Source organism: Pseudomonas sp. 86_A (genome assembly GCF_017491705.1).
In the GTDB taxonomy this organism is placed as follows: Bacteria; Pseudomonadota; Gammaproteobacteria; order Pseudomonadales; family Pseudomonadaceae; genus Aquipseudomonas; species Aquipseudomonas koreensis.
In genome coordinates, this window is record NZ_JAFGYS010000010.1 from 133992 (window position 1) to 191662 (window position 57671).

Below are 57671 nucleotides of genomic sequence, written 5' to 3' on the forward strand. Positions count from 1 at the left end.
GAACAGGCTCAGGCAGCTCAGACGGGTCTTGTTGGTCGCCGTCAGGCCGTGCTTGTTGACCTGGTACATCATGATGCCCATCCAGATCAGACCCGCGGATACGTGCAGACCGTGGGTACCGACCAGGGTGAAGAACGCCGACAGGAAGCCCGAACGGCTAGGACCGAAGCCCTCGGAGATCAGCAGGTGGAACTCGTTGATCTCCATGGCGATGAAGCCTGCGCCGAGCAGGAAGGTCATGAACAACCAGCCCAGGACCTGCTGCTTTTTACCCTTGTACAACGCCAGCATGGCGAAGCCGTAGGTGATCGAACTGAACAACAGCAGAGCGGTTTCGCCCAGCACGTATGGCAGTTCGAAGATGTCGTGGCCCGAGGGGCCACCGGCGACGTTGTTTACCAGTACTGCGTACACCGCGAAGATCGACGCAAACAGAATGCAGTCGGTCATCAGGTAGAGCCAGAAACCGTATACGGTCATCTCGCCCGAGTCGTGGTGATGGTCATCGTGCCCATGGTCACCATGGGCGTGTCCAACATTGGTCACTAAGTTCGACATGGTTTAAGCCTGTTCCAACGAGGTTACACGGGTGGCATTGGCCGGGATTTTCCCTGCCGCGACCAGACGCTTGTGCTGCTCGGCTTCGATGCGTTCGATCGTTTCAACCGGAACCATATAGCCCTGGTCGTCACGCGCCGCGTGGATCACGAAGTAGATGACAGTGCCGGCCAGGCTGGCGATCGCCAACCACCAGATGTGCCAGATCATCGCGAAACCGAAGACGGTTAGCAGTGCGCCCATCACCACGCCAGTGGCGGTGTTGTTTGGCATGTGGATCGGCTCGTACTTGGCCGGAGCCTGGTACGCGGTACCGTTTTCCTTGGCTTCGGTGAACGGGTCGATGCAGTCAGCCTTCGGCAGCACAGCGAAGTTGTAGAACGGAGGTGGCGACGAGGTCGACCATTCCAGAGTGTGAGCATTCCACGGGTCACCGTGATCGCAAACGTTCTCTGGCTTGTTGCGGTCACGCACACTGACGTACAGCTGGATCAGTTGGCAGGCGATACCGACAGCGATCATCACCGCACCGAACATGGCAACGTACAGGTACGGTACCCACTCAGGGTTGGTGGTGGCGTTCAGACGACGGGTCATGCCCATGAAGCCCAGTGCATAGAGCGGCATGAACGCGACGAAGAAGCCCGAGATCCAGAACCAGAACGCTGCTTTACCCCAGCCTTCGTGCAGCTTGAAGCCGAACGCTTTCGGGAAGTAGAAGCCGAAACCTGCGATGTAGCCGAATACCGCGCCGCCGATGATCACGTTGTGGAAGTGCGCGATCACGAACAGGCTGTTGTGCAGAACGAAGTCAGCACCCGGGATGGCCAGCAGTACGCCGGTCATGCCGCCGATGGCGAAGGTCACCATGAAGCCCAGGGTCCACAGAACCTGGCTGGTGAAGCGCAGACGGCCCTGGTAGATGGTGAACAGCCAGTTGAACAGCTTCACACCCGTCGGGATGGAAATCAGCATCGTCGCCAGACCGAAGAAGGCGTTGACGCTGGCACCCGAACCCATGGTGAAGAAGTGGTGCAGCCACACCATGAAGCCCAGTACCGAGATCGCGCCCGAAGCGTAGATCATCGAGTGGTGGCCGAACAGTTTCTTGCCGGTGAACGCCGAGATCACTTCCGAGAAGATGCCGAATGCCGGCAGGATCAGGATGTAAACCTCAGGGTGGCCCCAGGCCCAGAACAGGTTGACGTACATCATTGGATTACCACCAAGTTCATTGGTGAAAATGTGGAAATCCATGTAACGGTCAAGGGTCAGCAGTGCCAGGGTAGCGGTCAGGATCGGGAACGAAGCCACGATCAGAACGTTTGCCCAGGTGCAGGTCCAGGTGAAGATCGGCATGTCCATCAGTTTCATGCCAGGGGTACGCATTTTCAGCACGGTGGCCAGGAAGTTGACCCCCGTCAGCGTCGTACCTAACCCGGATAGCTGTAGCGCCCAGATGTAGTAGTCCATGCCCACGCCAGGGCTGTATTGCAGACCCGACAGCGGTGGATACGCAACCCAACCGGTCTTGGCGAATTCGCCGACGCCCAGGGACAGGTTGATCAGGACAACGCCGGACACCAGCAGCCAGAAGCTCAGGGAGTTCAGGAACGGGAAGGCAACGTCACGTGCGCCGATCTGCAGCGGCACTGCAAGGTTCATCAGGCCGGTGAAGAATGGCATCGCCATGAAGATGATCATGATCACACCGTGAGCGGTGAAGATCTGGTCATAGTGTTCAGGCGGCAGGTAGCCAGGCGAACCCTCGGTGGCCATGGCCAGCTGGGTACGCATCATGATGGCGTCGGCAAAGCCACGCAGCAGCATGACCATGGCAACGATGATGTACATCACGCCGATTTTCTTGTGGTCGACCGACGTCAGCCACTCGGTCCACAAGTAGGTCCACTTCTTGAAGTAGGTGATTGCAGCGAACAACGCCAGACCACCGAGCGCGATCATGGAGATGGTCACCATGACAATCGGCTCGTGGAAAGGGATCGCTTCCCAACTTAATTTACCAAACATCGTTTACTCCTCTGCCCCGGCAGCTGAATGCGAATTCGAGTCCATGTCCGTTGCCGCCACTTCTTTCTCTTTCTTCTCGTGCTTCAGCGGCTTGCCCGGTTTCATGCCTTCGTACTTGTCGACGATGGTCTGGAACAGGTTCGGCGTGACCGAGGAGTAGAGCTCGACTGGATTGTTCTGGCTTGGCTTGGCAAGGGCTGCGTATTCAGCTGGTTCAAGCTGTTTAGGTGCCTTTTTGACTTCACTTACCCAGGCGTCGAAATCTTCCTGAGAAGTTGCGATCGCTTTGAATTTCATACCGGTGAAACCAGCGCCGCTGTAGTTGGCGGAGATACCGTCCATTTCAGCGTTGCGGTCAGCGATCAGGTGCAGCTTGGTGGTCATGCCCGCCATCGCGTAGATCTGGCCGCCCAGGCCCGGGATGAAGAACGAGTTCATCACGGCGTCCGAAGTGATCCGGAAGTTGACCGGGGTGTGCGCCGGGAACACGATCTTGTTGACCGTGGCAATGCCTTGTTCCGGGTAGATGAACAGCCACTTCCAGTCCAGCGCAACGACTTCGATGGTCACCGGCTTGACGTCGGATTCAATCGGACGATACGGGTCCAGCTTGTGGGTCGAAATGTAAGTGATGTAACCCAGGGCGATGATGATCAGGACCGGAATGGTCCAGACCGCCACTTCGATTTTGGTCGAGTGCGACCATTTCGGGGTGTAGACGGCGTCCTTGTTGGAGGCGCGGTATTTCCAGGCGAACAGGAAGGTCATGACGATAACCGGCACAACGACCAACAGCATCAGCAGTGTGGCGGTGATGATCAGGTTGCGCTGTTCCAGGCCGACCTGGCCCGTTGGATTGAGCAGGGTCATGTTGCAGCCTCCCAGCAACAACGTGCCGAGCAGCGGCACTAGGCCTAGTAATCTGGGGTACCTGTTTTTACTCATCTCACGACCTCTAAAGCAGCTTGCGCAATGCAGTTGGGTTTTGATCGCCAACACTTCACCCTGCCAAGGGTTGGCATTTTCTTTGGATTGAATAAGGGCCGCCCGTCGCGCGTCAGACGCTCGACAAAACCTTGGGACAGCGGTCAGTTCTTATTCGAATTCGTGGTCAAAGGCCTTGTTACAGACCAATTCCATTTGGTGCGGAAAGTTGGAAGGCACCGACACCTGGGTGTCTCAAAAGCCTTTCGGCCTGCTCGACACCCGACTTCCTGTCCAGTTCCTTAATAAAGGTTGAACAGTGCCGGGAATTCAATGCGGGCGATTGTAGATAGGTAGCGCCCTATACACCATGTCTTATCCCGAAATAATTTTTATCGCTCAGAGCAACAATCCATCACCGTTTTTGCAAAAGTTCCGCATGTTATCGAAATCAGTTCTCAACAAAAACGCCAAAAAATGTAGGCCTATCCACCTCAGTTCAGACAGCTCTGAAGGCTTTTTCCCAGAGCTGAATCGGCGCAAAGCCCGATATTCAAAGGCCTCTGGCCATCTACCAAGGCCTGTTAAAACTGCCTGATCTGGCACACGCGTGCAAAACCAGAAAAATGCCTGAACAGACCAATCCTTTTTTGTAACATTACGCCATTCCGGCTCGGCGCCATGCCCTGCGACATGCCGTGTGTGACAACATGTCGCACACCTGTCGCACGCTCCATTGCCGTTCGTCACGGTGATTTCACAATCACTCTGAAATGCAAAACGCCCCGATCGGCTGATCCGCAAATCGGGGCGTTTTCTGTATCGGCCAATTCGCCGAAGAGTTGATTCAGCGCAGTGCTTTTCGGTTACGCGAGGTCAGCAGCGGCACCAGGATCACCACCAGCACGAAGGCCACCAGTGCCCATTGCGCCAGCGACAGGCCGAGGATCGGCGGGTACGGCGTCGAGCAGAAACCGTCGACCTGGAAGCCCAGCGGGAAGATCTTCGCCAGCGGCAGGTCGTCGACAATCGGCTGCAACACGTCGATGCCGCAGCTCACCGCCGGATAGAACTGGGTGTAGACGTGATGCCCGGCGACACCCGCACCGGCAATCGCGCAGATCACCACCAGCACTTCGAACACGGTGATGCTGCGTCGCGTGCGCATGGCCGCGCCAATGAAGGCGAACAGCGCGATCAGCAGCAATGCATAACGCTGCAGAATGCACAGCGGGCATGGCGCCTCGCCCAGCACGATCTGCATGTACAGCGCGCCACCAATCAGCGCCAGGCAGATGATGCCCAGCAGCACCAGAAAGCGCCGCTCACGTCCCAGTCGAATCGTTTCCTCGCTCATCGCGTTTCCCTTGTATGTCCATGGTTCAGCTGGCCGGCGGCTGCGCTTGCAGTTGCGCCATCAGGCTGATGTTGTCTTCGATATGCCAATTGGCCGCGATGCGACCGTTGTCGATCTGATAGATATCGGTTGCCCGGAAGTCTACACGCTGGCCCTGCCCTTTGAGAGCCTTGAACGTGCCACTGAAGTGCCCGCGAAAGTGCAGATGCACCACCACGCGGTCACCGGCGATGATCATTTGCTCGATCTCGCAACTCAGGTCCGGCACTGCCGTGCGAAAGAACTTCGACGCCAGCAAGGGTCCGGTCGGCCCCTGCACCCGGCCTTCGGGCGGGGTCTTGTCGACAAACTGCGGCGACAAGGCTGCCGTGGCCAGAGCCTCTTCCCCACTGTTCCAGAAACTGCCGTAACGCCGCGCCGCCAACTCCATCGCCTGTTGCTGCGCCTTGGGCAGGCTCTGATCGACGATCAGGCTCTGCGGTGAAATCAACGCCGATTCGGCCGAGGCAAACGGACTGGCCAGCAACGCGGCCGACAGGCCCAGGGTTGCCAGGCTCAAACGAGGGGAGAAGATGATGTGCGACATGGGGGCGATCCTGATCAGTTAAACGAACGAGCGCCTATCATCAGCATCGGGGAATAAACGATAAACCGGTTAAGAAACGATTAACCTTTAAACAGAATTTAATAATTGATACCGCGTAACGGCAATCGCGAGCAGGCTCGCTCCCACATTTGACCTGCGGCGAACACAAATCCTGTGGGAGCGAGCCTGCTCGCGAATGAACACAACCCGGTATCAGATCACTCCAAAGCAGCAGCCGGCCCGAAGAACTCATACCGGCTCTGCTGCTCCGGCACACCCAGCGCTTTCAGATGGCGCTTGATCGCCCCCATGAAACCTTTCGGCCCGAGGAAGTAAGCGTCGACATCCCGTTGCGCCGGCAACCATTCGCCAAGCAGGGCCTGATCCAGCAGGCCGACCTTGTCCGCCGCCGGGCTCACGCCGTCGTCTTCGGCATAGCAATAGAAGCGCTTGAGCTGCGGATGACGCGCCGCCAGTCCGTCGATCCAGTCGCGGAACGCGTGCACGCTGCCGTTACGCGCGCAGTGGATAAAGTGCACCGGGCGCTCGGTCTGCAGCGCCGCTTCGAGCATCGCCAGGGTCGGCGTGATGCCGACACCGCCACTGATCAGCACCAGTGGTTTGTCGCTGGCGGTCAGGGTGAACTCGCCCGATGGCGGGAACAGTTGAATGCTCGCGCCGACGTGCAGTTGATCGTGCAGGTGGTTGGAGGCGCGACCACCCGGTTCACGTTTGACGCTGATCCGGTACTGACCTTTATTGGCCAGCGCCGACAGCGAATAGTTGCGGCGGACTTCTTCGCCGTCGAGGATCAGCTTCATGCCGATGTACTGGCCCGGCTCGGCGGCGAGGATCGGCCCCTTGTCCGCAGGTTCGAAGTAGAACGAAATGATTTCCGCGCTCTCCTCGACCTTGTCCACCACGATGAACTCCCGCGCCCCGCGCCAGCCGCCAACGGCTTGTTCTTTCTGGTCGTAGATCGCCGCTTCGGCGCCGATCAGGATCTCGGCCAGTTGGCCGTAAGCGGCGCCCCACGCGCTCATCACTTCAGGGGTGGCGATCTCGTCGCCAAGCACTTCGGAAATCGCCCGCAGCAGGCAGGTGCCGACGATCGGGTAATGCTCCGGCAGGATCTGCAGGGCCACGTGCTTGTTGATGATTTTCGCCACCAGATCGCCCAACTGATCGAGCTGATCGATGTGCCGAGCGTACATCAGTACACCATTGGCCAAGGCACGCGGCTGGTCGCCACTGGCCTGGTGCGCCTGGTTGAACAGCGGGCGCACCTCAGGGTATTCGGAGAGCATCATGCGGTAGAAGTGCGTGATCAGCGCTTCACCGCCGCTTTCCAGCAAAGGCACGGTGGATTTGACGATGGCACGATCCTGGACGCTAAGCATAAGAGTGACTCCTGAGCTATCTTGAGAATTACCCTAGGCATATCAGTTTTCGTGCCATATTTTTTATCCATATAAATCAACTACTTATATTTTAAGTAGTCATTTAGACCCAGACAGATTTATAGTCATAGCGACTACACCGTGTCTCTTTGACTACAAGACCATGACTGCCAAATCCCTGCTCACCGCTTTACTGCCACTGGTCTCCGACCTGTCCCGCGAACTGCCCGAAGGCGAGCGCTACCGGCGCCTGCTCGAAGCCATGCGCGCCCTGCTGCCGTGCGACGCCGCCGCGCTGCTGCGCCTGGACGGCGAATGGCTGGTGCCGCTGGCGGTGGACGGTTTGAGCACCGACACCCTCGGCCGGCGCTTCAAGGTCAGCGAACATCCACGTTTCGAGATTCTGCTGGAGGGCGCCGGACCGACCCGGTTCGCCGCCGACAGCGACTTGCCCGACCCGTATGACGGGCTGGTCGACGGCCACGGCGATCACCTCGAAGTGCACGATTGCCTCGGTTGCCCGCTGTTCGTCGATGAACAACTCTGGGGCCTGATCACCCTCGACGCCCTCGACCCTGAGCGTTTCGAACCGATCGAACTCGACGCCCTGCAAGCCTTCGCCAGCCTCGCCTCAGCCACGGTCAACGCTGCCGAGCGCATCGAACGCCTGGCGCTGCGTGCCGAAGACGAACACCAGCGCGCCGAGGTCTATCGCCAGGCCAGCGGTCAGCAGCAGCGCGAAATGATCGGCCAGAGCAAGGCGCACAAACGGCTGGTGGAGGAAATCAATCTGGTCGGCGGCAGCGACCTGACCGTGCTGATCACCGGCGAAACCGGGGTCGGCAAGGAACTGGTAGCGCAGGCGATCCACGCTGCCTCCCCGCGCGCCGACAAACCGATCATCAGCCTCAACTGCGCCGCGCTGCCCGACACCCTGGTCGAAAGCGAACTGTTCGGCCACGTGCGCGGCGCCTTTACCGGCGCCACCAGCGACCGTCGCGGCAAGTTCGAACTGGCCAACGGCGGCACGCTGTTTCTCGATGAAGTCGGCGAGCTGTCGCTGACCGTGCAGGCCAAGTTGTTGCGCGTGCTGCAAAGCGGCCAGTTGCAGCGCCTGGGTTCGGACAAGGACCATCAGGTCGACGTGCGCCTGATCGCCGCGACCAACCGCGATCTGGCCGAAGAAGTGCGCAGCGGCCGCTACCGCGCCGACTTCTATCACCGCTTGAGCGTGTACCCGCTGCGAGTCCCGGCATTGCGTGATCGCGGCCGCGACGTGTTACTGCTCAGCGGCTTCTTTCTGGAACAGAACCGCTCACGCATGGGCCTCAACAGCTTGCGCCTGAGCAGCGACGCCCAGGACGCGCTGCTCGCCTACACTTGGCCGGGCAATGTGCGCGAACTGGAACACTTGATTGGCCGCAGCGCACTGAAAGCGCTGGGTAACTGCAAGGTACGGCCGAAGATTCTCAGTTTGAGCGCGGCGGATCTGGATTTGCCGCATGAGGTTGTGGATAACTCGGTTGAGCCGGTTGCCGAGGTGCCCGCGATGCCGTTGATCAGCGGCGATTTGCGCAGTGCGACCGAGCAATATCAGCGGCAGTTGATCAGTGCGGCGCTTGAGCGTAATCAGGATAATTGGGCGAGCGCGGCCCGGGAGTTGGGGCTGGATCGGGCGAATCTGGGGCGCATGGCTAAACGCCTTGGAATGAGATAAGCCCCCATTGTGGCGAGGGAGCTTGCTCCCGCTCGACTGCGCAGCAGTCGCACAATCAACCGACACCGATTGCCTGACAAACCGGCTGCAGATTTGGGAGCGCTTCGCACTCCAGCGGGAGCAAGCTCCCTCGCCACAGGGCATTCGCCGCCGTTCGGCCGAGATTGGGGATTGAGCCTAAAGCCTGCCCCCGACAAGTCGATAACCCGGCATCAATAGTTTTTGGCGATTTGCACCCTCGCCCATCACCTTTTTCCACAGAAGGTTTATATGTCTTCCACCAAAGCCCGCGCAGATTCACTTTCGCTTCTGCTGTTTACCTTGCGCAGCGGCAAGCTGATGGCGATCAACCTGCTGAAAGTCAGTGAAATCATCCCCTGCCCACCCCTGACCAAAATGCCCGAGTCGCACCCGCACGTTAAAGGCATTGCGACCCTGCGCGGCGCCTCGTTGTCGGTGATCGACCTCAGCCGCGCCATCGGCGAACGGCCGCTGGAAGACCCGAACGGCGGCTGCCTGATCGTCACCGACGTCAGCCGCTCCAAGCAGGGTCTGCACGTGCAGGCGGTGAGCAAGATCGTCCATTGCCTGACCACCGACATCAAGCCGCCGCCGTTCGGCTCCGGCGGTTCGCGCGCCTACATCACCGGCGTGACCTCGGTGGACGGCACACTGGTGCAGGTGCTCGACATCGAAAAAGTCATCCACAGCATCGCCCCGGCGCAGATCGAAATGGCCCCGACCGACCTGACCATGGAAGACGCCGAAGTGCTCGGCAACGCACGCATACTGGTGGTCGACGACAGCCAGGTGGCGCTGCAACAATCGGTGCACACCCTGCGCAATCTCGGCCTGCAGTGCCACACCGCGCGCAGTGCCAAGGAAGCCATCGACTGCCTGCTCGATCTGCAGGGCACCGCGCAGCAGATCAACCTGATCGTCTCCGACATCGAAATGTCCGAGATGGACGGCTACGCCTTCACCCGCACCCTGCGCGAAACCCCGGACTTCGCCCATCTTTACGTGCTGCTGCACACCTCGCTCGACAGCGCGATGAACAGTGAAAAAGCCCGTCTGGCTGGCGCCAACGCGGTGCTGACCAAGTTCTCCTCGCCAGAACTGACCCAGCGCCTGATCGAAGCGGCCAAACACGTCGCGGCCAACGGTCACTGAGTCTTGGCGCAGAGCTATTGCTTCCTGATGCGGCGCGATCTTGGTCAGGACGCACCCGATGCTCCTTTGCCCCAAGGCATCGAACTGTGCACGTACTCCGTCGAACTGGCGGCGGACGTGCATGACTTGATGCAACTCGGCTACCGCGAAGGTGGCGGCCGAGTGCCGGCGCTGGACGTGTGGCAGCGGCAGTTCGAAACCGATCCTGAATACGATCCGAGCCTGTGTTTAATTGCCCGTGATGCAGAAGGTGTGGTCGGTGTGGCGCAATGCTGGACCAGCGCCTATATCAAGAATCTGGTGGTGCATCCGCGCATGCAGGGGCGCGGATTGGGCCGGGCGTTGTTGCTCAATGCATTCAAGGTGTTTCAGCAACGCCGTGAAGGGTTTGTTGATCTGAAGGTGCTGGAAGACAACCGGCGGGCGCAGCGGTTGTATGAAAGTGCCGGGATGTATGTGGTCCGCCGGGAGGTTGTGCCCGCCTGACAGACCGCCATCGCTGGCAAGCCAGCTCCCACAGGTTTTGTGAGCGACGCCCATCACTGTGGGAGCTGGCTTGCCAGCGATGGCGGCCTCAAAGACAACTTTTCACCCTCAGGCATACTCCAACCCTTGCCACTACAAGGATGCCAACACCATGAAAGCCCTCACCTGCTGCTTCCTCTGCCTCACCGCCCTCACCTCCCAGGCCCACGCCTCCAGCCCCGACGCCTGGGCCGCCTACGACAAAACCGTACTCGCCAGCTGCACCAAGGCCAGCGGCCTCAAAGGCGCCAAACCCGTCGGCACACCCGCGCAATTCGATGACCGCGTCGGCTACACCGCCGTGCTGTTGCAAGGCCAATACCCGCAAAAACACATGAAAGGCCAGCAAGGCACCGAGTTGTGCCTGTACAACAAAAAGTCGAAAACCGCGTTCGTCACCGAATGGGACTCGATCCGTCCGAGCGCCAAGGCGCAGTGAATGGCGCATAACTTGCTTCGATCCGGTTCTGCCTGGCGGCTTTACGTCGCCGATTCACCCCCTGATTGAAGACCGATCGCCCCATGAATACGACGTTTTCCTGCGTCGGTTGCGGCAAATGCTGCACCGACCACCATGTGCCCCTGACCCTCGCCGAAGCCCGTATGTGGGCGGCGGATGGCGGGCAGGTGATCGTGCTGGTGGAAGCTTTTCTCGGCAACGGCCTGGGTTTGCCGGCGCAGCAGCGTGAGCACGCCGAACGACGTTCGCTGGCAGTGCGCAGCGGCAACACGGATGCCCACGTGGCAATCACCTTCGCCGCGTACAACGTCGGGCGCTGCCGGAATCTTGACGAAGACAATCTGTGCCGCATCTACGAACGCCGACCGCTGGTGTGCAGGATTTACCCTGCGGAAATCAACCCGCACATCCCGCTCAACCCGGCCGCCAAGGATTGCCCGCCGGAGTCGTGGCAACAGGGGCCGCTGCTGATTGCCGGCGGGGCGTTGGTCGATCAGGAACTGGTTGAATTGATTCAACGCTCGCGCCAGGCCGATCGCGATGATATCCGCACCAAGGATGCGATCTGCGCCGCACTGGGCATTCGCACCACTGCGCTCAAGGGCGATGGCTTTACCGCCTATTTGCCGGAGATGCGCGCGTTTGCGGCGGTGATTGATCAAGTTACTGCGCAGCCGCTTAGTGAAGCGTCCAGCGAATGGGTGTTTCATTTGTCCGGTGATGACGTGGCTGGACAGTTGCTGGCGGCTGGGGCGCAGGTGGTGACGGAGCCGGCGCAGACGTATGCGTTTATCTCTCTGCGGGCGGCTTGATCCGGAATTTTCGTCGAGGCGAATGGCCCCTTCGCGAGCAGGCTCGCTCCCACAATGGATCGCATTTCAAATGTGGGAGCGAGCCTGCTCGCGAAGAGGCCGGCCCAGGCAATCTCAATCCCGAACCTGCCGCGCCAACAACCTCAAATCCCCCACCAGCCCCGCAATATCTTCAGAATCGCGCCATCACTGCGACGGAAAATCGCAGTCGATGGCTGAAGGCGGGATGAAACTCAGCGCTTGCCCATCGAACGACGCGTGCCCGGCGGCGCCATGCCCGGGGTCTTGGTGTGGCCGTTCTTGGCGCCGTTCTTGTACCACGGCTGGTTCGAGCCTTTGGCTGCGGCCAGTTCGCCCGGTTTGAACGGGAACTTGAAGGCCGGGATCTCGGGTTTGCTCTCGCTGGCGTCAGCCAGTTCGGCCGGGACATCGCTCACAGCGTCGTCTACCGGCGGTTGGGTCGGGGAAGTCATGGGGGCTCCGCAAAGCAAAAAGTCGGGCCCGGTGAGTGAGCCGCGAAGGCGCGCAGTATACCTGTGCGCCCAAAGTCAGCACCTGAAGATTTGCACCTGACGCCGAACGGCTTACAGGTAAGTGATGGTCACGATGCCTTTGTCGCTCGACGTCTTCAACGCTTCATACGTCATCGAAAACGGCAGCACCTGATGGCTGCAAGCGTTGCGATAGGTGTCCACATCGACTTGCAGACCCGGTTTGATTTCGACCTGCCGGGACACACTGGAACTCAACGCCCCGGCACGCTCCACCGCACAACCGGAATCGACGATCTGCCCGGTGAAACGGATCTCGCCGGATTGACTGGCCGGCGCGGCGAAGGCGGTGAGTGGAAGCAAGAGAAGCACGCAAGGCATTACGGTGTTCAGCTTCATTTCAAGACACTCCCGGAGTGATGCCCAGAGACAATCCAGGCTACACAATGGTTATCCGCGTACGAGGCAGGATCTTGAGTAGCGTAGTGGGTAAATGAGTCCCGAACAGGGACTGATCGGTCCCTTTTTGGGACTGCATCACAAAAAATGGCCGGTAGAGACGTATTGCCCGGCCAGACGTCATCGCGAGCACGCTCGCCCCCACCGGTTGAAACGTAGTCCACCTGTGGCAGCGAGCTTGCTCGCGACGAACGATGACGCGGTGTTCAGGCAGATGATGTTTGTGGATCAACCCGATCCAGCGCCCGGTTCACCGCCAGCTCGCCAAGCATGACGATCTGCTGGATCGCCAGCGCCGTACTGCGCTGCGGGCGACTGAGCTGATCGGCCAGATCACCGGCCATGACATTGGCTGAAGCCAGCGATTCGCAGGCATGGGCGAGCAGGTTTTCGGTGTCGATATTCGGGTGGATGAGGAACATCGTACTGGGCTGACGCGGTTTGACCGGTTCGGGGCAGAGATAGAAGTCGAGGGCGCGTTTTATGGCTTCGCGGTTTTTGGCGAGATCTTCTGCGTGAATGGCTTCGGCGAGTGGGGTTTTAGTTTCGGGGGGTGGGTCTGGAATCAGTTTATCCATGGATAGCTCCTACTTGTATTAGGGAGCCAGCCTTTGCCGTTTCCACACGACAAAAGGTGGCGACTGTACGCGGGGTGGAAAACCGATAAGTAGGCAACCGGCCAGACCGAAGTCTGCCCACGCACAGCCGCCGCGACGCAGTTTGCAGACGAAAAAAGACGTCGGCAACGATTACGGTGCTGGTGCATTGTTTCTACTTGAATCGGGTTTCCACACCCGATCGCTGAATTGGCAGCGACGACTCAAGACTAGAGAGCGCATGTCCGACGGACAACCTGAAAACCTTGTGGGAAGGTTCTGGTTATCCCACACACTTTTAAACACAACACACTCACTGTAGAAGCTGCCGAAGGCTGCGATCTTTTGACTTTGGCTTTCACAACTCAAAAGCAAGATCAAAAGATCGCAGCCTTCGGCAGCTCCTACAGGGGGACTGGGTGTATTCAGTTAGAGATTGGTCGGCTGTCAGGCCCACAATTTAGATTTGCGTGCCCCGAACGCGGCGCAGCCGCCCCACTCAACAGGATGAGCGTTAGCTCGGCTGCAGCTCTTGATCTTGATCCACGGGCGACGTCGGAAGGCTGAGCGCAGGGATTGATCCGGGCGTGGGAGCGCAGCGACCGTTTGGCGAAGCCAAACACAGCGAGAGGAGGTGCAGCGAAGCAAACCGTAGACGCTGCGCCCGGATCGATCCCGCAGCGAAGGAACCCCGAGCCCCAGCGAGCGGGCCGCACGCAGGAGCAAGCGTTTTTGGTTACTTTTGGGGCGTTTGCCAAAAGTGACCCGCCGTAAGGGCGGAACCGTAATCAGCCACACCCGCAAAAACGGATATACACACAGAGAAAACTGACAGCGCTGACAGCCAGCCGTCACCCTCCTGACCCCCAAACAAGTTTATAACTACCCAACCTGCCCAAACTCCAGACCCTGGCGCCCCATCGCATGCGAATCCAGAAAAACAAAGCCCTGCTAGCCCTAGTGATCGTTCTGGCCGCCGCCGGCATATGGTGGGCAATGAAACCCGTCCCGACCAAACTGGCCACCCCGACCGCCATCCCGGTGCGCGTCGTCACCGTCAGTGAAAAAGACGTCCCCCGCTACACCAGCGGCATCGGCTCGGTACTCTCGCTGCACAGCGTGGTGGTGCGCCCGCAAGTCGACGGCATCCTCACCAAAATCTTCGTCAAGGAAGGCCAACTGGTGAAGGCCGGCGACCTGCTCGCGACCATCGACGACCGCTCGATCCGCGCCAGCCTCGACCAGGCCCGCGCGCAACTGGGCGAAAGCCAGGCACAACTGCAAGTCGCCCTGGTCAACCTCAAGCGCTACAAACTGCTCAGCGTCGACGACGGCGTTTCCAAACAGACCTACGACCAGCAGCAGGCGCTGGTCAACCAATTGAAAGCCACCGCCCAAGGCAACCAGGCCTCGATCGACGCGGCGCAGGTACAACTTTCCTACACGCAGATTCGCTCCCCGGTTACCGGTCGCGTCGGTATTCGCACGGTCGATGAAGGCAACTTCCTGCGCATGACCGACACCGCCGGTCTGTTCACCGTGACCCAGATCGACCCGATTGCCGTGGAATTCTCCCTGCCCCAGCAAATGCTGCCGACCCTGCAAGGCCTGATAAACGACCCGCAACACGCGCAGGTCAAGGCCTACATCGGCGCCGACACCGACGGCGAAACCGGCAACCTGCTCGGCGAGGGGCATCTGACCCTGATCGACAACCAGATCAACGCCAACACCGGCACCATCCGCGCCAAGGCCGAGTTCGACAACGCCAGCCAGAAGCTCTGGCCGGGCCTGCTGGTGACGGTGAAAATTCAGACGGCGCTGGACAAGGATGCGCTGGTGGTACCGCCGACCGTCGTACAACGCGGTCTCGATCAGCACTTCGTGTATCGGGTCAACGGCGACAAGGTCGAAGCGGTGCAGGTGCAGATGGTTTATCAGGGCAGCGGCCAGGACATCATCAAAGGCGTGAAGGCCGGTGACGTGCTGGTCTCCGATGGCCAGTCGCGGCTCAAACCCGGTTCCACCGTGCAGGTCATGAGCGAGCCGCCGCAGGTGGTGCAAGCGGAGCCGAAACCATGAAGGCGCACAAAGGCGTCTCCACCTGGTGCATCGATCACCCGGTCGCGACGATTCTGCTGACCATTGCCTTGGTGTTGGTCGGCGCGATTGCCTTCCCGCGATTGCCGATTGCCCCACTGCCAGAAGCGGAATTTCCGACGATTCAGGTCTCGGCGCAATTGCCCGGCGCCAGCCCCGACACCATGGCCTCGTCCGTGGCCACGCCGCTGGAGGTGCAATTCAGCGCCATCCCCGGCATGACCCAGATGACCTCCAGCAGTGCGCTCGGCTCCAGCCTGCTGACCCTGCAATTCACCCTCGACAAAAGCATCGACACCGCCGCCCAGGAAGTCCAAGCGGCGATCAACACCGCCGCCGGCAAACTGCCCAAGGACATGCCAACGCTGCCGACCTGGAAGAAGGTCAACCCGGCCGACAGCCCGGTGCTGATCCTCAGTGTCAGCTCGACGCAAATGCCCGGCACCGAACTCAGCGACCTGGTGGAAACCCTGCTGTCGCGTCAGATCAGTCAGATCGACGGTGTAGGCCAGATCAACATTACCGGTCAGCAACGTCCGGCGATCCGCGTCCAGGCCTCGGCGGACAAACTGGCGGCCATCGGCCTGACCCTGGCCGACATTCGTCTGGCGATCCAGCAGACCAGCCTCAACCTCGCCAAAGGTGCGCTGTACGGCGAATCGAGCATTTCCACGCTGTCGACCAACGACCAGTTGTTCAACCCCGAGGACTACAGCCAGCTCATCGTTTCCTACAAGGACGGCGCCCCGGTTCATCTGCGTGATGTCGCCAAAGTCGTCAACGGTTCGGAAGATGCCTACGTGCAAGCCTGGGCTGGTGATCGACCCGGGGTGAACCTGGTGATTTCGCGCCAGCCCGGGGCGAACATCGTGGAAACCGTGGACCGCATTCAAGCCGCCCTGCCCGGCCTCGAAGCCATGTTGCCGGCCTCGGTGCAGGTGAAAACCCTGATCGACCGCACCCAGACCATTCGCGCCTCGCTGCATGAAGTCGAGATCACCCTGTTGATCGCGATCCTGCTGGTGGTGGCGGTGATGGCGCTGTTCCTGCGCCAGCTGTCGGCGACCATGATCGTCTCGGCCGTGCTCGGCGTGTCGCTGACCGCCAGTTTCGCCCTGATGTACCTGCTGGGGTTCAGCCTGAACAACCTGACGCTGGTGGCGATTGTCGTCGCGGTGGGGTTTGTGGTGGACGATGCGATTGTGGTGGTGGAGAACATCCACCGGCATCTGGAGGCCGGCGACAGCATGCGCGAGGCGGCGATCAAGGGCGCCGGCGAAATCGGCTTCACCGTGGTCTCGATCAGTTTCTCGCTGGTGGCGGCGTTCATTCCGCTGCTGTTCATGGGTGGCGTGGTCGGGCGGCTGTTCAAGGAGTTCGCCCTGACGGCGACCTCGACCATCATGATTTCCGTGGTGGTATCGCTGACGCTGGCACCGACACTGGCCGCGTTGTTCATGCGCAAACCGGTACATCACGCCAGCGATAAACCGGGCTTCAGCGAGCGCCTGCTCGGCTGGTACGAAAAAGGCCTGCGCCGCGCCCTCGCCCATCAGAAGCTGATGATCGGCGTGTTCGGTCTGTCACTGGCGATGGCGATTGGTGGTTACATCTTTATCCCCAAGGGCTTCTTCCCGGTGCAGGACACCGGTTTCGTCCTCGGCACCACCGAAGCCGCTGCGGATATCTCCTACGGCGACATGGTGAAAAAACACTTGGCGATGGCTGAAATCGTCGCGGCCGACCCCGCTGTCGAAGCGTTTTCCCACTCGGTGGGCGTGTCCGGCAGTAACCAGACCATCGCCAACGGGCGCTTCTGGATTGCCTTGAAAAAGCGCGGCGACCGCGATGTCTCGGCCAGTCAGTTCATCGACCGGATTCGTCCGCAACTGATGAAAGTCCCGGGCATCGTCCTGTACCTGCGCGCCGGCCAGGACATCAACCTCAGTTCCGGCCCGAGCCGCGCGCAGTATCAATACGTTCTCAAGAGCAACGACGGCGCGACCCTCGCCACCTGGACGCAACGCCTGACCGAAAAACTGCGCAGCAACCCGGCGTTCCGCGACATTTCCAACGACCTGCAATTGGGCGGCAGCATCACCCACATCAGCATCGACCGCAGCGCCGCCGCACGTTTCGGCCTGACCGCCAGTGATGTCGACGAGGCGCTGTACGACGCCTTCGGCCAACGGCAGATCAATGAGTTCCAGACCCAGGTCAACCAGTACAACGTGATTCTGGAACTGGACACCAAACAGCGCGGCAAGGCCGAAAGCCTCAATTATTTCTACCTGCGCTCGCCGCTGAGTGGCGAGATGGTGCCGCTGTCGGCGCTGGCCAAATTCGACGCGCCGACCATCGGCCCGCTGTCGATTGCCCACGACGGCATGTTCCCCGCCGCCAACCTGTCATTCAACCTCGCTCCCGGCGTGGCGCTGGGTGATGCGGTGATCCTGCTCAATCAGGCCAAGGCCGAGATCGGCATGCCGACCGCGATCAGTGGCAACTTCCAGGGTGCGGCGCAAGCGTTCCAGAGTTCGCTGGCCAGTCAGCCGTGGCTGATTCTCGCGGCGCTGGTGGCGGTGTACATCATTCTCGGCGTGCTTTATGAGAGCTTCGTGCATCCGCTGACGATCATTTCGACGCTGCCGGCGGCAGGTCTGGGCGCAGTAATCATGCTGTGGATCTGCGGTCAGGACTTTTCGATCATGGCGCTGATCGGGCTGGTGCTGCTGATCGGTATCGTCAAGAAAAACGGCATCCTGATGATCGACTTTGCCCTGGAGGCGCAGCGCAATCGCGGACTGGCGCCACAAGATGCAATCTTCGAAGCGTGCATCACGCGGTTCCGGCCGATCATCATGACCACCCTCGCTGCCCTGCTCGGCGCGCTGCCGCTGATGCTCGGCTACGGCACCGGCGCCGAACTGCGCCAGCCGCTGGGGATCGCGGTGGTGGGCGGCTTGCTGGTCAGCCAGATGCTGACGCTGTTTACCACACCGGTCATATACTTGTGGCTTGAGCGGCTGTTCCATCGGCGCTCACACCCAGAAGCATCATCGCCCCCACCGGCACTGGCGACCACAGACTGAGGCAGGGTCATGCGCGTTCTGATTATCGAAGACGAGGAAAAAACCGCGGACTATCTGCATCGCGGTCTGACGGAACAGGGTTACACCGTGGACCTGGCCCGCGACGGTGTCGAGGGCCTACACCTGGCGCTGGAAGGCGACTACGCGGTGATCGTCCTCGACGTGATGTTGCCGGGCCTGGACGGCTTCGGCGTGCTGCGCGCGTTGCGTGCACGCAAGCAGACCCCGGTGATCATGCTCACCGCCCGCGAGCGCGTCGAAGACCGCATCAAAGGCCTGCGCGACGGCGCCGACGATTACCTCGGCAAGCCGTTTTCTTTCCTTGAACTGGTGGCCCGCCTGCAAGCGCTGACCCGGCGCAGCGGCGGCCATGAACCGGTGCAGGTGAGCATCGCCGACTTGTGGATCGATCTGATCAGCCGCAAGGCGACCCGCGCCGGCACGCGGCTGGACCTGACGGCGAAAGAGTTCTCGCTGCTCAGCGTTCTGGCGCGCCGGCAAGGTGAAATTCTCTCGAAAACCGCGATTGCCGAGATGGTCTGGGACATCAATTTCGACAGCGATGCCAACGTCGTCGAAGTCGCGATCAAACGCCTGCGGGCCAAGCTCGACGGACCGTTCGACGAGAAACTGCTGCACACCATCCGAGGCATGGGTTACGTGCTGGAGAGCCGCGGTGTCCAGTAATTCCATCGCGCTGCGCCTGAGCGGCATGTTCACCTTGGTGGCGCTGCTGGTGTTTCTGTTGATAGGCGGCGCACTGTATCAACAGGTCGACAAGGGCCTGGGCCTGCTGCCGGAAGCCGAGCTGGATGCGCGTTACAGCGTGCTCGAATCGGCACTCAATCGCTTCGGCACACCCGAGCATTGGGTGAAGATCAACGCCAAGCTGAAGCTGCTCGGCGAAGAGGACAAACGCATTCGTTTCTGGGTGGTCAGCGGTGATCCCGGCTACGAGTATGGCGAGCCGGACGCCCGGATCCGCGCCTTCGCCAAAGGCCCGCTGGGCATGCATGACCTGCAGTTGCCCGACCAGCCTTATCCACTGAAAGTGCTGCTGACCGAACTGCCGGCCAAGGATCAACGCCCGCCGCTTCGGTTCATGATCGGCATCGATACCGAGACCTTCCACGAGACTCAGCACAACCTGCTGATCGCCTTGGTCAGTCTGGCGATTATCGGTGTGCTGATGGCCTCGGCGCTGGGCTATTGGGTCGCGCGGATCGGCCTTAAGCCGCTGATCAAACTGTCCCATGAAGCCCAGCGCCTGGCGCCGCCACTGCGGGCGGGGCGCCTGCGAATGTCGCCGTTGCCGCCGGAGCTTGAGCAGTTTGTCGACTCGTTCAACTCGACGCTGGAGCGGGTCGAACAGGCCTATTCGCGGCTGGAGTCGTTCAACGCCGACGTTGCCCATGAACTGCGCTCGCCGCTGACCAATCTGATTGGCCAGACTCAGGTGGCGCTGACGCGCGGCCGCTCTGCCGAGCATTACTTCGAAGTGCTGCAATCGAATCTCGAAGAACTCGAACGGCTACGCTCGATCATCAACGACATGCTGTTTCTGGCCAGTGCCGACCAGGGCAACAAGGCGACCAAACTGACCTCGACGTCCCTGGCTGATGAGGTGGCGACGACCCTGGAATATCTGGATTTCATTCTTGAAGACGCGCAGGTTCAGGTGCAGGTCAGCGGTGATGCGCAGGTGCAGATCGAGGTCGCCCATTTGCGTCGGGCGTTGATCAATTTGTTGAGCAACGCGGTGCAGCACACCGGGCCGGGCCAGGTGATCGAGGTGCGGATCGAGGTCGAGGACCATCAGGTGAGTATTGGTGTGGCCAACCCGGGTTCGCCGATTGCCGGCGAGCATTTGCCACGCTTGTTCGAGCGCTTTTATCGGGTGGATGCATCACGCAGCAACAGTGGCAATAACCATGGGTTGGGGCTGGCGATCGTCAAGGCGATTGCGCTGATGCATGGTGGGGATGTGTTTGTACGCAGTGATCGCGGGATGAATACCTTCGGCATCCACCTCCCGGTCTGACTGACAAGCAAAGCGCCTGTGGCGAGGGAGCTTGCTCCCGCTGGGCTGCGAAGCGGCCCCAAAATCAGCCTTCAGATCAACCGCGTTCACATTGTTTACGACTGCTGCGCAGCCGAGCGGGAGCAAGCTCCCTCGCCACAGGTTTGTGGTCAGGCAGATAGCGCGCGGTGAAATCCTACGGGTTATCTTTGCTTGTGCTGTAACAGTCATTTATGAAAATCACGCTGTTTCCCGACGCCCGGCAACCTTATCTTTGCCCGCACCAAACAGTACTTGCCAAGCAAGAAGGTTTTCAGAATGTCCAACAGTATGGGTATTGCCAGCGCTTTCGTTTTGTCCTCATTGATCCTCTCGCCAATGGCGATGGCTGAAGAATCGCAGGCGTTCGTAGCGCAGAATGCCGCTCGCGCTCACGCCTTCGAACAGTCTCAGGCAGAAGTGATGGCCAAGTCGCAAGAGGCTGCGCAAGCACCTCAGGCCGCCACTTCCCAAACGCAAGCGGCCGAGAAAGACAGCTGAGTCGCGCACCGCGAAACATTTCCCTCGACGCGGTTGTTTGGCTCTTCCCGTTCAACCGTCGTCCTTCCAGGCCGCTGCCTTTCAGCGGCCTTTTTTCGTTGTGGTCTGAAAGCCGTTTGGTTCGTCTGTAACAACAAGAAATAATCCGCACCTCAAGTCATTGAAGTGTCAGTTGACCCAAGGAGCTCCATCGCAAGTGCGTTACCCAGTCAGCTTCACCCCGCTGTTCATTGCAATTGCCGCAACGATTGCCCCCGCCGCCCATGCCGACGAAGCCGCCAAGGAGGGATTCGTCGAAGGTTCGAGCCTCAACCTCAACGCTCGCAACTACTACATGAATCGCAACCGTCTGCAGCACACGGACGACAACATTGAGTGGGGCCAGGGTTTTCTCGGGATCTTCCAGTCCGGTTACACCGAAGGCACGGTCGGTTTCGGTATCGATGCGCACGCCATGCTCGGGCTGAAGCTCGACGGCGGTGGCGGTACCGATGGTTCGAGCATCCTGCCGATCAGCGATGGCAACGGCAAAGCCCCCGGCTCGTTCTCGACGGCGGGCGGCACGTTGAAAATGCGTGCGTTTGATACTGAACTGAAGGCCGGCGACCTGTTCCTCACCAACCCGGTGATTGCCGGTGGTGAAAGCCGCATGCTGCCGCAGACCTTTCGTGGCGTCAGCCTGACCAACCACAGCTTCGACGGCTGGCTGTTCGAAGGTGGCCAGGCCAGTTTCACCAAGCCTTACAACCAGAGCGGTCGCCAGCGCATCGGCACCTCGTACGGCAAACTCGCCGAGGGCGACGAAAGTCGTCACCTGAACTGGGCCGGGGTTTCCTGGAGCGGTGTCGAAGGCCTGACCAGCAACCTGTACGCCGCCGAGCTGAAGGACGTCTGGAACCAGTACTACTACGACCTGGATTACACCTGGCAGTTGAACGATCTGGTCAGCCTCAACCCGGGCCTGCACTTCTATCACACGCAAGACACTGGCGACGCGCTGCTGGGTGACATCGACAACAACACCTACAGCCTGCATTTCACCGTCGGCATCGGCAGCCACAGCATCACTGCCGCGTACCAACGGGTCAACGGCAACACGCCGTTCGACTACATCAGCCAGGGCGACAGCGTTTACCTCGACAACTCCCAGCAATACTCGGACTTCAACGGCCCCAACGAGCGCTCGTGGAAGCTCAAGTACGCCTATGACTTCGCCGGCCTCGGCCTGCCGGGCCTGACCTCGGCGGTCTCCTACTCGCGCGGCACCGTGGACCTGACCAAGGTCGATCCGGCCAGCAAAGGCTATGCTTCGTGGTACAGCGCCGATGGTCGCAATGCCAAGCACTGGGAGCGCGACATCGACCTCAAGTACGTGGTGCAGAGCGGCCAGGCGAAGGATCTCGCGGTACGCCTGCAGTGGGCGTCCAACCGTGGCGGCAACGGCTACGGCGCGATCGACACTGACACAGATGAATACCGTGTGATTGTCGACTACCCGATCAACGTCTTCTAAGATCACCTCAAGGTCAGTCGCGACTGGCAAAGAACCTGTGGCGAGGGAGCTTGCTCCCGCTGGACTGCGCAGCAGGCCTATCTCGAAAGCGAGGGGTCGCTGCGCGACCCGGCGGGAGCAAGCTCCCTCGCCACAGAGGGTTCTGTGTTTGTACAACTACGCTTATAAGACTCCCCAACCGACAGCCCATCATGATCGCGAGCCGTACCCCACCTCTGGCGGGCAAGACCGGACGCCCCGAATTGCTGCTGATCTGCGGCAGCTCGCTGACCGTGATCGCGATTTTGTGCATCGTCACGTTTCTGCTGATCCGCGAGCACGCCAATGCTCAGGAATCGGCCACCCGCAGCGCCACCACCATTGCGCAGCTGATCGACGCCGACGTCCTGCGCACCGTCGAGCTGTACGACCTGACCCTGCAAGGCCTGATCGCCGCCGCGCAGCGCGATGACTTGCGCGACGTCACTCCGCAGATCCGCCATCTGGCGCTGTTCGACCGCTCGACCACCGCGCGCTTCAAGGGCGACATCCTGCTGCTCGACAAGCATGGCGATGTGGTCGCCGACTCATCGCGAGTCGAACCTAAACCGGGCAACTTTGCCGACCGCGATTACTTCCTCGCCCACGCCTTCAACCGCGACATGGGCATGTTCATCAGCCGCCCGTTCAAGACCCGCTGCGATTGCGACGAAGCGAACCAGTGGCGCATCAGCTTCAGTCGGCGGATCTCCTCGGGCACCGGCGAATTCATGGGTGTGGCGGTGGCGTCGATGAAGCTCGATTACTTCGATCAACTGTTCAACAGCCTGGATATCGGCAAAGGCAGCACACTGAACATCATCAACAGCGACGGCGTGCTGCTGGCGCAGAAGCCTTATCTGCAAAGCGACTCCATCGGCAAGAGTTTCGGCAACCGGCCGAACGTGGTGCGGATTCTCGGCGACAAGGATGGCAGTGGCAGCTTCACCAGCACCTCTAGCATGGACCATCAACAGCGCCTCTACACCTATTCACGGGTCGGCAACTTGCCGTTGACGGTGATGGTCGCGCTGTCCAGCGACGAGGTATTCGGCACCTGGCGGCGTACTGCGATATTGATCAGTGGTGCCACTGGCGTGCTCTGTGCGGGGTTGCTGTGGCTGACGTGGCTGCTCGCCCGCGAACTGCGCTTGCGCCAACGCGCCGAACGCGAGCTGGCACAACTGGCTGCCACCGATGCGCTGACCGGTGTCGCCAACCGTCGGATGCTCGACCAGTCGCTGCGCCACGAGTGGTTCCGCGCCCAGCGTTCAGGCCAGCCGTTGTCGGTGATGATGATCGACGCCGACCACTTCGAGGCCTTCAACGACCGCCACGGGCATCAGGCCGGCGATCAGGCACTGCGCGAACTGGCCAAGGTGATCACGGCGAACGTGCGGCGGCCGGGGGATCTGGTGGCCCGTTATGGCGGCGAGGAGTTCTCGGTGATCCTCGCCGAAACCGACAGCACTGGCGCCGCGCAGATTGCCGAGCACATCCGCCAGGCCGTCGAGCAGATGCCGCGGGTCGAGGGCGCGGATGTGGCGATGACCGTCAGTATCGGCATCAGCACCTGGACGGCGGCGGTCGAGATTTCGCTGGAGCAACTGCTGTTTGCGGCGGACAAGGCGTTGTATCAGGCCAAGGAAGGTGGGCGCAATCGGGTGGTGGTGGCCTGAATTTCGCTTCGGCCTTACCGGCCCTATCGCTGGCAAGCCAGCTCCCACAGGTTGCGCGGTTATTCGCTGATCCTCCATATACCCTGATTCCTGTGGGAGCTGGCTTGCCAGCGATGAGGCCCGCACAAGCAATAGATAAACCGCGGGCATAAAAAAAGGCCATCCGAGGATGGCCTTCAAAAAACTAGAGAGGTTTTTTACTTACACCGCCGCAACCGGGCGCATGTAAGAGATCGGTGCAGTGCTGGCGTCTTCGAACGTCACGACTTCCCACGCATCTGTCTGCTCAATCAACTTGCGCAGCAGCTGGTTGTTCAGTGCATGACCGGACTTGAAGCCTTTGAACTCACCAATCAGGCTGTTGCCCAGCAGGTACAGGTCGCCAATCGCATCAAGGATCTTGTGCTTCACGAATTCGTCTTCGTAGCGAAGGCCGTCTTCGTTCAGTACACCATCGGAATCCACTACGATCGCGTTTTCAACGCTGCCGCCGAGTGCGAGGTTGTGCTTGCGCAGGTACTCGATGTCACTCATGAAACCGAAAGTACGGGCGCGGCTGACTTCTTTTACGAACGAAGTGCTGGAAAAATCCACGCTTGCACTTTGGGTGCGGTCCCGGAAAACCGGGTGATCGAAGTCGATCTCGAAGCTCACCTTGAACCCTTCGAAAGGGACGAAAGTGGCGCGCTTGTCGCCGTCTTCCACTGTCACTTCACGCAGGATGCGGATGAATTTCTTGGCGGCGTCCTGTTCTTCCAGGCCTGCCGATTGAATCAGGAATACGAACGGTCCAGCGCTGCCATCCATGATCGGGACTTCGGACGCGGAGAGCTCGACGTAGGCGTTATCGATGCCCAGGCCAGCCATGGCCGAGAGCAAGTGCTCTACCGTGTCCACTTTGACGTCGCCGTTGATCAGCGTCGTCGACATAGTGGTTTCACCGACGTTTTCCGCGCGGGCAGGAATCTGCACCACAGGGTCGAGGTCAGCGCGACAAAACACAATGCCAGTGTCGACAGGCGCAGGCTTGAGGGTCAGGTAGACCTTCTCCCCGGAGTGCAGGCCTACACCTGTGGCACGGATAATATTTTTCAGTGTGCGTTGTTTAATCATGGCTTGGGCCGCTTCAGCGCAAATTGCGAACTGGTATCAACAAAGGCTGGCGATAATAGCAGACCGAGCCTTTGCTGAACACCAATCACCGTCATAGCCCTGATACATTCCATCAATCGGCCTGACGACGCAGGAATGCCGGGATGTCCAGGTAATCCAGATCGTCCTGCGGGTTCATCTTCGCGGCAGTCGCAGCACCGGCCTGAGCCTGGTTGCGCATGACGGTCGGACGGTCCAGGTCACGGTAGTTCACCGCCGGAGCTTCCTGACGTGCAGGGGCCGGTTGTTGAACCTGAGCAGCAGCCATGGAGGTATGAACGGTGTTGTCGATGACCTTCACAGGCTTCTCGATTTTCGCGCCCAGACCGGTGGCAACTACCGTCACGTGCAGCTCGTCGCGCATGTCCGGATCGATAACGGTACCGACCTTGACCATCGCGTGCTCGGAAGCGAAGGCTTCGATGATGCTACCCACGTCGGAGTACTCACCCAGGGACAGGTCAGGACCGGCGGTGATGTTCACCAGGATGCCGCGCGCGCCTTGCAGGTTCACGTCTTCCAGCAACGGGTTGCGGATCGCCGCTTCAGTGGCTTCACGTGCACGGTTCGGACCGCTGGCGCAGCCAGTGCCCATCATCGCCATGCCCATTTCGCTCATCACGGTACGCACGTCGGCGAAGTCGACGTTGATCATGCCCGGACGCTTGATGATGTCGGAGATACCGCGCACGGCACCGGCCAGTACATCGTCAGCCTTGGCGAAAGCCGACAGCAGGCTTGCGTCTTTACCGAGGATGGTCAGCAGCTTCTCGTTAGGAATGGTGATCAACGAGTCGACGCTTTCGGAGAGCATGCGGATGCCTTCGTCGGCGATCTGCATACGCTTGCGGCCTTCGAACGGGAACGGACGGGTCACGACCGCAACGGTCAGGATGCCCATTTCCTTGGCCACTTCGGCGATGATCGGCGCAGCACCGGTACCGGTACCACCGCCCATGCCGGTGGTGATGAACACCATGTTGGTGCCGGCCAGCACTTCAGCGATGCGCTCGCGATCTTCCAGCGCAGCCTGACGGCCGACTTCCGGGTTGGCGCCGGCGCCCAGGCCTTTGGTTACGCCGGTGCCCAGTTGCAGGATGGTGCGCGCGCCGATGTTTTTCAGCGCTTGAGCATCGGTGTTGGCGCAGATGAATTCCACGCCTTCGATGTTGCTCTTGACCATGTGATTGACAGCGTTGCCGCCGCCACCGCCAACACCGATAACTTTGATTACCGGGCTTGCGGGGATGTTGTCTACGAGTTCGAACATTTTCCCTCTCCTTACATTCTCTAGTTTTTTCGCCTACTGCTGTTTGTTGCGGTGCTGCGGTAAAGCGTTAGAAGTTGCCTTGAACCCACTTCTTCAATCGGTCCAGCAACGGCGCCTGTGGCTCATCGTTGCTGTAGCTGTCGCGGCTGCCGATGCCCGAGAACGAGATCCCGTCGGACTGCTTCTGCAGGCCATACATCAACAAACCAACGCCAGTGGAATAAATCGGATTACGCACCACGTCATCCAGGCCCTTCACGCCGTGCGGCACGCCCAGGCGCACCGGCATGTGGAAGATTTCTTCGGCCAGCTCGGTGGCGCCTTCCATCTTCGACGTACCGCCGGTCAGGACGATGCCCGCCGGGATCAGGTCTTCGTAGCCGCTGCGACGCAGCTCGGCCTGGATCAGGGTGAACAGTTCGTCGTAACGCGGCTCGACCACTTCGGCCAGGGCCTGACGCGACAGTTCGCGCGGTGGACGGTCGCCCACGCTCGGCACCTTGATGGTCTCGCCGGCACCGGCCAGTTTGGCCAGGGCACAGGCGTAGCGAATCTTGATCTCTTCGGCGTACTGGGTCGGGGTGCGCAACGCCATCGCGATGTCGTTGGTCACCTGATCACCGGCAATCGGGATCACCGCGGTGTGGCGGATCGCGCCTTCGGTGAAGATCGCGATGTCGGTGGTGCCGCCGCCGATGTCGACCAGGCACACGCCCAGCTCTTTTTCGTCGTCGGTCAGCACCGAGTAGGCCGAGGCCAGTTGCTCGAGAATGATGTCGTCGATTTCCAGACCGCAGCGGCGCACGCATTTTTCAATGTTCTGTGCGGCGTTGACGGCGCAGGTGACCACGTGAACCTTGGCTTCCAGACGTACGCCGGACATGCCCAGTGGCTCGCGAACGCCTTCCTGGTTATCGATCACGTAATCCTGCGGCAGGGTGTGCAGCACGCGCTGGTCAGCCGGGATCGCCACGGCCTGGGCGGCATCGAGCACACGCTCAAGGTCAGCCGAGCTGACTTCGCGATCACGAATCGCCACGATGCCGTGGGAGTTCAGGCTGCGGATGTGATTGCCGGCCACGCCGACGAACGCCGAGTGAATGCGGCAGCCCGCCATCAGTTGGGCTTCTTCGATCGCGCGCTGGATCGATTGCACGGTGGATTCGATGTTCACCACAACGCCCTTCTTCAGGCCGCGGGACGGGTGAGTACCGATACCGACGATTTCCAGCGTGCCGTCGTCCGCGACCTCGCCTACCAGCGCCACCACCTTGGAGGTGCCGATATCCAGACCGACGATCATTTTGCCGCTTTGCACGTTTGCCATGGGTCCTGCCTCTTCTTAATTCTTTGCGACAGCGGGTTGGGCTGTCGTCGGCGCTACTGGTTCCCGCCAGCCAACAGCAAGGCCGTTGGCGTAGCGCAGATCGATGCGCGCAATGTTCGTAATCTGGTCTTTAAGCGTCTTGTCATAGATGGCAATGAAGCGGCGCATCTTTTCCACCAGGTTGCCGCGTCCCAGCAGCAACTCGATGCCGGGGCCGGAACTGCCGGCACCGGTAGTCAGGAACCAGCTGCCGCGTTCACGCAATTCCAGGCGTGCAATCGAGAAGCCCAGCGGCCTGAGCATCTGGCTCAGCACCTGGTATTGCTGCATCACCTGCTGCTGGGCCCGTTGTGGACCGAACAGCTGTGGCAGGTGTTCGTAGTTCGCCAGTTCCTTGGGCGTGAACGCCTGGCCCTGGTTGTTCAGCAGCGACTCGTCGCCCCAACGGGCCACTGGCAGTTGCTCTTCGAGGCGGATCACCACCTGGTCCGGCCACACCCGGCGGACTTCGGCGTGGGCAATCCAGGGCATCTGCTCAAGCTCGGTGCGCATGCCGGCCAGGTCGATGGTGAAGAAGCTGGACGCCACGTACGGGGCGATTCGCTGCTGCACCGCCTGCTGGCTGATGTAGCTCAGGTCACCCTGCACCGCGATCTTGGTGATCGGCCGGTCGGCGTACGGCAGCAAACGCTGCGCGCCTTCGTAAGTACCGAACCCCAGCGCCACCAGCAGCACCGGCCAGAACAGGCTTTTCAGAAAGCCGAAATTGGCTTTCGGCAGGCGCGCAGACATCGGCTCTTTGGCCACCATTCGGCTGGCACCCCGCGGCACCGGCTTGCGGCCGGGTGCGGGGGGCTGATGTCTGAGCTGAGCGCCTTGCATGGTCTTAACCTCGCGCCTCTTTATTACCGGAGCCTTCAACACTGGCGGCCAGAATGGCCAGGACCAGTTGCTGGAAATCCAGACCGGCAGCACGGGCCGCCATCGGCACCAGGCTGTGATCGGTCATGCCCGGTGCGGTGTTCACTTCAAGGAACCAGAACTGCCCGTCGGCGTCCTGCATCACGTCCGCCCTGCCCCAACCGGCAATACCCAGCGCCTCACAGGCCTTGGCCGTGAGATCCATGAGTTCCTGTTCCTTGGCGGCATCCAGCCCGCACGGAATGCGGTACTGGGTATCGTTGGCGATGTACTTGGCGTCGTAGTCGTAGAACGTGTGCGGTGTACCCAGGGCGATAGGAGGCAACACCTGGTCACGCAGGGTGGCGATGGTGAACTCCGGACCTTGAATCCATTGCTCCACCAAGACTTGCGAATCGTAGGTACTGGCCGCTTTCCATGCGTCGATCAACTCGGACGCAGAACTCACTTTGGCCATCCCGATACTTGAACCTTCATGCGCCGGTTTGACGATCAAAGGGAAGCCCAGTTCCGTCGCCGCCGAAATACAATCGGCTTCGCTGCACAGCACGGCGTGACGCGGCGTCGGAATCCCGAGGCTGTGCCAGACCTGCTTGGTGCGCAGTTTGTCCATCGCCAGTGCCGAGGCCAGAATGCCGCTGCCGGTGTACGGAATGCCGGCGCATTCGAGCAGGCCCTGCATGGAGCCGTCTTCACCGCCACGACCGTGGAGGATGATGAACGCACGGTCGATCTTTTCATTCAGCAGACGCTGCAGAAAATCCTCGCCGACGTCGATCCCGAACGCGTCCACACCGGCGCTTTGCAGCGCGTCGAGCACGGCGTTACCGGACTTCAGCGAAACCTCACGCTCGGCACTCATGCCACCGAAGAGCACGGCGACGCGGCCGAAGTCTTTCGGCGCAATGGTGGAGAACAGGTTGGCGTAGGCAGCAGTCATTTCAACTTCCCCTCGACCGACGCGGCCACGGCGCCGGCGAACAATTCACTTTTCAACAGCTTCGGCGCGAGACCGCCGATATCACCGGCGCCCTGGCACAGCAGAATGTCGCCGGCACGCAGCAGCGGCTTGACCAGCGGCGCCAGATCGACACCACGCTCGATGTAGATCGGGTCGAGTTGACCGCGCTGACGGATGCTGTTGCACAGCTTGCGGCTGTCGGCGCCCGGAATCGGCTCTTCGCCAGCCGGATAGACTTCCATCAGCAACAGCACGTTGGCGTCGGCCAGTACATTGACGAAATCGTCGTACAGGTCGCGGGTGCGGCTGTAACGGTGCGGCTGGTAAACCATCACCAGTCGGCGCTCCGGCCAGCCACCGCGCACGGCTTTGATAACAGCGGCAACTTCGGTCGGGTGGTGACCGTAGTCGTCGACCAGCATCACGTTGCCGCCGTCCACCGGCAATTCGCCGTAGACCTGGAAGCGTCGGCCCACGCCCTGGAACCCGGACAGGCCCTGGACGATGGCTTCATCGCTGACGCCTTCGTCGGACGCGATGCAAATGGTCGCCAGCGAGTTGAGCACGTTGTGGTTGCCCGGCATGTTCACCGACACATCCAGCGGCTCGCGGTCAGGGCGCAGCACCGTGAAGAAGGTCTGCATGCCTTGCTGGCGCACATTGATCGCGCGCACGTCAGCGTCTTCGCTGAAGCCGTAGGTCACGGTCGGACGTTTGACCAGCGGCAGGATTTCACGCACCACCGGGTCGTCCAGGCACATCACCGCCAGACCGTAGAACGGCAGGTTGTGCAGGAACTCGACAAAGGTTTTCTTCAGTTTGTTGAAGTCACCGTCGTAGGTCGCCATGTGGTCGGCGTCGATGTTGGTCACCACCGCCACCAGCGGTTGCAGGTGCAGGAAACTCGCGTCGCTTTCGTCCGCTTCGGCAATCAGGTAGCGGCTGGTGCCGAGCTGGGCATTGGTACCCGCCGCATTCAGACGGCCACCGATGACGAAGGTCGGGTCCAGGCCACCGGCCGCGAACACCGAAGCGATCAGGCTGGTGGTGGTGGTTTTGCCGTGGGTACCGGCGACGGCGATGCCGTGGCGATAGCGCATCAGCTCGGCGAGCATTTCGGCACGCGGCACCACCGGAATGCGGCGCTCCAGCGCGGTCGCCACTTCCGGGTTGGAGGTGTTGACGGCGCTCGAGACCACCAGCACATCGGCGGTCGCGGCGTTCTCGGCGCGGTGGCCGATATAAATGTGCGCACCGAACGATTCCAGGCGCTCGGTCACCGGCGACGCTTTCAGGTCGGAACCGGATACTTCATAGCCCAGGTTCAACAACACTTCAGCGATACCGCACATGCCCACGCCGCCGATACCGACGAAGTGGATGCGACGGATGCGGCGCATTTCCGGTTGTGGCATGGCTTTCTGATTCTCAACCATGGGCCACCTCCAGGCAGGTATCGACCACGCTACGGGTGGCATCGGGTTTGGCCAGACGGCGGGCCGCTTGGGCCATTTCTTCGAGTCGTTGCGGTTGCATCAAGACCTCTGTCAGGCGCGCGGCAAGGTCCGCGGCACCAGTCGTTCTTTGCGGCATCAGGAAGGCAGCGCCTTCACGGGCCAAATAATCGGCGTTGCGGGTCTGGTGATCGTCGATCGCGTGGGGCAAAGGCACCAGCATCGAGGGCAGACCGACGGCAGCCAGCTCACTGATGGTCAGCGCGCCAGCGCGGCACACCACCAGGTCAGCCCAGCCATAGGCCTGGGCCATGTCTTTGATGAACGGCTGCACCTGCGCATCCACGCCGGCGGCGCGATAGCGCTCTGCAGTCACTTCATCGTGGTTTTTGCCGGCCTGATGAAACACTTCCGGACGCAAATCGACAGCGACTTGCGCCAGGGCTTCAGGCAGCAACTTGTTCAACGGTTCTGCGCCCAGGCTTCCGCCCAGGATCAGCAAACGCGCTTTGCGGCCGGCCAGAGCAGGTCGCGATGTTTCGAGGAACAGCTCGCTGCGCACCGGATTTCCGGTGGTACGGCGGGTGTCCGACAGAGTAAAGGTGTCGGGGAACGCTTCACACACCCGGGCGGCGAACGGCACCAACAACCGATTGGCGGTGCCGGCCACGGCGTTCTGCTCGTGAACGATCACCGGCACACCAGCCAGTTTGGCGGCGATACCACCAGGACCGGTCACATAACCACCGAAGCCGACCACACACACCGGACGCAGTTTGCGAATCACCGCCCGCGCCTGCCACACCGACTTGAGCAGCATGAACGGTGCCTTGAGCAGCGACAGCTTGCCCTTGCCACGCAAACCCGTGGCATTGATGCGGTGCAGTTCAAGACCTGCAGCCGGCACCAGATCGTTTTCGATCCCGCGTGGTGTGCCGAGCCAGTGCACGGTATAGCCGCGCGCCTGAAATTCGCGGGCACAGGACAGCGCCGGGAACACGTGGCCGCCGGTACCGCCGGCCATGATCAATACGTTAGCGCCCATGATTCGGCTCCTCGGCGAAGTCGCTCTCATGGAATTCCATCTCTTCACTGCCCAGGTGGGTTCGACTCTCCCACTCGATCCTCAGCAACAAACCGAGGCAGGCGCAGCAGATCACCAGGGAACTGCCGCCATAACTGAGGAACGGCAGGGTCAGGCCCTTGGTCGGCAGCAGGCCGACGTTCACTCCGATGTTGATCAGGAACTGACCAATCCACAGGAACGACAGACCGTAGGCCACATAAGCAGCGAAGAACTGCTTGGCTTTCTCGGCCCACAGACCGATGTACATGCCGCGGATACATACGAAAACGAACAGCGCCACGGTGCACAGCGAACCGACGGCGCCCAGCTCTTCGGCCAGCACCGAGAACACGAAGTCGGTGTGCGCTTCAGGCAGGTAGAACTGCTTTTGCACGCTGTTGCCCAGGCCGACGCCCAGCCACTCACCACGACCGAAGGCAATCAACGCCTGCGACAACTGATAGCCGGCGCCGAACTGGTCGGCCCACGGGTCGGCGAAGTTGGTCAGACGCGCCATCCGGTACGGCTGCATCTGAATCAACAAGACCACGGCCCCGACCGCCAGCACCACCATCAGCGAGAAGCGGAACAACCCGACCCCGCCGAGGAACAGCATGGCCGCTGCAGCCCCCATCATCACGACGGTGGCACCGAAGTCCGGCTCCATCAGCAACAGACCCGCCATCGGCAGCAGCACGATGAACGGCTTGAAGAAGCCCATCCAGCTCTCGCGCACTTCTTTCTGGCGCCGCACCAGATAACCGGCGAGGTAGATCACCACGAACACCTTGGCGATCTCGGACGGCTGCACGTTGAAGAAGCTGAAACCGATCCAGCGCATCGAACCGTTCACTTCACGGCCGATCCCGGGAACGATCACCATCACCAGCAGACCGAATGCGCCGATCAGCATCATCCAGCCCAGACGCTGCCAGGTGGCGATCGGAATCATCATGGTGACGATGCAGGCACCCAGGCCCAACGCCACGTAGATCAGGTGGCGAATCATGTAGTACAGCGCGCTGCCCGACTGCGCCGCCGCCACTTCGGTGGATGCCGAGGCAATCATGATCAGGCCCAGGCCCAGCAGCGCCAGGCAGCCGGCGAGCATCGGGAAATCGAGGTCGATGCCACGGCCGGTGATGATCGGCGACGGGTACGGCTTGATGATATTGCGCAGGCTCATGCCAGATCCTCCACGGCGCGGACGAACTGGTGACCACGGTCTTCGTAATTCTTGAACATGTCGAAACTGGCGCAGGCCGGCGACAGCAGCACCACGTCACCGGGTTGGGCGACCGCGCGGCACTGCTCGACAGCGTCGACCAACGACGTGGCGCGAATCAGCGGTACGGCGTCGCCGATGGCAGCACCGATCTTGTCGGAGTCGCGCCCCATCAGGATCACGGCGCGGCAGTTGGCCGCCACCGGAGCACGCAGGTCGTTGAACTCGGCGCCCTTGCCGTCGCCACCGGCGATCAGAATGACCTTGCCATCGATATCCGCACCCAGGCCTTCGATGGCCGCGAGGGCCGCACCAACGTTGGTGGCTTTGGAATCATTGTAGTAATCGACGCCGTTCAGATCCCGCACCCACTGGCAGCGGTGTTCGAGGCCGGTGAAGTTGCGCAACGCCGAAAGCATGGCGTCGAACGGCAGGCCGACCGCATGACCGAGCGCCAGCGCCGCGAGGGCGTTGGACTGGTTATGCGCGCCGCGCACTTTCAGTTCGCGCACCGGCATCAGGTTCTGGAATTCAAAGGCCAGGTATTTCTCCCCGCCCTCTTCACGCAGACCGAATGCCTTGAAATCTGGTTTGTTCAGGCCGAAGGTCCAGCACGGCTGGCCCTCGCCAATCAGCGGACGGCTGAGTGCGTCCTGGCGGTTGACCACAAACTGCTTCGCCCCACGGAAGATCCGGTGCTTGGCCAAGTGGTAAGCCGGCAGGCCGCTGTAGCGGTCCATGTGGTCTTCGCTGATGTTCAGTACGGTGGCCACTTCGGCGTTGAGCTGGTCGGTGGTTTCCAGCTGGAAGCTCGACAGCTCCATCACGTACAGTTCGATGTCGTCGCTGAGCAAGTCCAACGCCGGCGTCCCGAGGTTGCCGCCCACCGCGACGCGTTTGCCGGCCGCAGCCGCCATCTCGCCGACCAGGGTGGTGACGGTGCTTTTCGCGTTGGAGCCGGTGATGGCCACGATCGGCGCCCGCGCGTTACGCGCGAACAGCTCGATGTCGCCGGACATCTTCACGCCACGGGCCGCGGCGGCTTGCAGGGCCGGGGTCGCCAGCGCCAGACCGGGGCTCACGTAGAGCTCGTCGGCACGGCACAGGAATTCGACGTCCAGCTCGCCACAACGCACTTCCACGTGCGGATAGTCACGCTTGAGCGTGACCAGTTCCGGTGGATTGTCCCGCGTATCGGCGACGGCAAACGACACGCCCCGGTTCGCCAGGAAGCGAACCAGGGACATGCCGCTCTTGCCGAGGCCGACAACGATGCGGAAGTGGTCAGAAGCGATCAGAGACACTCGTTCTACCTCAGCTTCAGGGTGGCAAGGCCGATCAGCACGAGAATCACGGTGATGATCCAGAAACGGACGATCACGCGTGGCTCGGGCCAGCCCTTGAGTTCAAAGTGGTGATGGATCGGTGCCATGCGGAACACACGGCGCCCGGTCATTTTGAAAGAAGCAACCTGGATCACCACGGACAGGGTTTCCATCACGAACACACCGCCCATGATGAACAGCACGATTTCCTGACGCACGATCACCGCGATAGTGCCCAGTGCCGCGCCAAGTGCCAGAGCACCGACGTCGCCCATGAACACTTGCGCCGGGTAGGTGTTGAACCAGAGGAATCCGAGGCCGGCACCGATCAGTGCGCCGCAGAACACGATCAGTTCACCCGCGCCCGGCACGTAAGGGATCAACAGGTATTCGGCGAATTTCACGTTACCCGACAGGTAGCAGAAAATGCCCAGACCGCCGCCGACCATGACGGTTGGCATGATCGCCAGACCATCGAGGCCGTCGGTGAGGTTGACCGCGTTACTCGAACCGACGATCACGAAGTAGGTCAGCACGATGAAACCGGCGCCCAGCGGAATGCTGTAGTCCTTGAGCATCGGCAGGATCAGCGTGGTTTCGACCGGCGTGGTGGCGGTCATATAAAGGAAGATTGCCGCGCCCAGGCCGAACACCGACTGCCAGAAATACTTCCAGCGGCTCGGCAAGCCACGGGAGTTCTTTTCGATGACCTTGCGGTAGTCGTCGACCCAGCCGATGGCGCCGAACAGCAGGGTCACCAGCAGCACGACCCACACGTAGCGGTTGCTCAGGTCAGCCCACAGCAGGGTGCTGACACCGATGGAGGACAGAATCAGTGCGCCGCCCATGGTCGGCGTACCCGACTTGGACAGGTGCGATTGCGGGCCGTCATTACGCACGGACTGGCCGATCTGACGGTTCTGCAGAGTGCGGATCATCCACGGGCCATAGCACAGCGACAAAACCAGCGCGGTCAGCACACCGAGGATCCCGCGCAGGGTCAGGTACTGGAAGACCGCGAAGCCTTTGTAGAACTGTTGCAGATACTCCGCTAGCAGCAGCAGCATTAATGTTTCTCCAGACTGGACCCGCACAGAGCCGCAACGATGTTTTCCATCGCTGCACTGCGCGAACCCTTGATCAAAATGGTGGTGTTTGTGTCCTGCTCGGCGTCGAGGGCCTGGATCAGTTCGGCTTGCGTGCCGAAGTGATGCGCCTCTTTACCGAATGCGTTCACGGCGTGAACCATGTTCGGTCCGACCGCGTAAAGCGCGGAAACCTTGCCCCGGGCGTATTCGCCCACGTCGCGGTGCCCCTGCTCCGCCCAATCGCCCAACTCGCCGATATCTCCGAGCACCAGGACGGTGCGGCCGGAAAAGCCGGCGAGTATATCAACGGCAGCGCACATGGAGGTGGGGTTTGCGTTGTAAGTGTCATCGATCACGCGCATGCCGTTCTTCGCCAGTTGCGCGACGGTGCGACCCTTGACCGGTTGCACGGCGCCAAGTCCGGTGGCAATGCCGAACAGCGACACGCCCAAGGCGTGAGCAGCAGCGGCGGCAGCCATGGCATTGGCGACGTTATGGGTGCCGAGCAGGTTCAACTGAACATGTTCGACCCCTTCAGGTGTATGCAGGTTGAAGGCCGGGCAACCCCGAGCGTCGGTGCTCAGGTCGCTGGCGTAGAAATCTGCCTGAGGATTGCTCAGGGCGAAGGTCATCACCTTGCGTGCGCCGGCGCGGGTCTTCCAGATACCGAAGGCCTTGTCGTCGAGGTTCAGCACGGCAACGCCATCCGCCGCCAGACCGTCGATGATCTCGCCTTTGGCCTCGACGATTTTTTCCGGGCCGCCGAATTCACCGACGTGGGCGGTGCCGGCATTGTTCAGAATCGCCACGTGCGGCTTGGTCAGCCCCACGGTGTAGGCGATTTCGCCCAGGCGCGAAGCGCCCAGTTCGATCACGGCCGCCGTGTGTTCCGGGGCCAGTTCGAGCAAGGTCAGCGGAGCGCCAAGGTCGTTGTTCAGGTTGCCGCGAGTGGCGAGTACAGCGCCGCGAGTGCGCAGGATGCTGGCGAGCATTTCCTTGACGGTGGTCTTGCCACTGGAGCCGGTGATGGCCGCGACCGGCTGAGTAAAGGCGGCACGGTTCAACGCCCCCAACTGCCCAAGGGCCTGACGGGTGTCCTTGACCAGCAGCTGCGGCAAGGTGCTGGCCGGCACTTCGCGTTCGACCAGCGCAGCGACCGCGCCTTTGCCGGCAACCTCGTTCAGGTAGTCATGACCGTCGAAACGCGGACCGGTCAGGGCAATAAACAGCTGGCCGGGCTTGATCGCGCGGCTGTCGATGCTGACGCCGTCGAAGCTGGCATCGCCGCTGATCAGCCGTGCGTCGAGCACGTTGGTCAGTTCGCTCAACGTCAGGGCCTTAAGCATGGGCCACCTCCCATGCAGTGAGGGCATGATCGGCTTCGACCAGGTCGGAGAACGCGTGGCGCTCGCCGTTGATTTCCTGATAGTCCTCGTGACCTTTGCCGGCCAGGACAATCACGTCATCCGCCGAAGCACTGGCGATCAGTTGGGCAATCGCCTGACCACGGCCGGCAACAAAGGTGACTTTATCCACAGCGGTGAAGCCCGCGCGGATGTCGTCGAAAATCTGCGCCGGATCTTCCGTGCGCGGGTTGTCATCGGTGACCAGCACGCTGTCAGCCAGACGCTCGACCACTTCGGCCATCAGCGGACGCTTGCCGCGATCGCGATCACCGCCGCAGCCGAACAGGCACAGCAATTGACCTTTGACGTGCGGACGCAGCGCGGTCAGCACTTTTTCCAGGGCATCCGGGGTGTGGGCGTAATCGACCACCACCAGCGGCTGAGTCCCGCCACCCAGACGCTGCATGCGTCCGGCCGGGCCTTCGAGCTTTGGCAGCACCTTGAGAATTTCGTCGAGGGCATAGTCCAGACCGAGCAACGCGCCGACGGCGGCCAGCACGTTGCTCAGGTTGAAGCGGCCGAGCAGTGTGCTGCGCAGATGGTGCTCGCCTTGTGGCGTGACCAGCGTGGCGCGCACGCCGTGGTCATCGAACTGCGCTTCACGGCAATACAGGTAGGCGCTGCTGTCGAGCAGGCTGTAGCTGATCAAACGCGACTCGCACTTTTGCGCGGCCAGTTGCCGGCCGAAATCGTCGTCGAGGTTGACCACGCGGCACTTCAAGTCATTCCAGGCGAACAGCTTGGCCTTGGCCTCGGCGTACGCCTCCATGGTGCCGTGATAATCCAGGTGATCGCGGGACAGGTTGGTCATCACCGCCACGTCGAACGCCAACGCGGTGACCCGGCCCTGATCCAGACCATGGGATGAGACTTCCATGGCCACGGCTTTGGCCCCGGCCTTTTTCAGGTCGGCCAGGGTCGCTTGTACGGCAATCGGATTCGGTGTGGTGTGCAGGCCGCTTTCCAGCGCGCCATAGAAGCCCGAGCCCAGCGTGCCGACGATGCCGCAGTGCTGGCCGAGCAGATCCAGAGCCTGCGCGACCAGCTGGGTCACGCTGGTCTTGCCGTTGGTGCCGGTCACGCCAATCAGGTTCAGGTGATGGCTCGGTTCGCCGTAGAAACGTCCGGCGATGTCGGACAGCTGCGCCGCCAGGCCCTTGACCGGAATCAACGGTACTTCAGTGATCGGCAGCACAGTGGCGCCTTCCACTTCATAAGCCACTGCCGCGGCGCCGCGCTGCAAGGCGTCGGCGATGTGCGCACGGCCATCGAATTTGCCGCCCGGCACGGCGAGGAACAGATCACCCGCGCGAACGTTGCGGCTATCGAGCGCCAATTCACGGATCAACAGATCGTGGCCGGCGTGGGGGAATATCTTGTTCAGACTTAATGACATCAGCCGCGCCCTCCATTGGCTTTCAGCGGAACGGCCGGGGTAGCGTTGGCCTGTTGGGTGGTCGGCAGGTTATCCGGGGTCACGTTCATCAGACGCAGGGTGCCGGACATCACACGGCTGAACACCGGCGCCGATACCAGACCACCGAAGTAACCGGCTTTGGACGGTTCATCGATCACCACCACGATGGCGTAACGCGGATCGCTCATCGGCCCGAAGCCGGCGAACAGCGAACGGTAGGAGTTTTCGGCGTAGCCCTTGGTGCCTACCGACGTTTTACGTGCAGTACCGGACTTGCCCGCCACGTGATACGCCGGCACCTGCGCACGGAACACGCCGCGCGGTGCTTCGATCACTTGCTGCAGCATGCCCTGCATGGTTTTCGCGACGGCTTCAGGCAGCACCTGGGTCGTCTGCGGCGGCTTGTCGGTTTTGATCAGGGTCAGCGGTGCCAGACGACCGTTGTTGGCCAGCGCCGAGAACGCGTGCACGAGCTGAATCGCGGTCACGGAAATACCGTAGCCGTAAGACAGAGTCGCGGTTTCAGCCTTGCGCCAGTCGCGGTAGTTCGGCAGGTTGCCGACGCGCTCGCCGGGGAAGCCGAGGCCGGTGTCCTGGCCCAGACCGACTTTTTGCGCGAGACGGTAAATGGTCTCACCGCCAATATCGAACGCGACCTTACTCATGCCGACGTTACTGGAGTTGATCAGAATCCCGGTCATGTCCAGCACCGGGCCTTCGGTCTTCGAAACGTCCTTGATGGTGTATTTGCCGATCTGCAGGGAGCCCGGATACACCTCGACGGTGTCAGTCGGTTTCCAGCGGCCGGACTCGATGGCAGCGCTCATCGAGATCGCTTTCATGGTCGAACCCGGTTCGAACACGTCGATCATCGCGCGGTTACGCATCATCGCCGGCTGCAGGTTGCGACGGTTGTTCGGGTTGTAGGTCGGCTGGTTGACCATGGCGAGGATCTCACCGGTCTTCACGTCCATGATCACCAGGCTGCCGGCCTTGGCGCCGTTCTCGATGATCGCGTTGCGCAGCTCGCGGTTGGCCAGGTATTGCAGGCGCAGGTCAATCGACAACGCCAAGGGCTTGCCGGCCTTGGCGTTCTTGGTGACCTGGACATCCTTGATCAGCCGACCGCGCCGATCCTTGATGACCTGCCGTTTGCCCGGCACCCCGGCCAGCCATTCGTCGTAGGCCAGCTCGACGCCTTCGCGCCCGTGGTCATCAATGTCGGTAAAGCCGACCATGTGCGCGGTGACTTCACCGGCTGGATAGAAGCGACGGAATTCTTCGATGCCATAAACGCCCGGCACTTTCAGGTCGAGCACGGCCTGGCCCTGCTCGGGGGTCAGCCCGCGCACCAGGTAAATGAATTCTTTGTTGGCCTGGGCTTCAAGGCGTTCGGCCAGGGCTTTCGGGTCCTGCCCCAGCGCTGCCGCCAGTGCTGGCCACTTCTCTTTGGCCGTCTGCATTTCCTTGGCATTGGCCCACAGCGTCGTCACCGGGGTACTCACGGCCAAAGGCTCGCCGTTACGGTCAGTGATCAGACCACGGTGCGCCGGAATCGGGATGTGACGGAGACTGCGCGCGTCGCCCTGCCCCTTGAGGAAGTCACGATCGACCACTTGCAGGTCGATGATGCGCCAGCAGATTGCCGCGACCATGACGCCGAGCAGCGCCACCATCAAGCGGAAGCGCCACGGGAAGAGTGCCCCTTCGAGTTTCATCATGGCGCCACCATCTTCACGTCAGCCGCGCCAGGAATGTGCATTTTCAATTGTTCGGTGGCCAGCACTTCGATGCGGCTGTGCGCGGTCCAGGTGCTTTGCTCGAGAATCAGGCGCCCCCATTCGGCCTGCGCTTTGTCGCGCACGCTGAGTTCGTTGTACAGGGTGTTTAGCAACTGCCGATTCCAGTGCGCGCTGTAAGACACGCCGATGGCCGACACGAGCACGCCGATAAAAAGCAGCAGCATGAAAAAGCTGCCGCCCGGCAGGGGCTTGGCGAAAAGCTTGCTCACCGCAACTTCTCCGCGACACGCATGACGGCGCTACGGGAACGTGGGTTGGCTTTGAGTTCGGCATCGGAGGCCGTCTGCGCTTTGCCATGGACTTTGATTTTCGGTTCGAACGCCACGTGGCGAACCGGCAGGTTGCGCGGCAGGTTGTCGGCTTCGCCTTTCACCAGCTTGCGCATGAACAGTTTGACGATGCGGTCTTCCAGCGAGTGGAAGCTGATGACCACCAGACGGCCACCCACTTCCAGTGCATCCAGTGCAGCTTCGAGGCCGGTTTCCAGATCGCCCAGTTCGTTGTTGACGTGAATGCGCAAACCCTGGAACGCACGGGTCGCCGGGTTCTTGCCCTTCTCCCACGCCGGGTTGGCGACTTTCAACACTTCAGCCAGGTCGGCCGTGCGCTCGAACGGCTTGATGTCGCGGCGCTCGGCCACGGCACGAGCCATACGGCCGGAGAAACGTTCTTCACCGTATTCCTTGAACACCCGGGCGATTTCTTCCACCGGCGCGGTGTTGACGAATTCGGCGGCGCTGATGCCACGCGAAGGATCCATGCGCATGTCCAGCGGACCGTCGTTGAGGAAGCTGAAGCCGCGCTCGGCATCGTCGAGCTGCGGCGACGACACGCCCAAATCCAGCAGGATGCCGCTGACCTTGCCGGCCAGACCGCGTTCGGCGACTTCCGAACCCAGCTCGGCAAAGCTGCGCTGCACAACGACAAAGCGGCCGTCTTCGGCCGCTAGCGTTTGCCCGGTGGCAATCGCTTGTGGATCTTTGTCGAATCCGATGAGCCGACCGTCCGGCCCGAGCTGGCTGAGGATCAGCCGGCTGTGCCCGCCGCGTCCGAACGTACCGTCCAGATAGCAGCCATCAGGACGTACGGCGAGAGCCTCGACGGCTTCGTCAAGCAGTACGGTGATGTGGTTAAAGCCGCTATCAATAGTCACAGGATCAAATCACGCAGTTCGTCAGGCATGGCGCCCGGTTGTTGAATAGCAGCAAGGTCAGCGGCAGACACCGCGTTCCATGCATCCTCGTCCCACAATTGGAACTTGTTCAGTTGGCCCACCAGCATCGCTTTCTTATCAAGCTTTGCGTATTCGCGCAGACGCGGTGGAACCAGAAAACGACCACTGCCATCGAGTTCGAGGTCGACGGCATTACCAATCAATAAACGTTGCAGACGACGGTTCTCTTCGCGGAGCGAAGGGAGCGCGCGCAACTTGGTTTCAATAATTTCCCACTCGTCGAGCGGGTAGACACACAGGCATGGATCAACGGCATCAATGGTCACGATCAATTGACCGGAACTACGCGAAACGAGCTCGTCACGGTACCGGCTCGGCATGGCGAGACGGCCCTTTGCATCGAGACTGATAGCGTTAGCTCCGCGAAACACGTCAGCGTTTCTCCAATTTTTATCGTTTTGAGCTCAAAAAACCCACTTCATGCCACTTTCCGCCACTTGCGCACACTATAGGAATGCGCCCACCACACCGTCAAGGCGCGGATTAAAGGAAAACCCTTACAGAACGGAGATTTAGGAGCTTAAAAGGAGGGGTAACGAGAATCTGGCGGATACTTTTGACCAATAACTTGATGCAGCACTGATAGCTGCGCTCGGAAGTTAAAGTAATTTGTTAAGAGTAAGATTTTTTCGGTATTACAAAAGCGCTTCTGCTGTTGATTGAAGCAGGTGGGAAATGGCTATTACCACAAACGCCGCTGCCGAACTTTCAGAGCAGGCCTGCTGATATTACACAGCCCTGATGCCTTTGTTTCAAGCAGGGAAAGAAAAAGGTGGAGAGTCGATCTGTAAGCCGGGTTCTGTCTTGAACAGTCATTCGTCTACGATGGCCATCACTGGACATCTTTAGCAACCTACCCGGTCCCAGCGCGGGCCACGCCTTGGGACCCTATTTGGTCTTGCTCCAAGTGGGGTTTACCTAGCCACGAACTGTTGCCAGACGTGCGGTGCGCTCTTACCGCACCTTTTCACCCTTACCGGCGCCGAAGCGCTTAGGCGGTTATTTTCTGTGGCACTTTCCGTAGGCTCACGCCTCCCAGGCATTACCTGGCACTTCGCCCTATGGAGCCCGGACTTTCCTCCCCCCCCTAATTTTCATAGGGGGCAGCGACTGTCCGATCGACTCTCCGCCGCGCAGGTTAACGGCAGAGCGCCCGAAGAACAAGCGCTAATAGCCGCGAAACCCGTCTGCGCGACGGGTTACTCGCCCTTCTGCCGTTCCAGCGCGACCTGATACAGCACGTTTTTGCGCTCACCGGTGATTTGCGCCGCCAACGCCGCGGCGCGCTTGAGCGGCATCTCTTCGAGCAGCAGATCAAGGATGCGCATGGCTTCACTGCTGACCGCATCTTCGGACTCCGGTGCAGACCAGCCGGCCACCAGCACCACGCATTCGCCGCGCTGCTGATTGCTGTCGGATTCGACAAACGCTCGCAGCTCGGCCAACGGCAGACCTTTAAGGGTTTCAAAGGTCTTGGTGATCTCACGGGCCAGCAGCGCCTGACGCTCGCCGCCGAACACCGCTTCCATGTCTTGCAGGCATTCGAGGATACGGTGCGGCGCCTCATAGAAAATCAGCGTGCGCGGCTCTTCCTTGACCGCTTCCAGACGCGCCTTGCGTCCCACCGATTTGGCCGGCAGAAACCCTTCAAAGATGAAGCGATCGGAGGGCAGCCCTGCCGCCGACAACGCCGCGATCAACGCGCAGGCACCCGGCACCGGTACCACATTGATCCCGGCCGCCCGCGCCTGCCGCACCAGGTGATAACCCGGATCGGAAATCAGTGGCGTCCCGGCGTCGGAAATCAGTGCAACGTTGTCGCCCGCCAGCAAGCGGGTAATAAAGCGGCTACCTTCATCACGTTCGTTGTGTTCGTGGCACGCGGCCAACGGCGTGGAAATACCGAAGTGCTGCATCAACCGCGCCGAGTGCCGCGTGTCTTCGGCGGCGATCAGTGCCACTTCGCGAAGGATTTTCAGGGCCCGGGCGCTGATGTCGTCCAGGTTGCCGATGGGCGTCGCCACCACATAAAGCGAGCCAGCAGCGGAATTCAAAGGACCTGGAGCAGTCAAAGCGCACACCTCATGATCGGTAAAAGCCGGCATTGTAACGCGTCACGAGGCTTGCGATGCGTTCCGGCCGACCTCGGTTTTGCGCGTCTTTGTGCGGCCCCGCAACATTTGCTTCAGCTAAATTGACGGTTTAACGCCAGTAACATCGCGCCCCGGCCAGTGCTTGGGTACAATTCCACGCTAATTTGATCGAGTATCAGGAACACTTACATGATCGCTTGCCTGCGGCTGTTCACTGCCCTCTGCCTCGCTGCCTTGCTGGCGGCTTGCGCCAGCTCCCCTTCCTCCAGCCTTGGCGAACTTCCACGGACCCCGGACGCCAGCATCGAGCAACTGCTCGAACAGGCGACCCAGGCCAAGACGCCGGAAAAAGCCGCCCTGTTGCGCCTGAGCGCGGCCGATCTGGCTTATCGCCAGGGTAACGCTGGCCAGTCCGCGCAGATCCTGCAACAAGTGCCAATGGAGCAGTTGAAGCCAGGCCAGCAGATCTTCGCCAGCACCTTGTCTGCTGAACTGGCGATGACGCGCAATCAGCCGAAAGCGGCGTTGACCGCCCTGAGCCATCCGAGCCTGCAGCACCTGGGCGAGATGCCGGAAGAGCAGCAGGTGCGCACCGGCACCGTGCATGCCCGCGCATTTGAAGCCGACGGCCAGACCCTGGCGGCCGCTCGCGAGCGCATCTTCATCGCGCCAATGCTCAAAGGTGAAGCCGCCAGCAAGAACCACGAAGCGATCTGGACCCTGGTCGCCTCGCTGCCGACCGATCAACTGCAACCCAACACCGCCGATGATCTCGGCGGCTGGATGGGCCTAGCGCTGGCAGTAAAAACCGCCGGCACCCTGGAACAGCAACAAGCCGCGATCGATGCGTGGCGCGCGCAAAATCCAAAACACCCGGCTGCGATCAACCTGCCGCTGCCGCTGACCAAACTCAAAGAGCTGGCCAGCCAGCCGCTGAGCAAGATCGCCCTGCTGTTGCCGCAAGACGGCCCGCTGGCCTCGGTCGGCAAAGCCCTGCGTGAAGGCTTCATGGCTGCGCACTACCAGGCACAACAGGCTGGCCAGAAACCGCCAGCCATCGAGTTCTACGACAGCTCCAAGCTGACCTCGATGGACGAGTTCTACCGCAAGGCTCAGGCCGATGGCGTGCAACTGGTGGTGGGTCCACTGGAAAAGCCACTGGTCAAACAACTGAGCACTCGCCCGCAACTGCCGATCACCACCCTCGCGCTGAACTACAGCGAAGGCGACCAAGGCCCGGCGCAATTGTTCCAGTTCGGTCTGGCCGCTGAAGACGAAGCCCGCGAAGTCTCGCGCCGCGCCCGTGCCGACGGCTTGCACCGCGCCGCGATCATGGTGCCGAAAGGCGAATGGGGCGACCGCGTACTGCGTGCGTTCAGCCAGGATTGGCAGGCCAACGGCGGCAGCATCGTCGCCACCGAACGGGTTGATCAGCCAGTGCAACTGGCCCAGCAGATCGCCGACATGTTCCAACTGCGTCAAAGCGAAGCCCGCGCCAAGAGCCTGCAGAATGCCGCCGGCACCAATGTCGCCGCGCAGCCTTCGCGTCGTCAGGACATCGAGTTCATCTTCCTGGCTGCCACGCCGCAACAGGCGCAGCAGATCAAGCCGACCCTGAACTTCCAGTACGCCGGTGACGTTCCGGTCTACGCCACCTCCCACGTCTACAGCGCCAGCGGCGACGTGAACCAGTACAACGACATGAACGGCGTGCGCTTCTGCGAAACCCCTTGGTTGCTCGAAGCCAACGACCCGCTGCGCCAGCAAGTCACCGCACAATGGCCACAAGCCGCCGGCAGCCTCGGCCGCCTGTACGCGATGGGCGTCGACGCCTACCGCCTGGCGCCGCGCCTGGGTCAGCTGAAGGCCCTGCCGGACAGCCGCATCGAAGGTCAGTCGGGCAGCCTGGGCATGACCCAGACTCAGCGTGTAGTGCGTCAGTTGCCATGGGCGCAGTTCGTCAACGGTCAGGTTCAACGCCTGCCGGACACTCCGCGCTGATGCCCGACAGCTCGCACCTGCAAAGCGGTAAAGATGCCGAGCGCCAGGCGCTCGAGCATCTGCAACACCAGGGTCTGCGCCTGCTGGCGCAGAACTGGTCATGCAAACGCGGCGAGCTTGATCTGGTCATGCTTGATGGCGATACAGTAGTATTCGTCGAAGTCCGCTACAGAAAAAACACTCAATGGGGTGGCGCGCTCGCTAGCATCGATGAGCGCAAACGGCAGAAACTGATTTTCGCCGCACAGTATTTTCTTCAGCGCGAGTCGCGCTGGGCCGATTCCCCTTGCCGCTTCGACGTGGTGGCCATCGACAGGCACCCGGATCAGTTGAACTGGTTGCAGAATGCTTTCGATGGTTGATTCTCTGCACACCACCCCGGACACTTTCACCGACAATTTTTGCTCTTTGCTTTGCGGGCTGCACATTCACGTGCCGAACAGCCGCGCCACTTAAGGTCACACAGATGGACATGCAATCCCGAATTCGCCAGCTTTTCCAGGCCAGTATCGACACCAAGCAACAGGCGATGGACGTACTTGCACCGCACATCGAGCAAGCCAGCCAGATCATGGTCAACGCCCTGCTCAACGAAGGCAAAATGCTTTCGTGCGGCAACGGTGGCTCTGCCGGCGACGCCCAGCATTTCTCTTCGGAGTTGCTGAACCGCTTCGAGCGCGAACGCCCGAGCCTGCCCGCCATTGCCCTGACCACCGACAGTTCGACGATCACCTCGATCGCCAATGACTACAGCTACAACGAAGTGTTCTCCAAGCAGATTCGCGCACTGGGCCAACCAGGCGATGTGTTGCTGGCGATTTCGACCAGTGGCAACTCGGCAAACATTATTCAAGCGATCCAGGCCGCACATGATCGCGAAATGATTGTCGTAGCATTGACTGGCCGCGACGGCGGCGGCATGGCTTCACTGCTGCTGCCTGAAGATGTCGAGATTCGCGTACCGGCCCATGTCACTGCACGTATTCAGGAAGTCCATCTGCTGGCGATCCATTGCCTCTGCGATCTGATCGACAGCCAACTGTTCGGGAGTGAAGAATGACCCCTAATCGCCTTGGCCTTCTGGCCTTGACCCTGTGCCTCGGCATCAGCGGCTGCACCTCGGTGGTAAACGCCAGCCGTGAAGCGCCGATTGAAGACGACCGCGGCACCCGAACCTTCGGCAGCAAAATCGACGACTCGCTGATCGAGACCAAAGTCGGCGTCAACGTCGCCAAGGCCGACCCGGCCCTGGACAAGGATTCGCACATCGTCGTCACCAGCTTCAACGGCGTGGTGCTGCTCGCCGGCCAGACACCGCGCGAAGACCTCAAGGCCAAGGCCGAACAGGCCGCTGCCAACGTCCAGCGCGTGAAGAAGGTCCACAACGAACTGCAAGTGATCGCGCCTTCGAGCTTCCTCGCCCGTCAAAACGACGCCTGGCTGACCACCAAGATCAAGACCCAGATGCTGACCGATGCCAGCATTCCCGGCTCGCGCATCAAGGTCGTGACCGAGAATGGCATCGTCTATCTGCTGGGCCTGCTGACCAAGCAGGAAGCCCAACAGGCGACCAATCTGGTGCAAAGCGTTTCCGGTGTGCAGAAGATCGTGAAGCTGTTCGAATACATCGACTGACCAACACCCCTGTAGGAGCTGCCGCAGGCTGCGATCTTTTGATCTTGTGTTTGAAGATCAAGATCAAAAGATTGCAGCCTTCGGCAGCGCCCACGCAATAAAAAGGCGACCCTCTCGGGTCGCCTTTTTATTACTTCACCACTTTCAGGCTTGGCCGGCCACTTGGGCGCGGCGGCTCGCTGTCCGGCGGCGGCAAGTCGTCATCCGACTCGATATCGTCTTCGTCATCCATCGGCGACTCAAGATCAAACACCATGCCCTGCCCGTTCTCCCGGGCGTAGATGCCCAGGATCGCACTGATCGGCACGTACAGGCTGTGCGGAACACCACCGAAGCGACCCTCGAAGGTCACCACGTCGTTGTCCATGTGCAAATGCCGCACGGCGCTGGGCGAGATGTTCAGGACAATCTGCCCGTCACTGGCAAAACCCTGCGGCACCTGCACCGCCGGGTATTCGGAATTGACCAGCATGTGCGGGGTGCAATCGTTATCCACAATCCACTCGTAGAGCGCGCGGACCAGATAAGGTCGACTGGAGTTCATAGCGGCTCCTTAAGCCTTAGCGCATATCGCGTTCGACGCCAGACAGACTCGCCTGGAAAGCCTCACGCGCAAACTGGCGCTCCATATAATCAAGCAGCGGCTTGGCCGGCCGCGGCAGTTCAATACCCAGAATCGGCAAACGCCAGAGTATTGGCAATAGGCAGCAATCCACCAGACTTTGTTCCTCACTGAGGAAAAACGGCTTGTCGGCAAACAGCGGCGACACGCCCGTCAGGCTTTCACGCAATTCCTTGCGCGCCACGACACGCGCGGCTTCCTTGGTTTTCGGATCCAGGATCAGATCCACCAGACCACACCAGTCGCGCTGAATACGGTGAATCAGCAAACGGCTGTTGGCACGCGCCACCGGGTAAACCGGCATCAGTGGCGGATGCGGGTAACGCTCATCCAGATATTCCATCACCACGGTCGACTCCCACAACGCCAGGTCGCGATCGACCAGTGTCGGGAGACTGCCGTAAGGGTTCACCTCAATCAGTTTAGGCGGCTGGCGACCAGCTTCCACGTAAATGATTTCGGCGCTGACACCCTTCTCTGCAAGCACGATGCGCACTCGGTGGGAATAGTGGTCGGCGGGGTCGGAGTAACAGGCCAACCGATTGGTCACGCCCATGGCGATCCTCCTCGCTTGTTGAAATTATCGGAACCGGAAAAACGCGCGCGCCCAGAGGGCGCCTCCCGCAATGCCTGGCTGACCAGACGTTGCGTTATCGGAGGCGCCCTTGGGCGCGCGCGATTAACAGCAATGCTTGAAGCGTATCAGTGCACGTCTTTCCAGTATTCACGCTTGAGCAGGTAGGCGAACACAAAGAAGAACGCCAGGTACAGCAAGACGTAAGTACCGATGCGCTGATGTTGCAGCTTAACCGGGTTAGCCGAGTAAGCCAGGAAGGTTACCAGATTCTTGACCTTCTCATCGAACTGCTCTTCGTTCAGAGCACCGGTTTTCGGCACGATGGTCAACTGATCGCACGCTTCATGAGTCAGCGGCGTACCGGTCAGCGGATCGTATTGCTTCTTGCCGTCTTCGACGATCTGCACTTGTTTGCAGCCAACCACCTGGCGCCCTTGCAGGCCGACCAGCACGTTAGGCATGCCAACGTTCGGGAAGACCTTGTTGTTCACGCCCCATGGGCGCGCCGGATCTTCGTAGAACGAGCGCAGATAACCGTAGAGCCAGTCGGTGCCACGCACGCGAGCAACCAGGGTCAGGTCCGGCGGTGCCGCACCGAACCAGGTCTTGGCGTCTGCGGGCTGCATGCCGATGTTCATGTGGTCGCCGATCTTGGCGCCGGTGAACACCAACTTCTCCAGCATCATTTCGTGTGGAATGCCGAGGTCATCGGCCACCCGCTCATAACGCTGGAACTTGGCACTGTGGCAACCCATGCAATAGTTGGCAAAGGTTCGTGCGCCATCTTGCAGGGCAGCCTTGTCGGACACGTCGATGTCGACTTTTTCCAGCTCCGGACCACCGTGTTCGGCGGCAAAAGACAGCACAGGCAGCGCAGCAAAAATCAGAGCAAAAAATAACTTTTTCATCAGCCAGTCACCCTTTCCGGAACCGGTTTGGTCTTCTCGAGCCTGGTGTAGAACGGCATCAGAATGAAGTAGGCGAAGTACAGGAAGGTACAGACCTGCGACACCAGCGTGCGCTCCGGCGTCGGCGCCAGTACGCCCAGAATGCCGAGGATCACGAAGGAAATGCAGAACACAACCAGCCAGACCTTGCTCATCCAGCCCTTGTAGCGCATCGATTTGACCGGACTGCGATCAAGCCATGGCAGGACAAAGAGCAAGGCAATCGACGCGCCCATGGCGATAACCCCCATGAGCTTGTCCGGGATTGCCCGCAAGATCGCGTAGAACGGCGTGAAGTACCAGACCGGTGCAATGTGCTCAGGCGTCTTGAACGGGTTGGCTTGCTCGAAGTTTGGTTTTTCGAGGAAGTAACCGCCCATTTCCGGGAAGAAGAACACGATAAAGCAGAAGATGAACAGGAACACCACCACACCGACGATGTCTTTCACGGTGTAGTACGGGTGGAAGGCGATGCCGTCCAGCGGGATACCGTTTTCGTCTTTGTGCTTCTTGATGTCGACGCCATCGGGGTTGTTCGAACCGACTTCGTGCAGCGCCAGAATGTGCAGCACCACCAGACCGAGAATCACGATTGGCAGGGCCACGACGTGCAGAGCGAAGAAGCGGTTCAGGGTGATCCCGGAAATCAGGTAGTCACCACGAATCCACTGGGTCAGGTCGTTGCCGATGACCGGAATCGCACCGAACAGCGAGATGATCACCTGGGCACCCCAGTAGGACATTTGGCCCCACGGCAGCAGGTAACCCATGAAGGCCTCGGCCATCAGCGCCAGGTAGATCAGCATGCCGAAGACCCACACCAGCTCACGGGGTTTCTGGTACGAACCGTAGAGCAGGCCACGGAACATGTGCAGATAGACCACGATGAAGAACGCCGAAGCGCCGGTGGAGTGCAGCAGACGCAGGATCGAGCCGTACTCGACGTCGCGCATGATGTATTCGACGGAGGCGAACGCCTCTTCTGCCGACGGCGTGTAGCTCATCGTCAGCCAGACACCGGTGACGATCTGGTTGACCAGAACGAGCAGTGCCAGCGAGCCGAAAAAGTAGAAGAAGTTGAAGTTTTTTGGCGCGTAATACTTGCTGAGATGGTCTTCCCACATTTTGGTCGCAGGAAAGCGCGCATCAACCCAATCCATGAACTTGCTCATCACGCTTTCTCCGTATCGACGCCAATGACAATCAGGTCATCGGTCTCATAGGAATGCGGGGGAACTGGCAGGTTCAAAGGCGCGGGTTGCGACTTGTAGACGCGTCCAGCCAGATCGTAGTGGGAGCCGTGGCAAGGGCAGAAATAGCCACCAACCCAGTCTTTGCCCAGATCCGCAGGTGCCACTTCGGGACGGAAGGTTGGTGAGCAACCCAGGTGTGTGCAAATCCCGATCAGCAGCAGAATTTCCGGCTTGATCGAACGCACTTCGGGGTCGACATAGGTAGGTTGCGTGGAGTTTTTGGAAGTCGGATCGGAGAGCTGGCCCTCGATCTTCTTGAGATTCCCCAGGATTTCCGCAGTACGGCGGACAATGAACACCGGCTGGCCGCGCCATTCAGCAATCATCTGCTGTCCTGGCTCGATCTTGCTGACATTCACTTTCACCGGTGCACCGGCGGCTTTCGCCTTGGCACTGGGAAACCATGACCCCACGAACGGGACCGCAGCCCCCACCGCTCCTGCAGCACCCACCACGGATGTGGCTGCTACCAAGAAGCGACGCCGGCCTGCATTCACGCCGTCATTGCTCATTCAGTCCTCTCCCATCAGCTTTGTGGCCTGTTAAATCAGGCATCTACTAAATAAATCAATGTTACTTATAAAAATTTTGCCGAGATGGTAATGAAAAGCCCCAATTCTGACAAGGGAATTACCCGGGGCTCCCACCCTCAAGCCTTGTAGTATAGGGGGTCTACGAATGTGGCAAGTTGTCACAGCGCAATTCTTTAATAAATCGCAGGCATAAAAAAACGCCCGGTTCCGTGAGGAATCGGGCGTTCTTTTTTGAACGTGGAAACGAATTAACGCTTCGAGTACTGCGGACGCTTACGCGCTTTACGCAGACCAACTTTCTTACGTTCAACTTCACGGGCGTCGCGAGTAACGAAGCCAGCTTTGCGCAGAGCGCCACGCAGGGTTTCGTCGTAGTCCATCAGAGCGCGAGTGATGCCGTGGCGGATTGCGCCAGCTTGACCACTTACACCACCGCCGATCACGGTGACGTAGATGTCGAATTTCTCGACAGTCTCGGTCAGCTCCAGCGGCTGACGAACTACCATGCGGGCAGTTTCGCGGCCGAAGAAGTTATCCAGCGAACGGTTGTTGATGGAGATGTTACCAGTACCCGGACGCAGGAAAACGCGTGCGGTTGCGGTCTTGCGACGGCCAGTGCCGTAATTTTGAGTCGCCGACATAATGTACTATTCCGTTAAAACTTCAGTTCTTGGGGCTGCTGAGCAGTATGTGGGTGTGCAGCGCCCGCATAGACTTTCAGCTTACGGTACATGTCGCGACCCAGTGGGTTTTTAGGCAGCATGCCTTTAACCGCGGTCTCGATCACGCGCTCAGGGGCTTTAGCGATCAGCTTTTCAAAGTTGATCGACTTGATGCCGCCCGGGAAACCGGAGTGGGAGTAGTACATTTTGTCAGTGGTTTTAGCGCCGGTAACACGGATCTGCTCGGCGTTGATTACGACGATGTAGTCGCCGGTGTCAACGTGAGGAGTGTACTCAGGCTTGTGCTTGCCACGCAGACGGCTCGCGATTTCGGTGGCCAGACGACCCAGGGTCTGACCAGCAGCGTCGACGACAAACCAGTCGCGCTTAACTGTTTCCGGTTTAGCAGTAAAAGTTTTCATTCTTTATAGCCTCAGGGGCCGCCTGTAAATAAGACGGCGGATCTTACTGAATAGTGCGTACTTTGACAAGTCAAAGGCAGCCGGATACAGACGCTTTCGGGGGCTCGGGTCGGCGCGTCCGTTCAACGGCAAGATTCTTCGGCGGCGGCGCATCACTTCCACTGCAGAAAGAGGTCGGCAATTATGCAGATTGCGAAAAATTTTTCAACCTGCTTTTATGATTGTTTTGCCCAAGGAGCACCCGATGGACTATCGCCAGCTAGGCCGTACCGACCTGAACGTGAGTGCAATCTGCCTCGGCACCATGACCTGGGGCGAGCAAAACACCGAAGCTGAAGCCTTCGCCCAGATCGAACGGGCCAAGGAAGCCGGGATCAATTTCATCGACACCGCCGAGATGTACCCGGTGCCGCCGAAAGCTGAAACCTACGCCACTACCGAGCGCTACATCGGCAATTATTTCAAGAGTCGCGGCGACCGCGCCGACTGGATCCTCGCCAGCAAGATTGCAGGCCCGGGCAACACCATCGACTACATCCGCGACAAAAACCTGCGCCACAACCGCCAGCACATCACCGAAGCGGTGGATGCCAGCCTCAAGCGTCTGCAAACCGATTACATCGATCTCTACCAGTTGCACTGGCCTGAGCGCAGCACCAACTTTTTCGGACAGCTGGGCTACAAACACAAGATCGAAGCCAACCTCACCCCGCTCGAAGACACCCTCGAAGCGCTCGACGAACAGGTGAAGGCCGGCAAGATCCGCCACATCGGCCTGTCCAACGAGACGCCGTGGGGCACCATGCGTTTCCTCGCCCTGGCCGAAGCCCGTGGCTGGCCGCGTGCGGTGTCGATCCAGAACCCGTACAACCTGCTCAACCGCAGCTTCGAAATCGGTCTGGCGGAAATCGCCATCCGCGAACAATGCGGCCTGCTCGCTTACTCGCCGCTGGCGTTCGGCTTCCTCTCAGGCAAGTACGAAGGTGGCGCCCGTCCGCCGAAAGGCCGCCTGAGCCTCTACAGCCGCTTCAGCCGCTACTTCAACGCGCAATCGGAAGCCGCTTGCAGCCGCTACGTGGCACTGGCCCGCGAACACGGTCTGGATCCGGCGCAAATGGCCCTGGCCTTCGTTACCCAGCAACCGTTCGTCACCAGCAACATCATTGGTGCGACGACGCTCGAGCAACTGGACAGCAACATTGCCAGTTTCGACCTGAAGCTTTCCGACGAAGTGCTGGCCGGGATCGAGGCGATTCACAAGGATCATCCGAATCCGGCGCCTTGATTGATTCATAGAGCCAATCGCGAGCAGGCTCACTCCTACATTTTGGAATGCATTTCCCTGTAGGAGTGAGCCTGCTCGCGATAACGGTCTGACGGTCCCCGAAATCTCAAAGCGAGCGCGCAATAATCTCCTTCATGATTTCATTGGTGCCGGCATATATCCGTTGCACCCGCGCATCCGCCCACGCCCGGGCCACCGGGTATTCCCACATGAACCCGTAACCGCCATGCAACTGCACGCACTCGTCGAGCACCTTGCATTGCAGGTCGGTGCCCCAGTATTTCGCCATCGCCGCCGTCGGCACGTCGAGCTTGCCTTGCAGGTGCAGTTCCAGACATTTATCGACGAACACTCGACCGATCTGGATTTCAGTTGCCATCTCCGCCAGCTTGAAGCGCGTGTTCTGGAAATCGGCAATCGCCTTGCCGAACGCCTTGCGATCACGGGTGTAATCCAGCGTCCACTTCAGCGCAGCCTCGGCTGAGGCCAGACCGCCGATCGCCACGGTCAAACGTTCCTGCGGCAACTCCTGCATCAAATAGGCAAACCCCGCCCCGGCCTGCCCCAGCAGGTTTTCTTTCGGTACGCGCACGTCCTGGAAGAACAATTCCGACGTGTCCTGGGCCTTCATTCCGACCTTCTCCAGGCGTTTGCCCTTCTCGAAGCCCGGCGTATTCGCCTCCACCAGAAACAGACTGGTGCCCTTGGCGCCAGCCTTCGGATCGGTCTTCGCCACGACAATCACCAAGTCAGCCAGAAAGCCGTTGGTGATGAAGGTCTTGGAGCCGTTGATCACGTACTCGTCACCGTCGAGCACCGCCGTGGTCTTGACCCCTTGCAGGTCGGAACCAGCGCCCGGTTCGGTCATGGCTATCGCCGTGACCATCTCGCCCGAGACCAGTTTCGGCAGGTACTTGTGCTTCAGCGCCTCGCTGCCGTAATGCAGGATGTACGGTGCAACGATGTCCGAGTGCAGCGAGAAACCGATTCCAGTCAGCCCAAGACGACCCACCTCCTCGATCACCACGGCGCTGTACAGAAAGTCCGCGCCCAGGCCGCCGTACTCTTCCGGCAGATGCGAGCAGAGCATCCCCGCCTCCCCCGCCTTGTTCCACAGCTTTCGGTCGATGTGGCCTTGTTTCTCCCACTGAGCATGGAACGGCACGGCCTCTTTTTCGAGGAAGGTTCGTACGCTGTCGCGGAACAATTCGTGCTCGGAGCTGAACAAGGTTCTGGGGATCATGCGGCACCTTTCTGTCTTGTTGGAGGGATGTCTCTCTCAGAGACTAAGCCTCACCTCTGATACAGGACACTGGACACTTCCGACAAAAAATAAGACGATCCAGCCGTCTGGTGACCACTTTCCCTTATAAAAACAAAACAAAAGTTGAATTATGTCCAAGCAAGTCTCCACGCCCTTGCGGCGCGTCAGCATCCTGGCAATCGACCGGGTTTTCGCATCCACACTCATGCAGGCCAAGGATTTCTTCCATCTGGCCAGCCTGCGTTACGGCAAACAACTGGGCCACGGCCTGACACCGGCGTTCGAAACGCGCCTGGTCAGCCCCGATGGCAAACCGGTGAACAGTTTCAGTGACGTGGTGATGCCGGTGGACGGCGGCCTGGAAAACGCCGACGTCATCATCCTCCCGGCGTTCTGGGACGATTTCGATACGTTGTGCAGCCGTTATCCACAGGTCCTGCCGTGGCTGCGCGAACAGCATGCCCGTGGCGCCGTGCTCTGCGGCGAAGCCACCGGGGTGTTCTGGCTGGCCGAGGCCGGATTGCTCAATGGCAAGGAAGCGACCACTTACTGGCGCTTCTTCAATGCCTTCGCCGAGCGCTTCCCCAAGGTTTACCTGAATCAGGACAAGCACCTGACCGACGCTGACAATCTGTATTGCGCCGGCGGCACGACGTCGGCGTGCGACCTGTACATCTACCTGATCGAACGCTTCTGCGGCGCCAACGTGGCGCAAGCCGTGGCTCGCGACATCCTTTACGAAGTGCAGCGCAGCTATTCGCCGGGGCGTATCGGCTTCGGTGGGCAGAAGCTGCACCAGGACGTGATCATCCTGCAGATCCAGCACTGGCTCGAAGAGCACTTCGCTGACAAGTTCCGCTTCGAAGACGTGGCCCGCGAGCACGGCATGAGCATCCGCAACTTCATGCGCCGCTTCCAGACCGCCACCGGTGACAAGCCGCTGCACTACCTGCAGCGCCTGCGCATCGAGACCGCCAAGGGCCTGTTGTCCGGCAGCCGCAAGAGCATCAAGACCATCAGTTATGAGGTCGGCTACGACGATGCGAGCTTCTTTGCGCGGCTGTTTCGCCAGCACACTGAACTGTCGCCGAATCAGTATCGGCAGCAGTTTCAGCAGGCTGCATAAGAACCCATGTAGGAGTGAGCCTGCTCGCGATAGCGGTGTGTCAGTCGCATCAGTGCCAAATGGACGGACGCAATCGCGAGCAGGCTCACTCCTACAAGGTCTGTGGTGAATTTCGGATATAAAAAAAGGGCCTGCAATTGCAGGCCCTTTTTATTTGCCGAATCTGTTTAAGGCTTGTGTGCCCGGGACAGGAATTCGTGCGATTGCATCTCCAGCAGGCGGCTCAGCGTACGCTGGAACTCGAACGTCAGGCGTCCGCCGGTGTACAGGTCCTTCAACTCGACTTCGGCAGAAATGATCAGCTTGACGTTACGGTCGTAGAACTCGTCGACCATGTTGATGAAGCGGCGAGCAATGTCGTCAGTGGTGACGCTCATCTGCTCGACGCCGCTAAGCAATACGGCGTGGAAGATCTTGCCCAGTTCGATGTAGTCGTTCTGGCTGCGCGGGCCGTCGCACAGTTCGCGGAAGTCGAACCAGGCCACGTCGTCGCAGGTGCGCAGGGCACGGATTTCGCGGTTCTCGATGATCAGCACATCGTTTTCCACCGCCGCCGTGCATTCCGGGGTCAGTGCCTTGAAGCTCTTGCGCAGGCTTTCGTGGGCGGCTTCGTCCAGCGGATAGTGGAACAGCTCCGCTTGTTCGAGGTGGCGCAGACGGTAGTCGACACCGCTGTCGACGTTGACGATCTCGGTGTTCTGCTTGATCAGCGCGATGGCCGGCAGGAAGCGCGCGCGCTGCAGACCGTCCTTGTACAGGCCGTCCGGAACGATGTTCGAAGTCGCGACCAGGGTCACGCCGTTCTTGAACAGCTCTTCCATCAGCGTGCCGAGGATCATCGCGTCGGTGATGTCAGACACGAAGAACTCATCGAAGCAGATCACCCGCGACTCGGTCGCAAAGCGCTTGGCGATGATGGTCAGCGGGTTTTTCTCGCCACCGAGGGTTTTCATCTCTTCGTGCACACGCTTCATAAAGCGGTGGAAGTGAGTGCGAGTCTTTTCCTTGAACGGCAGCGCTTCGAAGAAGGTGTCGACCAGGTAAGTCTTGCCGCGACCCACGCCGCCCCAGAAATACAGACCCTTGACCGGCGTCTGATCCTTCTTGCCAAACAGTTTGCCCAGCAAACCAGGCTTGTTCTGCTCGGCCGCGATCAGATCGTCGTACAGGCGCTGCAGATGACGCACAGCAGTTTCCTGCGCGGCGTCATGGAAGAAGTCCGGGCGTTTCAGATCAGCTTGGTATCGTTCTAGGGGCGTCATAATTCGTTAGCAAGGCAACAAAAACGGGCCGCCACTGTAGCGACGGCCCGTAGGAATGGCAATCAGCCCTTGGTCGGGCCGCGCCGCGGATTAGTCCTGAGCCGGGGTCAACGCAATGCGCAGAGCCTCGATGGCCGTGTCCCGCGCAGCAGCGTCGGCGAACGCCGGGCTGTCGCCGACGCACTCGCCTTCCAGCCACACGCTGAAGCTCAGGTCTTCGCTGCGCACGTCCAAAGGCTGGCCGGATTGCAGTTGTTTGGTCACCTGGCCTGCAGCTTTGCCGTCGGCGA

The 57671-nt window shown here is 60.4% G+C and carries 54 protein-coding genes and 1 other RNA gene (2 of these 55 cut by a window edge); 18 read left to right on the top strand and 37 right to left on the bottom strand.

The features are described from left to right. The 6 genes from cyoC to hmpA all read right to left on the bottom strand — a co-directional run. Nucleotides 1-558, bottom strand: the 5' portion of a protein-coding gene (cyoC, locus tag J5M57_RS16765) for a cytochrome o ubiquinol oxidase subunit III (protein WP_003227982.1). The gene continues 66 nt to the left of window position 1, outside the view; 558 of the gene's 624 nt are visible here — the first part of the coding sequence; it begins with the start codon at nt 556-558; its stop codon lies off the left edge, out of view. 3 nt (nt 559-561) lie between these two features. Next, a complete protein-coding gene (gene cyoB, locus J5M57_RS16770; RefSeq protein ID WP_169842399.1) occupies nt 562-2589 on the bottom strand; it encodes a cytochrome o ubiquinol oxidase subunit I in 2028 nt (675 codons plus the stop codon). Nucleotides 2590-2592: 3 nt separating this feature from the next. Continuing rightward, on the bottom strand, nt 2593-3534 hold the full coding sequence (gene cyoA / locus J5M57_RS16775; RefSeq protein WP_207847883.1) for a ubiquinol oxidase subunit II: 942 nt from the start codon (nt 3532-3534) through the stop codon (nt 2593-2595). Between the two features lie 826 nt (nt 3535-4360). Beyond that, entirely contained in the window at nt 4361-4870 is a 510-nt protein-coding gene (locus tag J5M57_RS16780; protein ID WP_025109264.1) for a disulfide bond formation protein B, read from the bottom strand. Nucleotides 4871-4895: 25 nt separating this feature from the next. Beyond that, nucleotides 4896-5456, bottom strand: coding sequence for an ester cyclase (locus tag J5M57_RS16785; RefSeq protein ID WP_207847882.1), 561 nt, complete (start codon nt 5454-5456; stop codon nt 4896-4898). A 218-nt stretch (nt 5457-5674) separates the two neighbouring features. After that, nucleotides 5675-6856: an NO-inducible flavohemoprotein gene (hmpA, locus tag J5M57_RS16790; protein WP_064589098.1), complete on the bottom strand. Its 1182-nt coding sequence runs from the start codon at nt 6854-6856 to the stop codon at nt 5675-5677. Nucleotides 6857-7019: 163 nt separating this feature from the next. On the opposite strand from hmpA, the gene norR reads away from it, so the two are divergent. From norR to J5M57_RS16815, 5 genes are all read left to right on the top strand, one after another. Further along, nucleotides 7020-8573, top strand: coding sequence for a nitric oxide reductase transcriptional regulator NorR (norR, locus tag J5M57_RS16795; RefSeq protein ID WP_207847881.1), 1554 nt, complete (start codon nt 7020-7022; stop codon nt 8571-8573). Nucleotides 8574-8843: 270 nt separating this feature from the next. Further along, a complete protein-coding gene (locus J5M57_RS16800; protein WP_064589100.1) occupies nt 8844-9746 on the top strand; it encodes a chemotaxis protein in 903 nt (300 codons plus the stop codon). 27 nt (nt 9747-9773) lie between these two features. Further along, nucleotides 9774-10232 (top strand): GNAT family N-acetyltransferase, encoded by a 459-nt coding sequence (locus J5M57_RS16805; protein WP_207847880.1) that lies wholly within the window; start codon nt 9774-9776, stop codon nt 10230-10232. A gap of 151 nt (nt 10233-10383) precedes the next feature. Then, complete coding sequence (locus J5M57_RS16810; protein ID WP_207847879.1) at nt 10384-10710, top strand: hypothetical protein; 327 nt, start codon at nt 10384-10386, stop codon at nt 10708-10710. Between the two features lie 83 nt (nt 10711-10793). Further along, nucleotides 10794-11543 (top strand): YkgJ family cysteine cluster protein, encoded by a 750-nt coding sequence (locus tag J5M57_RS16815; protein ID WP_207847878.1) that lies wholly within the window; start codon nt 10794-10796, stop codon nt 11541-11543. 233 nt (nt 11544-11776) lie between these two features. Here the strand turns inward: J5M57_RS16815 and J5M57_RS16820 are convergent, their stop codons facing one another. The 3 genes from J5M57_RS16820 to J5M57_RS16830 all read right to left on the bottom strand — a co-directional run bounded on the left by J5M57_RS16820 (nt 11777) and on the right by J5M57_RS16830 (nt 13071). Further along, on the bottom strand, nt 11777-12016 hold the full coding sequence (locus J5M57_RS16820; RefSeq protein WP_064589103.1) for a hypothetical protein: 240 nt from the start codon (nt 12014-12016) through the stop codon (nt 11777-11779). A gap of 111 nt (nt 12017-12127) precedes the next feature. Further along, the gene (locus tag J5M57_RS16825; RefSeq protein WP_169842406.1) at nt 12128-12433 is read right to left on the bottom strand and encodes a type 1 fimbrial protein; all 306 of its coding nucleotides are present in this window, start codon (nt 12431-12433) and stop codon (nt 12128-12130) included. Nucleotides 12434-12699: 266 nt separating this feature from the next. Further along, nucleotides 12700-13071, bottom strand: a complete 372-nt coding sequence (locus J5M57_RS16830; protein WP_207847877.1) for a DUF6124 family protein — start codon at nt 13069-13071, stop codon at nt 12700-12702. A 942-nt stretch (nt 13072-14013) separates the two neighbouring features. On the opposite strand from J5M57_RS16830, the gene J5M57_RS16835 reads away from it, so the two are divergent. The 7 genes from J5M57_RS16835 (at nt 14014) to J5M57_RS16865 (ending at nt 24051) form a co-directional block, all read left to right on the top strand. After that, nucleotides 14014-15171: an efflux RND transporter periplasmic adaptor subunit gene (locus J5M57_RS16835; RefSeq protein WP_207847876.1), complete on the top strand. Its 1158-nt coding sequence runs from the start codon at nt 14014-14016 to the stop codon at nt 15169-15171. Next, nucleotides 15168-18281 carry a multidrug efflux RND transporter permease subunit gene (locus J5M57_RS16840; protein ID WP_207847875.1) on the top strand — a complete coding sequence of 1038 codons (3114 nt, stop codon included), beginning with the start codon at nt 15168-15170 and terminating at the stop codon, nt 18279-18281. The genes J5M57_RS16835 and J5M57_RS16840 overlap by 4 nt, the downstream gene beginning before the upstream one ends. A 9-nt stretch (nt 18282-18290) precedes the next feature. After that, nucleotides 18291-18968, top strand: coding sequence for a heavy metal response regulator transcription factor (locus J5M57_RS16845; protein ID WP_025109277.1), 678 nt, complete (start codon nt 18291-18293; stop codon nt 18966-18968). Next, nucleotides 18958-20322, top strand: coding sequence for a heavy metal sensor histidine kinase (locus tag J5M57_RS16850; RefSeq protein WP_207847874.1), 1365 nt, complete (start codon nt 18958-18960; stop codon nt 20320-20322). Before J5M57_RS16845 ends, J5M57_RS16850 begins: the two co-directional genes overlap by 11 nt. A gap of 297 nt (nt 20323-20619) precedes the next feature. Next, nucleotides 20620-20841, top strand: coding sequence for a hypothetical protein (locus tag J5M57_RS16855; protein WP_207847873.1), 222 nt, complete (start codon nt 20620-20622; stop codon nt 20839-20841). 196 nt (nt 20842-21037) lie between these two features. After that, nucleotides 21038-22354, top strand: coding sequence for an OprD family porin (locus tag J5M57_RS16860; RefSeq protein WP_169842411.1), 1317 nt, complete (start codon nt 21038-21040; stop codon nt 22352-22354). A 191-nt stretch (nt 22355-22545) separates the two neighbouring features. Then, nucleotides 22546-24051 (top strand): sensor domain-containing diguanylate cyclase, encoded by a 1506-nt coding sequence (locus J5M57_RS16865; protein ID WP_207847872.1) that lies wholly within the window; start codon nt 22546-22548, stop codon nt 24049-24051. 201 nt (nt 24052-24252) lie between these two features. On the opposite strand, the gene lpxC is transcribed toward J5M57_RS16865, so the two are convergent. The 18 genes from lpxC to rsmI form a co-directional block, all read right to left on the bottom strand. Next, complete coding sequence (gene lpxC, locus J5M57_RS16870) at nt 24253-25164, bottom strand: UDP-3-O-acyl-N-acetylglucosamine deacetylase (RefSeq protein ID WP_007961638.1); 912 nt, start codon at nt 25162-25164, stop codon at nt 24253-24255. Between the two features lie 112 nt (nt 25165-25276). Further along, nucleotides 25277-26473, bottom strand: a complete 1197-nt coding sequence (ftsZ, locus tag J5M57_RS16875; RefSeq protein WP_025109282.1) for a cell division protein FtsZ — start codon at nt 26471-26473, stop codon at nt 25277-25279. A 67-nt stretch (nt 26474-26540) separates the two neighbouring features. After that, the gene (ftsA, locus tag J5M57_RS16880) at nt 26541-27800 is read right to left on the bottom strand and encodes a cell division protein FtsA (RefSeq protein WP_003228014.1); all 1260 of its coding nucleotides are present in this window, start codon (nt 27798-27800) and stop codon (nt 26541-26543) included. Between the two features lie 15 nt (nt 27801-27815). Continuing rightward, the gene (locus J5M57_RS16885) at nt 27816-28682 is read right to left on the bottom strand and encodes a cell division protein FtsQ/DivIB (RefSeq protein WP_041073143.1); all 867 of its coding nucleotides are present in this window, start codon (nt 28680-28682) and stop codon (nt 27816-27818) included. A 4-nt stretch (nt 28683-28686) separates the two neighbouring features. Continuing rightward, on the bottom strand, nt 28687-29661 hold the full coding sequence (locus J5M57_RS16890) for a D-alanine--D-alanine ligase (protein ID WP_127648167.1): 975 nt from the start codon (nt 29659-29661) through the stop codon (nt 28687-28689). Then, nucleotides 29658-31118: a UDP-N-acetylmuramate--L-alanine ligase gene (gene murC / locus J5M57_RS16895; protein WP_025109285.1), complete on the bottom strand. Its 1461-nt coding sequence runs from the start codon at nt 31116-31118 to the stop codon at nt 29658-29660. The genes J5M57_RS16890 and murC overlap by 4 nt, the downstream gene beginning before the upstream one ends. Then, nucleotides 31111-32181, bottom strand: coding sequence for an undecaprenyldiphospho-muramoylpentapeptide beta-N-acetylglucosaminyltransferase (gene murG / locus J5M57_RS16900; protein ID WP_169842413.1), 1071 nt, complete (start codon nt 32179-32181; stop codon nt 31111-31113). Before murG ends, murC begins: the two co-directional genes overlap by 8 nt. Continuing rightward, a complete protein-coding gene (gene ftsW / locus J5M57_RS16905; RefSeq protein ID WP_169842443.1) occupies nt 32171-33382 on the bottom strand; it encodes a putative lipid II flippase FtsW in 1212 nt (403 codons plus the stop codon). The genes murG and ftsW overlap by 11 nt, the downstream gene beginning before the upstream one ends. Nucleotides 33383-33384: 2 nt before the next feature. Next, nucleotides 33385-34731 carry a UDP-N-acetylmuramoyl-L-alanine--D-glutamate ligase gene (murD, locus tag J5M57_RS16910; RefSeq protein WP_207847871.1) on the bottom strand — a complete coding sequence of 449 codons (1347 nt, stop codon included), beginning with the start codon at nt 34729-34731 and terminating at the stop codon, nt 33385-33387. A 5-nt stretch (nt 34732-34736) separates the two neighbouring features. Continuing rightward, complete coding sequence (mraY, locus tag J5M57_RS16915) at nt 34737-35819, bottom strand: phospho-N-acetylmuramoyl-pentapeptide-transferase (protein WP_007961631.1); 1083 nt, start codon at nt 35817-35819, stop codon at nt 34737-34739. Further along, on the bottom strand, nt 35819-37186 hold the full coding sequence (gene murF / locus J5M57_RS16920; protein WP_207847870.1) for a UDP-N-acetylmuramoyl-tripeptide--D-alanyl-D-alanine ligase: 1368 nt from the start codon (nt 37184-37186) through the stop codon (nt 35819-35821). The genes mraY and murF overlap by 1 nt, the downstream gene beginning before the upstream one ends. Beyond that, on the bottom strand, nt 37179-38642 hold the full coding sequence (locus tag J5M57_RS16925; protein WP_207847869.1) for a UDP-N-acetylmuramoyl-L-alanyl-D-glutamate--2,6-diaminopimelate ligase: 1464 nt from the start codon (nt 38640-38642) through the stop codon (nt 37179-37181). The genes murF and J5M57_RS16925 overlap by 8 nt, the downstream gene beginning before the upstream one ends. Then, entirely contained in the window at nt 38642-40381 is a 1740-nt protein-coding gene (locus J5M57_RS16930) for a penicillin-binding protein 2 (RefSeq protein WP_169842444.1), read from the bottom strand. Before J5M57_RS16930 ends, J5M57_RS16925 begins: the two co-directional genes overlap by 1 nt. Continuing rightward, a complete protein-coding gene (gene ftsL, locus J5M57_RS16935) occupies nt 40381-40674 on the bottom strand; it encodes a cell division protein FtsL (RefSeq protein ID WP_007956777.1) in 294 nt (97 codons plus the stop codon). Before ftsL ends, J5M57_RS16930 begins: the two co-directional genes overlap by 1 nt. Beyond that, a complete protein-coding gene (gene rsmH, locus J5M57_RS16940) occupies nt 40671-41612 on the bottom strand; it encodes a 16S rRNA (cytosine(1402)-N(4))-methyltransferase RsmH (RefSeq protein WP_151101723.1) in 942 nt (313 codons plus the stop codon). The genes ftsL and rsmH overlap by 4 nt, the downstream gene beginning before the upstream one ends. Before the next feature lie 2 nt (nt 41613-41614). Then, nucleotides 41615-42070 carry a division/cell wall cluster transcriptional repressor MraZ gene (mraZ, locus tag J5M57_RS16945; RefSeq protein ID WP_003228026.1) on the bottom strand — a complete coding sequence of 152 codons (456 nt, stop codon included), beginning with the start codon at nt 42068-42070 and terminating at the stop codon, nt 41615-41617. A 401-nt stretch (nt 42071-42471) separates the two neighbouring features. Next, nucleotides 42472-42825: RNase P RNA component class A (rnpB, locus tag J5M57_RS16950), an RNA gene on the bottom strand. 73 nt (nt 42826-42898) lie between these two features. Next, nucleotides 42899-43804 (bottom strand): 16S rRNA (cytidine(1402)-2'-O)-methyltransferase, encoded by a 906-nt coding sequence (gene rsmI, locus J5M57_RS16955; protein WP_083367958.1) that lies wholly within the window; start codon nt 43802-43804, stop codon nt 42899-42901. A 177-nt stretch (nt 43805-43981) separates the two neighbouring features. Here rsmI and J5M57_RS16960 point away from each other — a divergent pair, with 177 nt between their 5' ends. The 4 genes from J5M57_RS16960 (at nt 43982) to J5M57_RS16975 (ending at nt 47428) form a co-directional block, all read left to right on the top strand. Further along, nucleotides 43982-45793: a penicillin-binding protein activator gene (locus tag J5M57_RS16960; protein ID WP_207847868.1), complete on the top strand. Its 1812-nt coding sequence runs from the start codon at nt 43982-43984 to the stop codon at nt 45791-45793. After that, complete coding sequence (locus J5M57_RS16965) at nt 45793-46155, top strand: YraN family protein (RefSeq protein ID WP_025109296.1); 363 nt, start codon at nt 45793-45795, stop codon at nt 46153-46155. Before J5M57_RS16960 ends, J5M57_RS16965 begins: the two co-directional genes overlap by 1 nt. A 104-nt stretch (nt 46156-46259) precedes the next feature. Continuing rightward, the gene (locus J5M57_RS16970) at nt 46260-46853 is read left to right on the top strand and encodes a phosphoheptose isomerase (RefSeq protein WP_007961622.1); all 594 of its coding nucleotides are present in this window, start codon (nt 46260-46262) and stop codon (nt 46851-46853) included. After that, nucleotides 46850-47428, top strand: a complete 579-nt coding sequence (locus J5M57_RS16975) for a BON domain-containing protein (RefSeq protein WP_064589121.1) — start codon at nt 46850-46852, stop codon at nt 47426-47428. The genes J5M57_RS16970 and J5M57_RS16975 overlap by 4 nt, the downstream gene beginning before the upstream one ends. 130 nt (nt 47429-47558) lie before the next feature. Here J5M57_RS16975 and J5M57_RS16980 read toward each other — a convergent pair whose 3' ends face one another. From J5M57_RS16980 to rplM, 7 genes are all read right to left on the bottom strand, one after another. Further along, nucleotides 47559-47972, bottom strand: a complete 414-nt coding sequence (locus J5M57_RS16980) for a ClpXP protease specificity-enhancing factor (protein ID WP_064589122.1) — start codon at nt 47970-47972, stop codon at nt 47559-47561. 16 nt (nt 47973-47988) lie between these two features. After that, complete coding sequence (locus tag J5M57_RS16985) at nt 47989-48606, bottom strand: glutathione S-transferase N-terminal domain-containing protein (protein WP_003228048.1); 618 nt, start codon at nt 48604-48606, stop codon at nt 47989-47991. A gap of 146 nt (nt 48607-48752) precedes the next feature. Next, nucleotides 48753-49535: a cytochrome c1 gene (locus tag J5M57_RS16990; protein WP_064589123.1), complete on the bottom strand. Its 783-nt coding sequence runs from the start codon at nt 49533-49535 to the stop codon at nt 48753-48755. After that, entirely contained in the window at nt 49535-50746 is a 1212-nt protein-coding gene (locus J5M57_RS16995) for a cytochrome bc complex cytochrome b subunit (protein WP_169842419.1), read from the bottom strand. The genes J5M57_RS16990 and J5M57_RS16995 overlap by 1 nt, the downstream gene beginning before the upstream one ends. Further along, a complete protein-coding gene (gene petA / locus J5M57_RS17000) occupies nt 50746-51339 on the bottom strand; it encodes a ubiquinol-cytochrome c reductase iron-sulfur subunit (protein ID WP_003228055.1) in 594 nt (197 codons plus the stop codon). Before petA ends, J5M57_RS16995 begins: the two co-directional genes overlap by 1 nt. A gap of 269 nt (nt 51340-51608) precedes the next feature. Continuing rightward, nucleotides 51609-52001 carry a 30S ribosomal protein S9 gene (gene rpsI / locus J5M57_RS17005; protein ID WP_003205364.1) on the bottom strand — a complete coding sequence of 131 codons (393 nt, stop codon included), beginning with the start codon at nt 51999-52001 and terminating at the stop codon, nt 51609-51611. Nucleotides 52002-52015: 14 nt separating this feature from the next. Then, entirely contained in the window at nt 52016-52444 is a 429-nt protein-coding gene (gene rplM, locus J5M57_RS17010) for a 50S ribosomal protein L13 (RefSeq protein WP_007917032.1), read from the bottom strand. 244 nt (nt 52445-52688) lie between these two features. Between rplM and J5M57_RS17015 the strand changes: the two genes are divergently transcribed. After that, complete coding sequence (locus J5M57_RS17015) at nt 52689-53729, top strand: NADP(H)-dependent aldo-keto reductase (protein ID WP_041073179.1); 1041 nt, start codon at nt 52689-52691, stop codon at nt 53727-53729. A 106-nt stretch (nt 53730-53835) separates the two neighbouring features. On the opposite strand, the gene J5M57_RS17020 is transcribed toward J5M57_RS17015, so the two are convergent. Next, nucleotides 53836-54972 (bottom strand): acyl-CoA dehydrogenase family protein, encoded by a 1137-nt coding sequence (locus J5M57_RS17020; RefSeq protein WP_083367955.1) that lies wholly within the window; start codon nt 54970-54972, stop codon nt 53836-53838. A gap of 250 nt (nt 54973-55222) precedes the next feature. Between J5M57_RS17020 and J5M57_RS17025 the strand changes: the two genes are divergently transcribed. Next, nucleotides 55223-56119 (top strand): GlxA family transcriptional regulator, encoded by an 897-nt coding sequence (locus J5M57_RS17025; protein ID WP_169842445.1) that lies wholly within the window; start codon nt 55223-55225, stop codon nt 56117-56119. A 167-nt stretch (nt 56120-56286) separates the two neighbouring features. Here J5M57_RS17025 and zapE read toward each other — a convergent pair whose 3' ends face one another. Together zapE and J5M57_RS17035 are read right to left on the bottom strand one after the other, a co-directional pair. Then, nucleotides 56287-57381, bottom strand: a complete 1095-nt coding sequence (zapE, locus tag J5M57_RS17030) for a cell division protein ZapE (protein ID WP_041074841.1) — start codon at nt 57379-57381, stop codon at nt 56287-56289. A gap of 90 nt (nt 57382-57471) precedes the next feature. Beyond that, nucleotides 57472-57671, bottom strand: the final stretch of a protein-coding gene (locus J5M57_RS17035) for a tryptophan--tRNA ligase (protein ID WP_169842420.1). Its footprint extends 1156 nt past the window's final position; only the last 200 of its 1356 coding nucleotides appear in the window; its start codon lies beyond the right edge, outside the window; its stop codon occupies nt 57472-57474.

Coding starts and splice junctions, on each gene's coding strand:
- J5M57_RS16985 (WP_003228048.1), bottom strand. CDS start 48,606: ATGGGCGTGACCAATCGGTTGGCCTGTTACTCCGACCCCGCCGACCAC.
- J5M57_RS16890 (WP_127648167.1), bottom strand. CDS start 29,661: ATGACTGCTGCCTACGCCAACCTGTTCTCCACCATTGCGCCGAAAGAC.
- mraY (WP_007961631.1), bottom strand. CDS start 35,819: ATGCTGCTGCTGCTAGCGGAGTATCTGCAACAGTTCTACAAAGGCTTC.
- J5M57_RS16925 (WP_207847869.1), bottom strand. CDS start 38,642: ATGTCATTAAGTCTGAACAAGATATTCCCCCACGCCGGCCACGATCTG.
- J5M57_RS16975 (WP_064589121.1), top strand. CDS start 46,850: ATGACCCCTAATCGCCTTGGCCTTCTGGCCTTGACCCTGTGCCTCGGC.
- J5M57_RS17015 (WP_041073179.1), top strand. CDS start 52,689: ATGGACTATCGCCAGCTAGGCCGTACCGACCTGAACGTGAGTGCAATC.
- J5M57_RS16930 (WP_169842444.1), bottom strand. CDS start 40,381: ATGAAACTCGAAGGGGCACTCTTCCCGTGGCGCTTCCGCTTGATGGTG.
- petA (WP_003228055.1), bottom strand. CDS start 51,339: ATGAGCAATGACGGCGTGAATGCAGGCCGGCGTCGCTTCTTGGTAGCA.
- J5M57_RS16855 (WP_207847873.1), top strand. CDS start 20,620: ATGTCCAACAGTATGGGTATTGCCAGCGCTTTCGTTTTGTCCTCATTG.
- rpsI (WP_003205364.1), bottom strand. CDS start 52,001: ATGTCGGCGACTCAAAATTACGGCACTGGCCGTCGCAAGACCGCAACC.
- murG (WP_169842413.1), bottom strand. CDS start 32,181: ATGGGCGCTAACGTATTGATCATGGCCGGCGGTACCGGCGGCCACGTG.
- ftsZ (WP_025109282.1), bottom strand. CDS start 26,473: ATGTTCGAACTCGTAGACAACATCCCCGCAAGCCCGGTAATCAAAGTT.
- J5M57_RS16845 (WP_025109277.1), top strand. CDS start 18,291: ATGCGCGTTCTGATTATCGAAGACGAGGAAAAAACCGCGGACTATCTG.
- J5M57_RS16990 (WP_064589123.1), bottom strand. CDS start 49,535: ATGAAAAAGTTATTTTTTGCTCTGATTTTTGCTGCGCTGCCTGTGCTG.
- J5M57_RS16810 (WP_207847879.1), top strand. CDS start 10,384: ATGAAAGCCCTCACCTGCTGCTTCCTCTGCCTCACCGCCCTCACCTCC.
- J5M57_RS16960 (WP_207847868.1), top strand. CDS start 43,982: ATGATCGCTTGCCTGCGGCTGTTCACTGCCCTCTGCCTCGCTGCCTTG.
- J5M57_RS17020 (WP_083367955.1), bottom strand. CDS start 54,972: ATGATCCCCAGAACCTTGTTCAGCTCCGAGCACGAATTGTTCCGCGAC.
- murF (WP_207847870.1), bottom strand. CDS start 37,186: ATGCTTAAGGCCCTGACGTTGAGCGAACTGACCAACGTGCTCGACGCA.
- zapE (WP_041074841.1), bottom strand. CDS start 57,381: ATGACGCCCCTAGAACGATACCAAGCTGATCTGAAACGCCCGGACTTC.
- hmpA (WP_064589098.1), bottom strand. CDS start 6,856: ATGCTTAGCGTCCAGGATCGTGCCATCGTCAAATCCACCGTGCCTTTG.
- rsmI (WP_083367958.1), bottom strand. CDS start 43,804: ATGCCGGCTTTTACCGATCATGAGGTGTGCGCTTTGACTGCTCCAGGT.
- murC (WP_025109285.1), bottom strand. CDS start 31,118: ATGGTTGAGAATCAGAAAGCCATGCCACAACCGGAAATGCGCCGCATC.
- J5M57_RS16805 (WP_207847880.1), top strand. CDS start 9,774: ATGCGGCGCGATCTTGGTCAGGACGCACCCGATGCTCCTTTGCCCCAA.
- J5M57_RS16980 (WP_064589122.1), bottom strand. CDS start 47,972: ATGAACTCCAGTCGACCTTATCTGGTCCGCGCGCTCTACGAGTGGATT.
- norR (WP_207847881.1), top strand. CDS start 7,020: ATGACTGCCAAATCCCTGCTCACCGCTTTACTGCCACTGGTCTCCGAC.
- J5M57_RS16865 (WP_207847872.1), top strand. CDS start 22,546: ATGATCGCGAGCCGTACCCCACCTCTGGCGGGCAAGACCGGACGCCCC.
- J5M57_RS16885 (WP_041073143.1), bottom strand. CDS start 28,682: ATGCAAGGCGCTCAGCTCAGACATCAGCCCCCCGCACCCGGCCGCAAG.
- ftsA (WP_003228014.1), bottom strand. CDS start 27,800: ATGGCAAACGTGCAAAGCGGCAAAATGATCGTCGGTCTGGATATCGGC.
- J5M57_RS16995 (WP_169842419.1), bottom strand. CDS start 50,746: ATGAGCAAGTTCATGGATTGGGTTGATGCGCGCTTTCCTGCGACCAAA.
- J5M57_RS16835 (WP_207847876.1), top strand. CDS start 14,014: ATGCGAATCCAGAAAAACAAAGCCCTGCTAGCCCTAGTGATCGTTCTG.
- J5M57_RS16800 (WP_064589100.1), top strand. CDS start 8,844: ATGTCTTCCACCAAAGCCCGCGCAGATTCACTTTCGCTTCTGCTGTTT.
- cyoA (WP_207847883.1), bottom strand. CDS start 3,534: ATGAGTAAAAACAGGTACCCCAGATTACTAGGCCTAGTGCCGCTGCTC.
- rplM (WP_007917032.1), bottom strand. CDS start 52,444: ATGAAAACTTTTACTGCTAAACCGGAAACAGTTAAGCGCGACTGGTTT.
- J5M57_RS16825 (WP_169842406.1), bottom strand. CDS start 12,433: ATGAAGCTGAACACCGTAATGCCTTGCGTGCTTCTCTTGCTTCCACTC.
- lpxC (WP_007961638.1), bottom strand. CDS start 25,164: ATGATTAAACAACGCACACTGAAAAATATTATCCGTGCCACAGGTGTA.
- J5M57_RS16815 (WP_207847878.1), top strand. CDS start 10,794: ATGAATACGACGTTTTCCTGCGTCGGTTGCGGCAAATGCTGCACCGAC.
- J5M57_RS16820 (WP_064589103.1), bottom strand. CDS start 12,016: ATGACTTCCCCGACCCAACCGCCGGTAGACGACGCTGTGAGCGATGTC.
- J5M57_RS16785 (WP_207847882.1), bottom strand. CDS start 5,456: ATGTCGCACATCATCTTCTCCCCTCGTTTGAGCCTGGCAACCCTGGGC.
- J5M57_RS16965 (WP_025109296.1), top strand. CDS start 45,793: ATGCCCGACAGCTCGCACCTGCAAAGCGGTAAAGATGCCGAGCGCCAG.
- J5M57_RS16840 (WP_207847875.1), top strand. CDS start 15,168: ATGAAGGCGCACAAAGGCGTCTCCACCTGGTGCATCGATCACCCGGTC.
- J5M57_RS16970 (WP_007961622.1), top strand. CDS start 46,260: ATGGACATGCAATCCCGAATTCGCCAGCTTTTCCAGGCCAGTATCGAC.
- J5M57_RS16830 (WP_207847877.1), bottom strand. CDS start 13,071: ATGGATAAACTGATTCCAGACCCACCCCCCGAAACTAAAACCCCACTC.
- cyoB (WP_169842399.1), bottom strand. CDS start 2,589: ATGTTTGGTAAATTAAGTTGGGAAGCGATCCCTTTCCACGAGCCGATT.
- J5M57_RS16780 (WP_025109264.1), bottom strand. CDS start 4,870: ATGAGCGAGGAAACGATTCGACTGGGACGTGAGCGGCGCTTTCTGGTG.